At 71.5% G+C, this 57671-nt stretch carries 44 protein-coding genes (2 of these 44 cut by a window edge); 24 read left to right on the top strand and 20 right to left on the bottom strand.

The window, feature by feature from the left end; all coding sequences use genetic code 11:
* Positions 1–566: the 5' end (the start) of an acetoacetate--CoA ligase gene (locus ACIQTP_RS10100; RefSeq protein ID WP_403398098.1), read on the bottom strand. Its footprint begins 1402 nt before the window's first position; only the first 566 of its 1968 coding nucleotides appear in the window; its start codon is at positions 564–566; its stop codon lies off the left edge, out of view.
* A 205-nt stretch (positions 567–771) separates the two neighbouring features.
* On the opposite strand from ACIQTP_RS10100, the gene ACIQTP_RS10095 reads away from it, so the two are divergent.
* A complete protein-coding gene (locus ACIQTP_RS10095; RefSeq protein ID WP_403398095.1) occupies positions 772–3138 on the top strand; it encodes a glycoside hydrolase family 31 protein in 2367 nt (788 codons plus the stop codon).
* A gap of 26 nt (positions 3139–3164) precedes the next feature.
* Here ACIQTP_RS10095 and ACIQTP_RS10090 read toward each other — a convergent pair whose 3' ends face one another.
* The gene (locus ACIQTP_RS10090; protein WP_402048204.1) at positions 3165–3701 is read right to left on the bottom strand and encodes an NUDIX domain-containing protein; all 537 of its coding nucleotides are present in this window, start codon (positions 3699–3701) and stop codon (positions 3165–3167) included.
* A 127-nt stretch (positions 3702–3828) separates the two neighbouring features.
* Positions 3829–4638: a M15 family metallopeptidase gene (locus ACIQTP_RS10085; RefSeq protein WP_403398093.1), complete on the bottom strand. Its 810-nt coding sequence runs from the start codon at positions 4636–4638 to the stop codon at positions 3829–3831.
* Positions 4639–4928: 290 nt separating this feature from the next.
* Between ACIQTP_RS10085 and ACIQTP_RS10080 the strand changes: the two genes are divergently transcribed.
* From ACIQTP_RS10080 to glpK, 5 genes are all read left to right on the top strand, one after another.
* On the top strand, positions 4929–5354 hold the full coding sequence (locus ACIQTP_RS10080; protein WP_403398171.1) for a Zn-ribbon domain-containing OB-fold protein: 426 nt from the start codon (positions 4929–4931) through the stop codon (positions 5352–5354).
* A gap of 28 nt (positions 5355–5382) precedes the next feature.
* The gene (locus ACIQTP_RS10075) at positions 5383–6573 is read left to right on the top strand and encodes a lipid-transfer protein (RefSeq protein WP_403398168.1); all 1191 of its coding nucleotides are present in this window, start codon (positions 5383–5385) and stop codon (positions 6571–6573) included.
* 171 nt (positions 6574–6744) lie between these two features.
* Complete coding sequence (locus ACIQTP_RS10070) at positions 6745–8370, top strand: EAL domain-containing protein (protein ID WP_403398091.1); 1626 nt, start codon at positions 6745–6747, stop codon at positions 8368–8370.
* A gap of 422 nt (positions 8371–8792) precedes the next feature.
* The gene (locus ACIQTP_RS10065; protein WP_403398089.1) at positions 8793–9533 is read left to right on the top strand and encodes an MIP/aquaporin family protein; all 741 of its coding nucleotides are present in this window, start codon (positions 8793–8795) and stop codon (positions 9531–9533) included.
* A 68-nt stretch (positions 9534–9601) separates the two neighbouring features.
* Positions 9602–11122: a glycerol kinase GlpK gene (gene glpK / locus ACIQTP_RS10060; RefSeq protein ID WP_403398087.1), complete on the top strand. Its 1521-nt coding sequence runs from the start codon at positions 9602–9604 to the stop codon at positions 11120–11122.
* Between the two features lie 118 nt (positions 11123–11240).
* Here glpK and ACIQTP_RS10055 read toward each other — a convergent pair whose 3' ends face one another.
* Genes ACIQTP_RS10055 through ACIQTP_RS10035 form a run of 5 tightly spaced genes read right to left on the bottom strand, consistent with a single transcriptional unit; the run spans position 11241 to position 19232 of the window.
* Positions 11241–11846 carry a GTP-binding protein gene (locus tag ACIQTP_RS10055; RefSeq protein ID WP_403398084.1) on the bottom strand — a complete coding sequence of 202 codons (606 nt, stop codon included), beginning with the start codon at positions 11844–11846 and terminating at the stop codon, positions 11241–11243.
* The gene (locus ACIQTP_RS10050; protein WP_403398082.1) at positions 11827–15456 is read right to left on the bottom strand and encodes a hydantoinase B/oxoprolinase family protein; all 3630 of its coding nucleotides are present in this window, start codon (positions 15454–15456) and stop codon (positions 11827–11829) included. Before ACIQTP_RS10050 ends, ACIQTP_RS10055 begins: the two co-directional genes overlap by 20 nt.
* 24 nt (positions 15457–15480) lie before the next feature.
* Positions 15481–15876 carry a DUF742 domain-containing protein gene (locus ACIQTP_RS10045; protein ID WP_054237191.1) on the bottom strand — a complete coding sequence of 132 codons (396 nt, stop codon included), beginning with the start codon at positions 15874–15876 and terminating at the stop codon, positions 15481–15483.
* Between the two features lie 9 nt (positions 15877–15885).
* Positions 15886–16326, bottom strand: a complete 441-nt coding sequence (locus ACIQTP_RS10040) for a roadblock/LC7 domain-containing protein (RefSeq protein WP_054237190.1) — start codon at positions 16324–16326, stop codon at positions 15886–15888.
* Complete coding sequence (locus ACIQTP_RS10035; RefSeq protein WP_403398079.1) at positions 16323–19232, bottom strand: nitrate- and nitrite sensing domain-containing protein; 2910 nt, start codon at positions 19230–19232, stop codon at positions 16323–16325. The genes ACIQTP_RS10040 and ACIQTP_RS10035 overlap by 4 nt, the downstream gene beginning before the upstream one ends.
* Positions 19233–19989: 757 nt before the next feature.
* Between ACIQTP_RS10035 and ACIQTP_RS10030 the strand changes: the two genes are divergently transcribed.
* Positions 19990–20553 (top strand): hypothetical protein, encoded by a 564-nt coding sequence (locus ACIQTP_RS10030; protein WP_403398165.1) that lies wholly within the window; start codon positions 19990–19992, stop codon positions 20551–20553.
* Between the two features lie 160 nt (positions 20554–20713).
* Here the strand turns inward: ACIQTP_RS10030 and ACIQTP_RS10025 are convergent, their stop codons facing one another.
* A complete protein-coding gene (locus tag ACIQTP_RS10025) occupies positions 20714–21907 on the bottom strand; it encodes an NAD(P)/FAD-dependent oxidoreductase (RefSeq protein ID WP_403398077.1) in 1194 nt (397 codons plus the stop codon).
* 34 nt (positions 21908–21941) lie between these two features.
* On the bottom strand, positions 21942–22262 hold the full coding sequence (locus tag ACIQTP_RS10020; protein ID WP_402048173.1) for a bifunctional 3-phenylpropionate/cinnamic acid dioxygenase ferredoxin subunit: 321 nt from the start codon (positions 22260–22262) through the stop codon (positions 21942–21944).
* A gap of 215 nt (positions 22263–22477) precedes the next feature.
* Here ACIQTP_RS10020 and ACIQTP_RS10015 point away from each other — a divergent pair, with 215 nt between their 5' ends.
* The 9 genes from ACIQTP_RS10015 (at position 22478) to ACIQTP_RS09975 (ending at position 34959) form a co-directional block, all read left to right on the top strand.
* Positions 22478–23299 (top strand): IclR family transcriptional regulator, encoded by an 822-nt coding sequence (locus tag ACIQTP_RS10015; RefSeq protein WP_402048170.1) that lies wholly within the window; start codon positions 22478–22480, stop codon positions 23297–23299.
* A 279-nt stretch (positions 23300–23578) separates the two neighbouring features.
* On the top strand, positions 23579–24664 hold the full coding sequence (locus ACIQTP_RS10010) for an S-(hydroxymethyl)mycothiol dehydrogenase (protein WP_403398074.1): 1086 nt from the start codon (positions 23579–23581) through the stop codon (positions 24662–24664).
* Positions 24661–25317 (top strand): MBL fold metallo-hydrolase, encoded by a 657-nt coding sequence (locus ACIQTP_RS10005; RefSeq protein ID WP_403398071.1) that lies wholly within the window; start codon positions 24661–24663, stop codon positions 25315–25317. The genes ACIQTP_RS10010 and ACIQTP_RS10005 overlap by 4 nt, the downstream gene beginning before the upstream one ends.
* Positions 25318–25364: 47 nt before the next feature.
* The gene (locus ACIQTP_RS10000) at positions 25365–27875 is read left to right on the top strand and encodes an FAD-dependent oxidoreductase (protein WP_403398068.1); all 2511 of its coding nucleotides are present in this window, start codon (positions 25365–25367) and stop codon (positions 27873–27875) included.
* A 48-nt stretch (positions 27876–27923) separates the two neighbouring features.
* Positions 27924–29078 (top strand): N-methyl-L-tryptophan oxidase, encoded by a 1155-nt coding sequence (solA, locus tag ACIQTP_RS09995; RefSeq protein WP_403398066.1) that lies wholly within the window; start codon positions 27924–27926, stop codon positions 29076–29078.
* An 11-nt stretch (positions 29079–29089) separates the two neighbouring features.
* Positions 29090–30235, top strand: coding sequence for an aromatic ring-hydroxylating dioxygenase subunit alpha (locus tag ACIQTP_RS09990; RefSeq protein ID WP_403398064.1), 1146 nt, complete (start codon positions 29090–29092; stop codon positions 30233–30235).
* Complete coding sequence (locus ACIQTP_RS09985; protein ID WP_402048154.1) at positions 30228–31694, top strand: aldehyde dehydrogenase family protein; 1467 nt, start codon at positions 30228–30230, stop codon at positions 31692–31694. Before ACIQTP_RS09990 ends, ACIQTP_RS09985 begins: the two co-directional genes overlap by 8 nt.
* Before the next feature lie 98 nt (positions 31695–31792).
* Positions 31793–33358, top strand: coding sequence for an APC family permease (locus tag ACIQTP_RS09980; RefSeq protein ID WP_403398062.1), 1566 nt, complete (start codon positions 31793–31795; stop codon positions 33356–33358).
* A gap of 50 nt (positions 33359–33408) precedes the next feature.
* Positions 33409–34959, top strand: a complete 1551-nt coding sequence (locus ACIQTP_RS09975; protein ID WP_403398059.1) for a GMC family oxidoreductase — start codon at positions 33409–33411, stop codon at positions 34957–34959.
* Here the strand turns inward: ACIQTP_RS09975 and ACIQTP_RS09970 are convergent.
* From ACIQTP_RS09970 to ACIQTP_RS09955, 4 genes are all read right to left on the bottom strand, one after another.
* Entirely contained in the window at positions 34956–39653 is a 4698-nt protein-coding gene (locus tag ACIQTP_RS09970) for a hypothetical protein (protein WP_403398057.1), read from the bottom strand. The two genes, ACIQTP_RS09975 and ACIQTP_RS09970, sit on opposite strands and share 4 nt — an antisense overlap.
* A gap of 56 nt (positions 39654–39709) precedes the next feature.
* On the bottom strand, positions 39710–40591 hold the full coding sequence (locus ACIQTP_RS09965; RefSeq protein WP_403398055.1) for a hypothetical protein: 882 nt from the start codon (positions 40589–40591) through the stop codon (positions 39710–39712).
* Positions 40592–40745: 154 nt separating this feature from the next.
* Entirely contained in the window at positions 40746–42263 is a 1518-nt protein-coding gene (locus ACIQTP_RS09960; RefSeq protein ID WP_060902416.1) for a hypothetical protein, read from the bottom strand.
* Between the two features lie 216 nt (positions 42264–42479).
* The gene (locus ACIQTP_RS09955; protein ID WP_403398053.1) at positions 42480–43184 is read right to left on the bottom strand and encodes a GntR family transcriptional regulator; all 705 of its coding nucleotides are present in this window, start codon (positions 43182–43184) and stop codon (positions 42480–42482) included.
* A 172-nt stretch (positions 43185–43356) separates the two neighbouring features.
* On the opposite strand from ACIQTP_RS09955, the gene ACIQTP_RS09950 reads away from it, so the two are divergent.
* From ACIQTP_RS09950 to ACIQTP_RS09930, 5 genes are read left to right on the top strand one after another with little or no spacing between them, the layout of a single operon-like run.
* Entirely contained in the window at positions 43357–44676 is a 1320-nt protein-coding gene (locus tag ACIQTP_RS09950; RefSeq protein WP_403398051.1) for an MFS transporter, read from the top strand.
* Positions 44673–45503 carry a putative hydro-lyase gene (locus ACIQTP_RS09945; RefSeq protein ID WP_403398048.1) on the top strand — a complete coding sequence of 277 codons (831 nt, stop codon included), beginning with the start codon at positions 44673–44675 and terminating at the stop codon, positions 45501–45503. The genes ACIQTP_RS09950 and ACIQTP_RS09945 overlap by 4 nt, the downstream gene beginning before the upstream one ends.
* A gap of 30 nt (positions 45504–45533) precedes the next feature.
* Positions 45534–46292 carry a LamB/YcsF family protein gene (locus ACIQTP_RS09940; RefSeq protein WP_403398045.1) on the top strand — a complete coding sequence of 253 codons (759 nt, stop codon included), beginning with the start codon at positions 45534–45536 and terminating at the stop codon, positions 46290–46292.
* Positions 46289–46960, top strand: coding sequence for an allophanate hydrolase subunit 1 (locus ACIQTP_RS09935; RefSeq protein WP_403398042.1), 672 nt, complete (start codon positions 46289–46291; stop codon positions 46958–46960). Before ACIQTP_RS09940 ends, ACIQTP_RS09935 begins: the two co-directional genes overlap by 4 nt.
* Positions 46957–47826 (top strand): biotin-dependent carboxyltransferase family protein, encoded by an 870-nt coding sequence (locus ACIQTP_RS09930; protein WP_403398040.1) that lies wholly within the window; start codon positions 46957–46959, stop codon positions 47824–47826. Before ACIQTP_RS09935 ends, ACIQTP_RS09930 begins: the two co-directional genes overlap by 4 nt.
* A 27-nt stretch (positions 47827–47853) precedes the next feature.
* Here ACIQTP_RS09930 and ACIQTP_RS09925 read toward each other — a convergent pair whose 3' ends face one another.
* The 5 genes from ACIQTP_RS09925 to ACIQTP_RS09905 form a co-directional block, all read right to left on the bottom strand.
* Positions 47854–48711 carry an SGNH/GDSL hydrolase family protein gene (locus ACIQTP_RS09925; protein ID WP_403398037.1) on the bottom strand — a complete coding sequence of 286 codons (858 nt, stop codon included), beginning with the start codon at positions 48709–48711 and terminating at the stop codon, positions 47854–47856.
* Positions 48708–49862 (bottom strand): glycosyltransferase, encoded by a 1155-nt coding sequence (locus tag ACIQTP_RS09920; RefSeq protein ID WP_403398035.1) that lies wholly within the window; start codon positions 49860–49862, stop codon positions 48708–48710. Before ACIQTP_RS09920 ends, ACIQTP_RS09925 begins: the two co-directional genes overlap by 4 nt.
* Entirely contained in the window at positions 49859–50983 is a 1125-nt protein-coding gene (locus ACIQTP_RS09915; RefSeq protein WP_403398033.1) for a glycosyltransferase family 4 protein, read from the bottom strand. The genes ACIQTP_RS09920 and ACIQTP_RS09915 overlap by 4 nt, the downstream gene beginning before the upstream one ends.
* Before the next feature lie 139 nt (positions 50984–51122).
* Positions 51123–52541: a HEAT repeat domain-containing protein gene (locus tag ACIQTP_RS09910; protein WP_101408285.1), complete on the bottom strand. Its 1419-nt coding sequence runs from the start codon at positions 52539–52541 to the stop codon at positions 51123–51125.
* A gap of 302 nt (positions 52542–52843) precedes the next feature.
* Entirely contained in the window at positions 52844–53236 is a 393-nt protein-coding gene (locus ACIQTP_RS09905) for an ankyrin repeat domain-containing protein (RefSeq protein WP_403398030.1), read from the bottom strand.
* A gap of 361 nt (positions 53237–53597) precedes the next feature.
* On the opposite strand from ACIQTP_RS09905, the gene ACIQTP_RS09900 reads away from it, so the two are divergent.
* Both ACIQTP_RS09900 and ACIQTP_RS09895 read left to right on the top strand, forming a co-directional pair.
* A complete protein-coding gene (locus ACIQTP_RS09900) occupies positions 53598–53792 on the top strand; it encodes a hypothetical protein (protein ID WP_054236250.1) in 195 nt (64 codons plus the stop codon).
* 37 nt (positions 53793–53829) lie between these two features.
* A complete protein-coding gene (locus ACIQTP_RS09895) occupies positions 53830–55389 on the top strand; it encodes a hypothetical protein (RefSeq protein ID WP_403398027.1) in 1560 nt (519 codons plus the stop codon).
* 76 nt (positions 55390–55465) lie between these two features.
* On the opposite strand, the gene ACIQTP_RS09890 is transcribed toward ACIQTP_RS09895, so the two are convergent.
* A complete protein-coding gene (locus tag ACIQTP_RS09890) occupies positions 55466–56965 on the bottom strand; it encodes a PLP-dependent aminotransferase family protein (RefSeq protein WP_403398024.1) in 1500 nt (499 codons plus the stop codon).
* A 135-nt stretch (positions 56966–57100) separates the two neighbouring features.
* Between ACIQTP_RS09890 and ACIQTP_RS09885 the strand changes: the two genes are divergently transcribed.
* Positions 57101–57671, top strand: partial view of a YitT family protein gene (locus ACIQTP_RS09885; RefSeq protein ID WP_403398021.1) — the 5' portion only. 119 nt of this gene lie beyond the right edge of the window; the window shows 571 of its 690 coding nt (coding positions 1–571); its start codon is at positions 57101–57103; its stop codon lies beyond the right edge, outside the window.

Raw genomic sequence — 57671 nt, 5'->3', positions numbered from 1 at the left:
AAGCGGTCGAGGACGCTGCGCGCGCCGAAATCGGGGGCACAGGACGTCCACACGGCCCCTACTGCGGCCGTGGCGAGCAGGGCGGCCACGGCCTGCGGAATGTTCGGGAGATAGCCGCTGACGCGGTCTCCCGGGCGTACCCCGAGGGCGCGCAGCTCGGCGGCCAGGGAGCCGACCTGACGGCGCAGCTCGGACCAGCTCACCGGGGACGCCTCGTGGGTCTCGTCGACGTACAGGAGCGCTGGTTCGTCCGCGCGGGTCTCGGCCGCGCGCAGGGCGTGCTCGGCGTAGTTCAGGGTCGCCCCGGGGAACCATTCGGCACCGGGCATCGAGCGGTCGCCGAGCACGCGCGCGTAGGGGGTCGAAAACCGTACGTCGAACCACTCGGTGACGGCCTTCCAGAACGTGTCCAGTTCCCGTACCGACCAGCTGTGCAGTGCCGGGTAGCCGCCGTCGGACGGGGCACCGTGGTGCTCGGCCGCCCAGGTCTGGAACTTCGTGACCTGCGCCTGGGCGATGCGCCCTGGGTCGGGCTGCCAGAGCGCTGAGGGGTTCGCGGTGGACATGAATCGGCTCCCGGACTGTGTGCGTCGGTCGCGCGCGAGCTGGAGGTGTGCGCGTCACGCGGCTGACAGGGACGATGCCATGTGATCGACTTCCGCACCAGGGTGCGCCGCAGATGGTTGTCCGCGTGAAGATGTGCCCTCACCGCGGGTGAACGGAAGTTGAACGACTCACTCATTTGGCGCAGGCAATGGCAGGGTGAGCAGCATGGACGGTCGTGACCTGGTGCGTTCGGTGAAGACGGTCGGTTCGACGGGGGCGGCCCAGGGCTTGCGTACCGTACGGGCCGCATGGCGAAGGAGGCGTGCCGACGCCGCCGGGCTGCCGCGGCGGGGGGCCGAGCGCGCGCGGGTGCCCGGCCCGGTGGAGGGGGTGGAGCCGGGGCCCGGGGGTGGGGTCGTCCGGTTCACGCGGTCCGAGCTGCGGATCACGGTCGCGGTGAGCGGGGCAGTGTTCTGGGGCTGGGACGGGGCCGGTCCGGAGCCGTCCTACGCGCTCGCGGGCCGTTGCCCGGAGCCGGATCCGCGGGCCGTCCTGGAGCCCGACAAGGACGGCGGCTGGCGGGTGGTGGCCGAACGGGTGACGGTCGTCGTCTCGCGGCACGGCGCCGTCGAGGTGCGGACCCCCGGTGGTGTGATCCTGCGCCGTGATCTGCCGCCCCGTTGGTGGGAGCCGGTCGGCGGGGGCGGGGCGCGCTGGATGCAGCGCTCGGAAGTGGCCGCCGACGCTCGCTTCTTCGGCCTGGGCGGGCGCGCGTCCGGTCCCAGGCTGCGCGACGGGACGTACCGGCTGTGGAACACGGATCCCGGGCACGCCTTCGCGCCGGGCGCCGATCCGCTGTACATCACGATGCCTGTGCAGATGGTGGTCTCCGACGCGGGCACGCATCTCGTGTTCCACGACACCTCCTGGGACGGCACGGTGAACCTGCGTGAGGGAGAGGAAGGCGCGGGGTCGGGGCACGACCGGGCGGGAACGTGCGAGCTGCGGATGGACGGCGGCCCGCTGCGCTGTTGGGTGATGGTGGGCACCCCCGCGCGCGTGCTGCATGCCTGGGCCTCGCTCACCGGGGCGCCCGCGCTGCCGCCCGCATGGGCTCTGGGGCACCATCACGCGCGCTGGGGCTTCGGCAGCGAGCAGCAGGTGCGGCGGATCGTCGCGGGCTATCAGGAGCGCGGTCTGCCCCTCGACGCGGTCCACCTGGACATCGATCACTACGACGCCCACCAGGTGTTCACGGTGGACCGGGAGCGCTTCCCGAAGCTGCCGGTGCTCGCCGAGGAGCTGCGCCGCGACGGCATCCGGCTGGTGTCGATCGTCGACCCGGCGGTCAGGGCCGAGCCGGGCAACGCGGTGTACGACAGCGGTCTCGCCGAGGACGCCTTCGTGCGGGATGGCTCGGGCCGGCACGTGCGAGGAGTCGCATGGCCCGGGGAATCGGTCTATCCGGACTTCACGCACGCGCGTGTGCGGGAGTGGTGGGGCGGCCTCTACGAGGAACGGCTGGCGCAGGGGTTCGCGGGATTCTGGCACGACATGAACGAGCCGACGTCGTTCACGGCGTTCGGGGAGTCGACGTTGCCGAGGTCGGCTCGGCACTCCCTGGAGGGACGCGGCGGCGACCATCGGGAGGCGCACAATGTGTACGCCCTGGGCATGGCCCGGGCCGCGTACGAGGGCCTGCGCGAGCTGGATCCCCAGGAGCGGCCGTTCCTCTTCTCACGCTCCGGGTGGGCCGGAATGCAGCGCTACGGAGGGACCTGGTCCGGAGACGTGGCCACGGGCTGGCCCGGGCTGCGGGCCTCGCTGTCACTGGTGATGGGGCTCGGGCTGTGCGGGGTTCCGTACTCGGGTCCCGACGTGGGCGGTTTCGACGGCAGCCCTTCTCCCGAGCTGTACCTGCGGTGGTTCCAGCTCGGCGCGTATCTGCCGCTGTTCCGTACGCACGCGAGTCTGCGGGCGGGTCGCCGGGAGCCCTGGGAGTTCGGTGACGACGTACTGGAGCACGCGCGCGCGGCTCTCCTCGAGCGGCGGCGGCTGCTCCCGTACTTCATGACGCTGGCGCTGCTGGCGCGCCGCACCGGCGCGCCCTATGTGCGGCCCCTGTGGTGGGCGGCGCCGGAGGACCGGGCGCTCAGGGACTGCGAGGACGCCTTCATGCTGGGCGACTGCCTCCTTGTGGCGCCGGTGCTGGACCATGGGGCCGACCGCCGTGCGGTGCAGCTGCCCCGGGGGCGTTGGTACGACATGGTCACCGAGGAGGCGTACGAGGGGCCGGCCCAGGTGTTGCTCGATGCCCCCTTGTCGCGGATTCCGGTGCTGGCGCGCGCGGGTGCCGTCGTGCCCGTCCGGGGCGACGACGGCGGCCTGGAGCTGGAGGCGTGGGCTCCGGCGCGCGGGCGGGTCGGGGGCGGGCTCGCCGTGCCGGACCGCGGCGACGGCTGGGACGAGCCCGAGCTCGACCGCTATGTGACGCGCTGGGAGGGGCAGCACGTGGTCGTGCGGCGGGACGGAGAGGGCGGACCGGGCAAGCCGGAGTATCCGGTCCGGGTGCGGGGCCTCGGCGCGCGATGACGGGCTCCTAGAACCCCGGGGGCCCCTCAGACGTACCGTCCCTCGAACCATGCGCGCGCCGCCAAGGTGTGCAGCGGGAAGGCGAGCTCGGCGGGCCGGCGCAGCAGGTGCCAGCCCTCGGTCTCGTCCGTGGCGGCGGACGGCGGCAGTTCGGCGGCCGGACGCTCCGGTAGGAGCCCGAAGAGCAGCAGGTGACCGGCGGGAGAGCTCATCGCGTCGGCGAGCCGCACCTCGCGGCTCGCCACGTCGATTCCCGTCTCCTCCTTGAGTTCCCGCGCGACGGCGTGCCGCCAGTCCTCCCGGTGGTCGATGAATCCTCCGGGCAGCGCGATGCCTCCGCGCGCGGGGGTGATGGTCCGGGTGATGACGACCAGGGCGGTGCCCCTGTCGTCGTACACGGGTTGCAGGGCCACCGCGACCGGCAGCGGATTGCGGTAGGCCACGCCGCCACAGACGGCGCAGGTGCGGGGCCAGCCGGAGTTGGCTTCTGCGTAGGGTGCTCCGCAGCTCGAACAGTGCGAGTCCGGCGCGAAGTCGGCGGGTGGGTGCGGGGTTGCGGACACGCCGCGGACTGTAGCCGATCACTTCTCGCTCGTCTTCGGGTGCCTCATCGGATACGGGTCCGGGCGTCTGTCGAAGTACCTCTCGCGATGTGGTCCGCCCCGCCGTCACGGGGCGGACCGGTCCGGCTCAGGGGGACGAAGTCAGTGACTTCTTGGACACGGGGAAGTCGAAGTACGTGTCGGGGTAGGGCTCGGGCTTGTACGTGTAGTGCCACCACTCCTCGGCGAGGTTGACGAATCCGAGGTTTTCGAGGGTGCTCTTCAGGAGCAGCCGGTTGGCTCGCTGTACGCCCTGGATGCGTGGGTCCAGCGTGTGGGCGAGGGTGTCGAAGCAGTCGAAGCCGGTACCCATGTCCACGGAGTTGTCCGGGAAGCGCTGGTCCTGGGGCGCGTAGCAGGGCACGAGGGGTTCTCCGGGGACGTACGGGCGGGTCGGCTTCGCCGGCAGCCGCACGATCGTGAGGTCCATCGTCGAGCCGCGGCTGTGTCCGGACTTCTCGGCGATGTAACCGTCCTCGAACAGACGGGTCTTGTCGACCTGCGGATAGAACTCGGGCTTCATCGCCTGGTCGTCGAGGTCCTCGGCCCAGCGCACGAAGTGGTCGACGGCGCGTTGCGGCCGATAGCAGTCGTACACCTTGAGGGTGTAGCCCTCGTGCAGCAGTGTGACCTGGGCCTTGTGGAGGGCTTCGGCGGCGGGCCGGGTCAGGATGCAGATCGGCTGCCGGTAGCCGTCGATGCGCTCGCCCACGAAGTTGTGCGGCGTGAAGTAGCGCATCTCCTGGATGATCGTCGGGTCCACGGATCCCAGGGCCACGAAGTCATCAGGAGCCTTCGGCTCGGGCGTCGCCCTGGCGGTGGCGGAAGCGGCGGTCACGGCCAGTAAGGCGGCGAGCGTGGTCACCAGGCCGCGTACGGCAGTGGAGAGTCGTGTCATGTCCCCTGCATCTATCAGGTGCGGGATCCGTCGGGGAAGGGATCGCATGGGGTCGGGCACCATCGAGTGAGGGAACCACCGGATTGCCCAACGAAGCCCCTGAGCCGAACCGGGAGGCGCGGCCGGAACCACCCCCGTGGGCCCCGGCCGCACCTCCCGGTACTCCGACGCCCAGGAGGCCTCCGTGGTTCTCTCCGTCGCGCTGCCCATTTCCCGTTGCCCGTGGCACACTTCTGACGTTCCGTCAGATCCAGCGTCATGGAGGGGTCTTGTCGCGTACACGTACACCCGTGGTCACCGGATGGTTAACCGGGGACGGGAACGATTTCCGTCTCCTCGGCACGCGCTGCTCCGCGTGCGCCTCGGTCTTCTTCCCCCGCGAGGACACCTTCTGCCGGAATCCTGGGTGCCGAGGCGGTGACCTGACCGAGGTACCACTGTCCCGGCGCGGTCGTGTCTGGTCGTACACCGACAGCCGGTACCGGCCTCCGTCACCGTATGTGACCGATCCGGAACTCTCGTGGGAACCCTATGCGTTGATCGCTGTGGAGCTGGAATCCGAGCGGATCGTCGTGCTCGGCCAGACGGTTCCCGGGATCACCGTCTCCGACCTGGCGGTGGGCATGGAGGTGGAGGTCGTCCCCGGTGTGCTGAACGAGGACGAGGAGACGACCTGGACGACGTGGCACTGGCGGCCGACGGGGGTGACGGCATGAAGGGCATGTGGCGTACGGGGGCGACGGCATGAGCGGCGAGGTGGCGGTGCTCGGCGCGGGCATGCACCCGTGGGGCAAGTGGGGGCGCGGATTCGTCGAGTACGGGGTCGTGGCGGCGCGCGCGGCGCTGGCCGACGCGGGGATCGACTGGCGGGACGTCGGTTCGGTCGTGGGCGCGGACACCGTGCGCGCCGGCTATCCGGGGTACGTGGCGGGAGCGACGTTCGCGAAGGCGCTGGGCTGGCAGGGAGCGCGGGTCACGAGTGTGTACGCCGCGTGCGCGTCGGGGGCACAGGCCGTCAACGCGGCGCGGGCCCAGATCCTTTCGGGCCTCGCGGACGTGGTCCTCGTGATCGGGGCCGACGCGGCGCCCAAGGGGTTCTTCCGCCCGGCGGGCGGGGACAGGCCGGACGATCCCGACTGGCTGCGGTTCCGGGTCCTCGGAGCGACGAATCCGACGTACTTCGGGCTGTACGCGCGGCGGCGGATGGCCGTGCACGGGGACACCTTGGAGGACTTCGCGCAGGTCAAGGTGAAGAACGCCGCCCTGGGGGCGCTGAATCCGAACGCGCGGTACCGCAAGAGGGTCACGGCCGAAGAGGTGGCGGGCTCCGCCGTCGTCGCCGACCCGCTGCGGCTGCTCGACATCTGCGCGACGTCCGACGGGGGCGCCGCCCTCGTGCTGTCGAGCATGGACTTCGCGCGACGGCACGGGGCGGCGGACCCCGTACGGATCCGCGCGGTGTCGACGGTGACACCGCGCTACCCCAACACCGTGCTCGATCTTCCGGACATCGCCACGGACTCCGCCGTCGCGGTGGCGCCCGCGGCCGGCACCTTCCGGGCCTCGATCGCGCGGGCGGCGTACGAGGAGGCGGGCATCGGTCCCGAGGACCTCTCGCTCGCCGAGGTGTACGACCTGTCCACGGCCCTGGAATTGCAGTGGTACGAGGACCTGGGGCTGTGCGGGGAGGGCGAGGCCGCGAAGCTGCTGCGGGAGGGTGCCACGTCGCTGGGCGGGCGCGTACCGGTGAATGTCAGCGGCGGACTGGCCTCCTTCGGGGAGGCCGTTCCGGCGCAGGCCATAGCCCAGGTGTGCGAGCTGACATGGCAGCTGCGCGGGGACGCGGGTGACCGGCAGGTCACGAGGGCGCGTGTGGGAATCACGGCGAACCAGGGGCTGTTCGGGCATGGGTCGTCGGTCATCGCCGTCCGCTGAGTCGGCGGCCGGCCGAACGCACCGCTTCCAGGGGCGGCGTGCGCTGCGACGACCACCGTCCACGGAGGCTCGCCCTGCGGCCGTCCGCACTCGGTGTGACGACCTCGGAATGCTGCGTGAACAGCTCGTGAATCGCGCCCGGGCGTGCGCGGGCGGGGCCAGTATGCTCCCGTGCCCTCCTGGACGGATACTGTCCGCTTCGCCTTCCAGCCGGTCGTCAACCTGACGACCGGAGGGGTTGCGGCGCTGGAGATACTCGCCCGTCCAGAATCCGGGGACATCCTGGCCCAGGCCCGCCGCGACCCCGAACTCGACGGGGGACTATCGGCGTTGGCGATCCGCGCAGCGGCCCGCAGGGAGACGATGCTGCCGCTGCACGTGAATGTCTTCGCCGGGACACTGGCCGATCTCGGACGGCTCGCGGCGCTGCGCGACGCCGTGCGCGAGGCCGGTCGGCTGCCGTGGGAGGTGACGATCGACATCGGTCCGCCGTACACGCACGTGCCTCACCACGCCCTGCTGGAGGCGGTGTCCACCGTACGGAGCGAAGGCTTCCGGATCTGTGCGGACGGGGTGGGCGACGGCGACGTACCCCTGCGGCTGCTCACGGACCTCGCGCCCGAGCTGGTGAAGCTCGATGTGTCCCTGCTGACGCGGCCGGCGGCGGTCCGGGCGATGCGGACGCTGTGCGAGCAGTTGGGCGCGCTGGTGTCCGTGGAAGGCGTCGAGACGGAGCTGCAGTGCGCGGCCGCGGTGTCGGCGGGGGCGCAGTTGGCGCAGGGCGAGCTGTTCGCGCCGCCCGCTCGGCTGCCCGTCGCCGACGTATACGTTCCGGCCCTCTCCCCCGGCGTCGCGGCGGCTCCCCGGTCGGGACCGTCGGTGCGGCAGTTCGTGCGGCCCGCCGCATTGCTGCCCGCGACGGCGTCCGCGGGGCAGGTGCGGGCGCTGCTCACCGGATCGCCCGACGTGTCCGGAGTGCTGCTCGTCGACCCCTCCGGGATCCCGGTCCGCTCGGTGCATCGGTCACGGTTCCTGCTGTCGATGTCGGGGCCGTACGGGCATGCCCTGTACGCCGACCGGCCGGCCGCCAAGCTCGGCGATCCACCGCGTACGGTCGGCGTCGACGCGACCGCGTGGGAGGTCCTCGACGTGGTGGCGGACGGCGAGCGGGACCGTACGTCGGACGATGTCGCGGTCGTCGATCACCACGGTCGCTGCGTGGGGGTCGTACGCCTGGCCGATCTCGTACGAGCGCTCTCCGAGAGCCGGGTCGAGGAGGCGGCCGGGCTCAACCCGCTGACCAGGCTGCCCGGTTCGGACGCGATCACCGGCGAGGTGGACCGGCGGATCGCCGACGGCCGGACGTTCGCGCTCAGTTGGCTCGATGTCGACCACTTCAAACGGGTCAACGACGGAGCGGGCTTCGCGGCGGGCGACGAGCTGATCCGGGCGGTCGGGCGGACGCTGCAGCACGCGGCTTCCGGGACGACCCGCGTGGGGCACATCGGCGGAGACGACTTCCTGGTCCTCGCGGATCCGGAGATTCTCGGCCCGCTGGCCGGCGCGGTACTTGACGCACCCTGGTCGGCGGGCGGACATCCCGTCACCTTGTCGCTGGCCACGGTCCTGTGCGCGCCGGGCAGCGTGACCGACCACCGACAGGCGGCAGCCTGCCTGGCACCGCTGAAGCAAGCCGCCAAGGCTCTCAGCGGGGCGAGTTGGGTGCTGGGGCGGGCGGGGCTGACGGGACATGAGGTGCTGCGTGGTCCGGGGGCGGAGCGGGCACAGGCCGGTTGAGCGGCGGACCGGGAGTTCTGAACAGCGACCGTGCCGCCCGGGGCCCCTGTGACGGGTGAGGGCGAAGGGACGCTCGGCCCGGGATCGGTGCCCCGGGCATGCTCGTACCGTGCCCCGATCCTGGCGCGTTCACGGCCTTCAACCGTTGCCGTCGGCGACCTTGACGCCCTCTGGGCGCCGGTGAACACTTCCGGATGTCAGTCGGCATCGCCGCATTCGGGCGTCTTCAGGCACCGCACCGCTCGGGTTCCCGACCTGTTTCCAGGGCCGTCCCCCACGGGCGATTCCGCTGCGACGGCACGCTCGTCACGGACGCCGGGCGGGGCGCGGGACCTCCCTGCCTTCGGCTGAAGTAGCCATGGGAAACGCACCCCGCACGGTGGCCCGGAGCGGACCGCTCCGGGCGAGGCCTAGGAGCCGCCATGAGCAACGGCGACATTTTTGTCGGCGAGTTGATCGGCACTGCGATTCTGATTCTGTTCGGCGCGGGGGTCTGCGCCGCGGTCACCCTCAACAAGTCCAAGGCGCAGGGCGCCGGCTGGGTCGTCATCGCGTTCGGATGGGGTTTCGGCGTGCTCGCCGGTGCCTACACCGCGGCACCGCTGTCCGGTGGGCAGATCAACCCGGCCGTGACCATCGGCTTCGCCATCGAGGGCTCGACGAGGTGGGAGGACGTGCCCTTCTACATTCTGGGCCAGTTCGCGGGCGCCATCGTCGGCGCCGTGCTCTGCTGGCTGCTCTACCTCGGCCAGTTCAACCTGAATGCCGACGACGACAAGGCCATCGAGACGCTGGGCATCTTCTCGACCCGGCCAGAAATCAACCATCCCGTGCAGAACCTCATCACCGAGACCATCGCCACCGTCGGCCTGATGCTGCCCATTCTGGCCATGGTCGGCGGCCACAAACACGTGGCGGGGATCGGCGACGCGGGACTGCCCGTCCAGCTCATCGCGTTCCTCGTGGTCGGTATCGGACTCTCGCTGGGCGGCCCCACCGGATACGCCATCAACCCGGCCCGTGACCTGGGACCGCGCCTCACCCACGCATTGCTGCCGATTCCCAACAAGGGCACCTCGGAGTGGAGTTATTCCTGGATCCCGGTGGTCGGCCCGATCGCCGGTGCCGCCATCGGGGCCGCGATCTACAACGGGGCCTTCTGACGAGAACGCATCCTTCCAACGCAGCCTTCTGACGCAGCCTTCTGACGAAGAAGACGTAAGGGGACGCCATGACGGAGAACGCCGAGAAGTACGTCGCCGCAATCGACCAGGGCACCACCTCCAGCCGCTGCATCATCTTCGACCGGGGCGGGTCGATCGTCGCCGTCGACCAGCGCGAGCACCGCCAGATCTTCCCCAAGCCGGGCTGGGTGGAACACGACGCCACCGAGATCTGGTCCAAGGTGCAGGCGGTCGTCGCGGGAGCGATCGCCAAGGCGGGGCTGCGCGCCGACCAGCTGAGCGCGCTCGGCATCACCAACCAGCGCGAGACGACGGTCCTGTGGGACCGGGCCACCGGCAAGCCCGTGCACAACGCGATCGTCTGGCAGGACACCCGGACCTCGGCGCTCTGCAACCAGCTGGGCGGCACGGACGGCCAGGACCGCTTCCGCGAACAGACCGGCCTGCCGCTGGCCAGCTACTTCTCCGGCCCCAAGGCGGCCTGGCTGCTCGACAACGTGCCGGGGCTGCGCGCGCGTGCCGAGCGCGGCGAGATCGCCTTCGGCACCATCGACTCCTGGCTGATCTGGAACCTGACCGGCGGCACGGACGGCGGTCGGCACGTCACCGACGTCACCAACGCCGGGCGCACCATGCTGATGAACCTGGAGACCCTTCAGTGGGATGCGTCGATCCTCGCGGCGATGAACGTTCCCGAGGCGGTGCTGCCCGAGATCAGGTCGTCGGCCGAGGTGTACGGCACCGCCGTGGGCCAGCTGGCGGGCGTCCCCGTCGCCTCGGCGCTCGGCGACCAGCAGGCTGCGGTCTTCGGGCAGGCCTGCTACGACGTCGGCACCGCCAAGAACACGTACGGCACCGGCAGCTTCCTGCTGCTCAACACCGGCAACCGGCCCGTCCCCTCGAAGAACGGGCTGCTGACGACCATGGGCTACAAGATCGGCGGCGAGGCGCCCGTCTACTGCCTCGAAGGGTCGATCGCGATCACCGGCGCCCTGGTGCAGTGGTTCCGCGACCAGCTCGGCATCATCCGCAACGCCGACGAGATCGAGACGCTGGCCGCGAGCGTCGACGACAACGGCGGCGCGTACATCGTGCCCGCGTTCTCAGGCCTGTTCGCGCCCTACTGGCGCTCCGACGCGCGCGGTGTCGTCACCGGCCTCACCCGGTACGTCACCAAGGCGCACCTCGCCCGCGCGGTCCTGGAGGCGACCAGCTGGCAGACCCGTGAGGTCGTCGACGCCATGTTCCAGGACTCCGGCGTGCAGATCACCACCCTGAAGGTGGACGGCGGCATGACCAAGAACAATCTGCTGATGCAGCACCAGGCGGATGTCCTGGGCGTGCCGGTGATCCGTCCCCGGGTGTCCGAGACGACATGCCTGGGCGCGGCCTACGCGGCCGGGCTCGCCACCGGTGTGTGGAACGACCTCGACGAGCTGAAGTCGCACTGGCAGAAGGACGTCGAGTGGACACCGTCCATGGAGGCCTCCGTGCGCGACCGTGAGTACCACAACTGGCGCAAGGCGGTGGAGAAGAGCTTCGGCTGGCACGAGGACGACGTCAGCTGAGACAGGGGTCCACGCGCGCGTGCGTCTCGCGTGAGCCACACGCGCGTGCGGGACGGCGGCCCGTACCCCGGTCGGCGGGGGTACGGGCCGTATGCGCGGTTGGGCCCGTATGTGCGGGTCAGGTGGTGACCGGTTCCCGTCGGTCGGCTCCGTACGCCATCGCGTGCTGGACGACCGCGATGAGGACCTCCTTGGCCGACTCCCGGTCTCTCGCGTCGCACAGGACGACCGGAACGTCGTCGTCGAGGTCGAGCGCCTGGCGGACCTCGTCGACCGGGTACCGGGCCGATCCTTCGAAGCAGTTGACGCCCATCACGAACGGTATGGAGCGCCGCTCGAAGTAGTCGACGGCGGCGAAGCAGTCCTCGAGGCGGCGCGTGTCGGCGAGTACGACGGCGCCCAGGGAGCCGGAGGCGAGCTCGTCCCACAGGAACCAGAAGCGGTCCTGTCCGGGTGTCCCGAAGAGGTAGAGCACCAGGTCCTCGCGGAGCGTGATGCGGCCGAAGTCCATGGCGACGGTGGTGGTGTGCTTGCCCTCCACGCCGCTGGTGTCGTCGACCGGGCGGCCCGCCTCGGTGAGCACCTCCTCGGTGCGCAGCGGTTTGATCTCACTGACCGCGCCGACCAGGGTCGTCTTGCCCACCCCGAAGCCACCGGCCACCAGGATCTTGAGCGTGACGGGCTCGACCGGGGGCTTGCCGCGCTCAGAACGCCCGAAGATCATCGATCTCTTCTCCTGCTTGATGGGGGTCGTGGGACGGTGGGCCGTAGCCCCCGCCGCCGGGGGTTTCGATGACAAGTACGTCGCCGGGGCCGACGTCCGCCGTATCACTTGCGCCAAGTTCCGTGACCGTGCCGTCCGCGCGCTCCACCCGGTTGGCGCCGAGCGCCCCGGGTTCGCCGCCGGCCATGCCGTAGGGCGGGACCCTGCGGTGCTGGGACAGGGTGGAGACGGTCATGGGCTGAAGGAACCGGATGCGGCGCACGGCACCGTCCCCGCCGCTCCAGCGCCCGGCTCCGCCGCTGCCCGGCCGGACCGCGAACTCGTCGAGCTGGACCGGCAGTCGCCACTCCAGGATCTCGGGGTCGGTGAGCCGCGAGTTGGTCATGTGGGTCTGTACGACGGAGGCGCCGGGGAAGCCGTCGCCCGCGCCGGATCCCGAGGCCACGGTCTCGTAGTACTGGTAGCGCTCGTTGCCGAAGGTGACGTTGTTCATCGTTCCGGATCCCTCGGCCTGCACGCGCAGGGCTCCGTACAGCGCGCCGGTGATCGCCTGAGAGGTCTCCACATTGCCCGCGACCACGGCGGCGGGGGCCTCGGGGGCGAGCATCGAGCCACGCGGCACGACGATGTCGAGCGGGCGCAGGCAGCCGTCGTTGAGCGGGATGTCGTCGGCGACCAGGGTGCGGAAGACGTACAGGACGGCGGCGTTGACCACCGCGAAGGGCGCGTTGAAGTTGGTGTCGAGCTGCGGGGACGTACCCGTGAAGTCGACAGTGGCGGAGCGTTTTCCGCGGTCTACGGAGACCCGGACTCGAATGACCGCCCCGGAGTCGGTCTCGTAGGCGAACTCACCGTCTTCCAAGGCGTCGATGACGCGGCGTACGGCTTCCTCCGCGTTGTCCTGCACGTGCCGCATGTAGGCCTGGACGACATCGAGGCCGAAGTTCTCGATCATGCGGGCGACTTCGTCGACGCCCTTCTGGTTGGCGGCGATCTGGGCACGCAGGTCGGCGAGGTTGGTCTTCGGATTACGCGAGGGGTAGGGCGCCTCGGTGAGCAGGCGAAGCGTCTCGGCCTCGCGGAAGCGGCCGTTCTCGGCGAGCAGCCAGTTGTCGAAGAGGATGCCCTCTTCCTCGATGGTGCGGCTGTTCGCGGGCATGGAGCCGGGGGCGATGCCGCCGATCTCGGCGTGGTGTCCGCGCGAGGCGACGTAGAACAGGATGTGCTCACCCTCCGTGTCGAAGACCGGGGTGATCACGGTGACGTCGGGCAGGTGGGTGCCTCCGTGGTATGGGTCGTTGACCGCGTACGTGTCACCCGGGCGCATGCTGTCACCGCGTCGCCGGATGACCTCCTGCACGCTCGTGCCCATCGAGCCCAAGTGGACAGGGATGTGGGGGGCGTTGGCGACAAGGCTGCCGTCGGGGTCGAAGAGCGCGCAGGAGAAGTCCAGGCGTTCTTTGATGTTGACCGACTGGGCCGTGGACTCCAGGCGGGCACCCATCTGCTCGGCGATGGACATGAAGAGGTTGTTGAAGACCTCGAGGAGAACCGGGTCCGCTTCTGTGCCGAGATCGGAACTCTGCGTGACCGCCACGCGTTCCATGACCAGATGCCCGTCGTCGGTCGTCGCGGCCCGCCAGCCGTCGTCGACGACGGTCGTCGCGCTGGCCTCGGTGATGATCGCGGGGCCGGTGACCGTTTCGCCGGGTGGCAGTTCCTCGCGGCGGTGCAGAGGTACGTCGTGCCAGGCGCCACCCGTGTGGAGGCTGACCGTCTCCATCGCGCCGCGGGCGGACGAAGGGGTGGCGAGGGCGGAGAGATCGGGGGGTTCGGTGAGTCCGGTGGCTTCTACGGAGAGGGCTTCCACGACGACCGGACGGTCGAGGGTGAAGGAGTAGGTGGCGCGATGGCGTTCTTCGAAGGCGTGGGTCATGGTGTCGGGCTCGGTGAGCTCGACGGTGAGCGTCGTGTCCGTTCCGTCGTAGCGGAGCTGGGCGCGGCGGGTGACGCTGATGCGGTCCTCGGGCACGTCCTCGGCGAGGAGTTCGGCGCGGGTGACGCCCTCCAGGTCGTCGGCGGTCTTGAGGATGCCGGGCATCGCGGAGGCCTCGAGGGGTGCCTCCACGGACTGCTCGCGCATGGCCGTCGTGTCGGCGAGTCCGATGCCGAGGGCGGACAGGACGCCGGCCATGGGCGGGACGAGGACGGTGCGGATGCCGAGCGAGTCGGCGACCATGCACGCGTGCTGGCCGCCCGCGCCGCCGAAGGTGGTGAGCGCGTACCGGGTGACGTCGTGGCCCTTCTGGACCGAGATCCGCTTGACCGCGTTGGCGATGTTGGCCACGGCGATCTGCAGGTAACCCTCCGCCACCTGCTCCGGAGTGCGGTCGTCGCCGGTCTTCTCACGGATCTCGCGCGCGAGTGCGGCGAACCGGTCGCGGACGAGTGTGTCGTCGAGGGGCTGGTCGCCGTCGGGACCGAACAATGGGGGGAAATGGGTGGGTTGGATGCGGCCGAGTGCGACGTTGGCGTCCGTGACGGTGAGCGGACCGCCACGGCGATAGCAGGCGGGGCCGGGGTCGGCGCCGGCCGAGTCGGGGCCCACCCGGTAGCGGGAGCCGTCGAAGTGAAGCACCGAGCCGCCGCCCGCGGCGACGGTGTGGATGTCCAGCATGGGCGCCCGCAGCCGGACCCCGGCGATCCGGGTGGTGAAGACCCGCTCGTACTCGCCCGCGAAGTGCGAGACGTCCGTGGAGGTGCCGCCCATGTCGAAGCCGATGACACGGTCGAAGCCTGCGAGCTGGGACATCCGAGCCATGCCGACGATGCCACCCGCCGGGCCGGACAGGATGGCGTCCTTGCCACGGAACTGACCCGCTTCGGCGAGACCTCCGTTGGACTGCATGAACATCAGTCGCACGCCCTGGAGCTCATCGGCGACGTGCTGGACGTAGCGGCGCAGCACGGGCGACAGGTAGGCGTCGACGACGGCCGTGTCACCGCGCGGCACGACCTTCATCAGCGGGCTGACCTCGCTGGACAGCGAGATCTGCGGGAAGCCGGTGCGTGCCGCCAGCTCGCCGACGGCCTCTTCATGGGCGGGGTGGAGGTGACTGTGCATGCAGACGACGGCGACGGCCCGGATCCCGGAGTCGTACGCCTCCTGGAGGGGCCCGGCGAGGGCGTCCAGGTCGGGGGCGCGCAGGACCGTGCCGTCGGCGGCGATCCGCTCGTCGACCTCGACCACGCGTTCGTACAGCAGCTCGGGCAGTTCGATCGCGCGGGCGAAGATGTGAGGGCGGTTCTGGTAGGCGATGCGCAGGGCGTCGCGGAAGCCTCGGGTGACGACGAGGAGGGTGCGCTCGCCCTTGCGTTCCAGGAGGGCGTTGGTGGCGACGGTGGTTCCCATCCGGACGGCGTCGATCCGCGCGCCCTGGGCGTCCTGGCCGCTGCCGAGGAGTTCACGGACACCCGCCACCGCCGCGTCGGCGTACCTCGCCCGGTTCTCGGACAGCAGTTTGTGCGTGAGCAGGCGGCCGTCCGGGCGTCGCGCGACGATGTCGGTGAAGGTGCCGCCTCGGTCGACCCAGAACTGCCAGCCTGTCACGTCTGTTCCCCGCTTCCGCCCAGCTCAGAGCGCCCGGAGGCCGCTGATCACGTCGCGCAGAATACTCTCGTCCGGCAGCTCGGCAGGGGGTACGGGACGTGTCACATGGACCATTTCCTCGGTCACGAGGTCCCCGATGAGGACCCGGACCACTCCGATGGGCAGGTCGAGCTCGGCGGCGAGCTCGGCGACCGACTGGGGGGTGTCGCGGCAGAGCTCGACGATGTCCACGTGTTCCGGGGACAGCGAATGGTCGGCTTCGGGGTCGTCCGCGTGGGGCTCCGTGACGACCACCGCGATCAGGTCGAGGCGATGCTGGGCCGGACTGGTGGTGCGCCCGCGTGTCATGGCATAAGGACGGACCACAGGTCCGGCGTCGTCGTCGAACCAGTGGCGTTTTCCCTGACCGTCTCCGCTCATGCCATCCCACTACCCGCCCGAGGGCAGATCGGTGCGCGGAGCGGCGGCCAGATGTGCGCCGACCCGCTTCACCAGGAGCGTCATTTCGTAGGCGACCTGCCCGACGTCGGAGTCTGCGTCCGAGAGAACGGCGAGGCAGCTGCCGTCCCCGGCGGCCGTGACGAAGAGGAAGGCCTCCTCGAGCTCGACCACGGTCTGCCGGACCCCGCCCGCCTCGAAGTGACGGCCGACGCCCTTGGCGAGGCTGTGGAAGCCGGAGGCGACGGCGGCCAGGTGCTCGCTGTCCTCCCGGGTCAGATCCTTGGAGGCCCCGGTGGCAAGGCCGTCACCGGAGAGCACGATCGCCTTGCTGATGCTGGCCACGCGGTCCACCAGGTCGTCGAGCAGCCAGTTCAGCTCTCCCGACGTCTTGCTGGTCGCGGTGGGCCCTGTGGCCTTCGGTGCGGTCATCGACCGTCCCCCTTCGTCGTTCCTGGTGCTGTGCCGCCCTGGGCCCCGTCGCCCGCGGCGTTCTCCTCGCGGCCCCGCCGCCAGCCCCGCTGGAGCGAGGCCATCCGGCTGCGTACCTCGTCGGCGTCGCGATCGGCGAGATCCACCCCCTTCGGGGTGTGGGCCTTGTCGCGCTCGGCGCGCCGTTCGGGTCCGTCCTTCAACTGCGGGGCCAGATTGGCCTGTCGGACGCGGCGGGGCAGCGGGCTCGCACCCGATTCTGCCCCTTGCGTCGCGGCGGCGGAGGTCGGGGTCGTCCCGGCCCTGCCCGACGGCGAGCCGGCAGAGCGAGTGCGCCGGGGGAGAGCGGGGGCCTCTCGGAGACCGGAGGCCTCGGAGCGAAGGCCGGACGTCTCCGAGCGAAGGCCCGGAGTCTCGGGGCGTTCGCCGTCGCGGCGCCCGGAGGTCTCGGTGCGGTCGGTACGCCGGGCGGTCGACGACTGTGCGCTCGCCCTCTCCCCCACGCCTTGCCTCTCCACCGGCTCGAGGACCGGTTCGAGGCTCTCCACCGGCTTCAGCGCCTCGGCGGGCTCCTCGCCCGCCGCGCCGCGGCGGGGCCTCGTCCGGGTCACGGGACGACCGTGCGAGCTGACCAGCTTGGGAGTTCTGCGGCGGGGCAGGGGGACCGGGGCGCCCGCGTGGTCGTCGTCGCCGGAGCGGGCCGTCTCCGCGCCGCCTGCGCGGGGCTGCTGGTGGGGCCGGTGCTGCTCGACCGGCACACCCGCTATGGAGCGACGCGGCCTGAACAGACCGCCCTGCTCGGCGTCCTCGTCGTCGAGGGCACCCGGGAAACCGCCGAGCGCGTCCAGATCGACCGGCGCCTCAAGCTCGACCGGCCCGTCCAGGATCGCGGCAGGCAGGCCGGGGAGGCGCACCGGTACGTCGGAGAGCGCCGCCTTGCGTCCCTCCTCGATCTTGCCCTCCTTCGAGGGCAGCGCGCGGTCGAGACGGAAGCCGATGCCGTTGGTGTCCGGGACGTCGTCCGTGAGCAGCGCTTCGGGGATGAACACCACGGCGGTGGTGCCGCCGTACGGGGAAGGCTGGAGGGAGACACGGACGTTCTGCCGCTGCGCGAGCCGGCTGACCACGAAGAGACCGAGCCGGTCGGTGTCGGACAGTTCGAACTCGGGGGTCTCGGCGAGCCGCAGGTTGGCGTCGAGGAGCGCTTCGGCCGCCATGCCCAGACCGCGGTCGTGGATCTCCAGGGTGAAACCATTGGCGACGCGTTCGCCGATGACCTGCACGGCCGTGTGCGGGGGCGAGAACACCGTGGCGTTCTCCAGGAGTTCGGCCACCAGGTGCGTGAGGTCGGCGACCGCGGGCCCGGTGACGGCGACGCGGGGCAGTCGGCGTACCTCGATGCGCTCGTAGTCCTCGACCTCGGCGACGGCGGCGCGGACGATGTCCATGAGCTGGACGGGCTTGCGCCACTGCCGGGACGGGGCCGCGCCGGACAGGATGACCAGGCCCTCGGCATGCCGGCGCATACGTGTGGTCAGGTGGTCCAGGCGGAACAGGTCGGCGAGTTCGTCGGTGTCCTCGGTCCTGCGTTCCATGGTGTCGAGGAGGGTGAGCTGCTTGTGCAGCAGGACCTGGCTGCGGCGGGCGAGGTTGACGAAGACCTCGGAGACGCCGTCCCGCAGTTCGGACTGTTTGACGGCGGCCTCGACGGCCGCGCGCTGAAGGGTGTTGAGGGCCTGGCCGACCTCGCCGATCTCGTTCTTGTCGTACTCCAGGCGGGGCACTTCGGTCTCGACGTCGACCTGTTCGCCCCCGGAGAGGCGGCGCATGACGCTGGGGAGCCGCACGCCGGACGCCTCGTGGGCCTCCAGACGCAGTCGGAGCAGGTCGCGGATGAGGCTCCGGCCGATGCGCACGGACATGACGAGCGAGGCCAGCAGGGCGATGAGTCCGAGGACACCCGCGATGACCGCCTTGACGATGACGCCCGTGGCCACGGGGCGGATGCGGTCCTGGTAGCGGTCGCCGGCCTTGTCGTCGAGGTCGGCGAGTTCGTTGAGCACATGTCCGGCCGCCCGGTCCCAGCTCTGCGCGGTGACACCGTGCGGGGATCCGGCCGGGGAGGTGACGACAGCTTGCTCCGCCACGCGCAGGGGAGCCGTGTCGGCGTTCGACCAGTAGCGCTCGAAGCGGCCGCGCTCCGAGGAGGGCAGCAGCGGCAGGCTGATGTCGTACAGCAGGGTGCGCTGCGCGACGAGATCGGAGATGTCGCGGATGTCGTCGCGGGTGATGCGGCCCGCGACCAGTGCGGAACCGAGGAGGGCGTCCTCGCGGGAAAGCAGTTCGCGCGCGTTGGCGACGTTGACGAGGGCGCGGCCCTGCTTGTCCATCTCCACGTTGTCCACGACATGGAGGTTGGCCATCAGCGTGTAACAGGGGTCGATCAGACGGTTGTAGAGGTCGAGGGCCTGGGCCCGGTTGACGGTGCCCTCCTCGACGCTGCGGCGCAGCGAGTCGACGCCGCCGAGGGCGTCCAGGATGGTGCCGAGGCGCTGTGAGGTGCCCCCGTTCATCTCTTCCCGTACGTTTTCGTCCTTGGCGTTCTCGCGGACCTTCGCCACGGCCCGGTCGGTCGCGGTGCGACTGCGCTTCAGCGCCGCCAGCGCGTCGGAGGCGCGGGGATCGGCGAGATAGACGAGTGTCTGGCGGCGCTCCTGCTGGAGAACGCTGACGGTGTCCTCGGTGGGGTAGCCGATCTTCTCGACGACGTCCGACACGTTGAACAGCTGGTTGGCCGCGCGGCCGGTGAGTACCGTCGCGAAGGCCCAGATCCCCGTCAGGGAGAGGAGTGGCACGAGGAGCAGCGCCACGATCTTCCGGCGGATGGACTTCCCGCGAAAGCGCATGGCCTCCCCCAGCTCGACCCCCTCCGGCCCGGGGGCACACCTGTGCGTCAACAAACGGCGTGAGCCTACTACTGACCCACAGGTAACTCGAAGACGTGTCCGGGCCGCCGCCCGGCGTGAAGAGGGTGGAACTCGGGCTTTCGAGGGAACCGGAGATGGGCAGTTGTCCGTTCATTGGGGGAGATTGCCTCCCCGAATCCGGCATGGCGAGCCGGAGCTCATCGGACTGGTGAACTTGGTCAGTTGGCCGGAAATTTTCGCTAGTTGGGAATCTTCGGGGCACATTGTTCGTCCTTCTCTACGGGAAATGGGGGCGGAATCGGCCACAGGGGCCGCATGCCGCTTCCCGGCGGCGTAAAACAGCGCAAGCCGGGCAGCCAATGGGGAGCCGGTGTCGCATGACACTCGTGCGAGGGTCTGCTGGGCGGTGGGGAGTGACAAGTTGATGGGCACGGCGGAGCGGAGCGGGGCGCCCGGAGTGAGTGCTGCGGCGCCTGTGGCGGTGCGATCGGGCACGCGGACACCGGATCGCGACATACCGGCGGATGTGCGCGACCGGACGAGCGGGGACGACCGTGCGAGCGCGGGCGATCGCTGGAACGGGCGGCTCGCGGCGACGGACGGACGCGAAGAGGTGAGCGGACAAGGCGTTGTTGTCACGGACGGGCGCGATCGGGTGAGCGGGCGGAGCGTGGCCCTGGAGGGACGCGACCGGAGGAACGACCGGGCGGGTGCCGCCGGGATCGGAAGCGAGCGCATGAGCGCCCAGGCCGTGGCCGAGGGCGGCCCCGAGCCGGTGGGCGGGCGGGGCACGGCCACCGGTGGGCATCCGCAGGCGGTCGGGCAGGGCGCCGCTGCCGGTCAGCGGCGTGTCGGCGGGCAGGTGCGGGCAGTTGTCGGGCACGCGCACGGATACGAAGAGCAGGCCTACTACCGGCCGTTGTGGATCGAGGAGCCCGCGCGTCGGCGACGACTGCCCGATCCGGTGCGTACGGCGGCCGTGCGTGCGGTGCTGATCATCGCGGTGACCCTGATCCAGGCCGTGATCGCCTTCCTGTCCACGCTGGCGGAGTCCTGGCTCGCCTTCCCGATGGTCCTGAGCAGCGTGGCCAGCACGGTGGTGGCCACCTGGGCCGCCCTCGACGTCTGGGTCACCCGCCAGGTGTGGAACCAGCGCAACGGCGTGGTGTCCGAACCGAGCAGCACCGCAAGGTCCCTGAGGCGCGAGCGGCGCCGGGCCCGACGGCAGGCGCGCGCGACGGAGCGCGCTCAGGAGCGAATACGGCGGCAGGGCGGCACCGGGCAGTTGTCGCACCCCTGAGTACGGCTCGCGACTGAGTACGGGACGGCTCACGGCTGAGCCCGGCTCGTGACTGAGCCTGGCTCACGGTTGCCCACGGCGCGGCCAAGGGGCGGACTCCACGGCCCCCGTGGACCTGGTGGTCCAGGGGGACCCGGTCCCTCGGTCCGCCCACGGGCCGTCAGCTCGCCACAGCGCCCGCCGGCTCCACCGGGTTCTCGCTGCGCGCCAGTTCACGGCGTGCCTTCGTGAACGGGCGGGGACGGTCGATGGAGAGTACGGCTGTGGTGCGGCCGTCGCGCTCGTACAGGGCGAGCAGGCCGCCTTCGGCCGGTGCGCCGTCGTCGAGCGCGCCCTCGGTGATGCGGACGGTGTCCGCCGCGTGCCGGCGCCCCGCGAACTGGATCCGTGCGCCGTACTGATCGGACCAGAAGTAGGGCAGTGACCGTGCGGTCTCGACGGTGCGCCCGGCGAGCAAGTTGTGTACCGCGACGCGGGGTTGCTCGGTGGCGGAGGTCCAGTGCTCGGCGCGGGCGCCTCCGACGCGAGCGACGTCGCCGACGGCGACCACCTGCGGCAGCGCGGTCACGCAGCCGTCGTCGCACAGCACGCCATCGTGCAGTGCGAGTGTCGAGCCGGCGAGCCAGCCGGTGTTGGGGGTGGCGCCGATGCCCACGATCACGACATCGGCGGGCAGGACCCGGCCGTCGGAGAGCTCCACGCCCGTGACGGTGCCGCTCCCCCGCAGGCCGGCGACACCGATGCCGGTCACGAGGCCGGCACCACCGCGGCGATGCAGGGCGGCGCACACGGCGGCCATCTCGGGGCCGAGTTGGGGAACGAGGGGCAGGGGTGCGGCCTCGACGACGGTGACGTCGTGGCCGAGTCCGGCGCAGGAGGACGCGGTCTCGGCGCCGATGAAGCCGCCGCCGATGACGACGACGCTGCGCGGGCCCCGGGAGAGCTCCGCGCGCAGGGCGCGGGCGTCGTCGAGGGTGCGCAGGGTGTGCACGCCGACGAGACCGTCCCCCGGGAGCCGCCGGGCCGAGGCGCCGGTCGCGATGATCACGCCGTCCGTGGAGACGGTGCGGCCGTCGTCGAGGAGGACGGTGCGCCCCCGGGCGTCGAGGCCGCGGGCACGTACGCCGAGCAGCCACTCGGCGTCGAGTTCGGCGGTCTCCTCGGCGTCGGTGAGGGCGAGTTGGGTCTCGTCGGCGCGGCCGGTGAGGAAGTCCTTGGAGAGGGGTGGGCGGTCGTACGGGTGGTGGGGCTCGTCCCCGACGATCACCAGGCGGCCGTCGAACCCCTGGGTCCGGAGTTCCCGGGCGGCGTACAGCCCGGAGAGCGAGGCGCCGACGACGGTCACGGTCCTCATGAGGCGCGCTCTTCGGCGCACTCGGTCAGGGCGTTCATGCGGCGGTGCCCTCCTCCGCGGCCAGGTGGACGTGGATGATTCCGTCGTCGACGGTGACGCGGTGGGTGCGGACGGGGCGGCGTGCGGGCAGGCACGTCGGCCGGCCCGTACGGAGATCGAATGAGGCGGCGTGCAGCGGGCATTCGATCAGACAGCCCTCCAGCCAGCCCTCCGACAGGGAGGCGTCCTGGTGGGTGCACGTGTCGTCGATGGCGTACAACTCGCCGTCGGCGTTGAACACCGCGATGGGCGGCGTGGTGTCGACACGGACGGATTCGCCCGCGGGGAGGTCGTCGAGGCGGCAGACGGGAATCATGGGCCCCCCTCTCGGTCCTGGACTCTTCGTCCGGGACCTCCTGGTCCAGGTGGGTCCGGAGACCTTTCGGGTTCCGGACGCTTCGGTAACATGATGTTTCGCATGGCGCACGAGGGAGCGCTATGCGCAACAGAATCCGCGCGGGGGTCCCGTCACGTCAAGGGCTTCCCGCAGATGCGGCCCAAACCGGGCCGTCAGGTGGTGAGAATTGAGCCATGACCCGCACGCAGAAGCAGGCTGAGCACACCGGGGAGAGTTCCGAGAAGCAGAACGGGAGAGGGGCCGGCAGCGCCGTCCAGTCGGTGGACCGCGCCGTGAGCGTCCTGGAGATCCTCGCCCGGGTCGGCGAGGCCGGGGTCACCGAGATCGCCGAGGAGCTGGACGTGCACAAGTCCACCGCCTTCCGCCTGCTCGGTGTCCTGGAGAACCGCGGTCTGGTGGCCCAGGCCAAGGACCGCGGGAAGTACTACCTCGGGGCCGCAGTACTGCGTCTGGCGGGGGCGGCGGCGGTGCGCCTCGACATCTCCCAGGAGGGCGTCCCGGTCTGCCGCGAACTCGCCGACGAGCTGGGCGAGACCGTCAACATCGCGGTGCTCGACGACGACGCGGCGGTCAACATCATGCAGGCGCGCGGCACCGCGTCGGTCACCGCGCAGAACTGGCTGGGAAGGCGCACCCCGCTGCACGCGACCTCCAGCGGCAAGGTACTGCTCGCGCACATGCCGCCCACCCTGCGCGAAGGCCTGCTCGCACGCGCCCTGCCACGGTTCACCGAGCGCACGATCACGGGTACGACCGTGCTGCGCGCCGAGTTGGAGGCCGTGGTCGAGCAGGGCTACGGGGTCACCATCGAGGAGCTGGAGCTGGGGCTCGCCGCCGTGGCCGCGCCGATCCGGGCACACGACGGCAAGGTGATCGGGGCGATCAGCGTGTCGGGTCCGGTGTATCGGCTGAACTCCGACCGGCTGCCGGAACTGGCCAAGCGGACGGTGGCGGCGGGGGCCGACCTGTCGCGCCGGATGGGGTACGGCTTCTGAGAGCCCGCGGGGGCGCAGGGCGGGACCGCCGAGAACACCGCAGCCGCGGACCCTATGGGCGGGTCGCGATGGGCCGGTCGCGCGGTTCCCCGCGCTCCCGCCGGGGCGGGGCCCGGGATTCTCCCGGCCCCGCCCCCTCGTGTGTCCGGCACGTTTCGGGCCGCCCGTTCCTTTTGCCAAGGGTTAACGCCGACCCCTTGACGACCCCATGACGGCGTTCTCAATATGTTCCTCATCGCGCAACCCATCGTGCATTGCGCAACAGCAGAGGAGCTTGTCGTGCCACACGAGGTCCGTGCCGTAGTCGCCGTCAAGAAGGGCGCACCCGTCGAGGTGCGGACGATCGTCGTTCCCGACCCGGGCCCCGGAGAGGTGCTCGTCAACGTCCAGGCCTGCGGGGTCTGCCACACGGATCTGCACTACCGGGAGGGCGCGATCACCGACGACTTCCCCTTCCTCCTCGGCCACGAGGCGGCCGGCACGATCGAGGCGGTCGGCGACGGCGTGAGCGACCTGGTCCCGGGCGACTACGTGGTTCTCGCCTGGCGGGCGCCCTGCGGAACCTGTCGCTCCTGTCGCCGCGGGCGCCCCTGGTACTGCTTCGACTCCCGTAACGCCACCCAGCCGATGACCCTGCTCGACGGCACCCCGCTCAGCAACGCGCTGGGCATCGGCGCCTTCGCCGAGAAGACCCTGGTCTCGGCCGGGCAGGCGGTGAAGATCGACCCGGCCGCCCGCCCCGAGGCCGCGGGCCTGATCGGCTGCGGTGTGATGGCCGGATACGGCGCCGCGGTCAACACCGGCAACGTCGGGCGCGGCGACACGGTCGCCGTCATCGGCTGCGGAGGCGTCGGCAACGCGGCGATCGCGGGCGCCTGCCTCAACGGCGCGATGAAGGTCATCGCCGTCGACATCGACGACAAGAAGCTGGACCAGGCAGAGAAGTTCGGCGCCACCCACACGGTGAACTCGCGCGGGACGGATCCCGTCGAGGCCGTCCGTGCGCTCACCGACGGTTTCGGGGTCGACATCGCCATCGACGCGGTGGGCCGACCGGAGACGTACAAACAGGCCTTCTACATGCGCGACCACGCGGGTGTGCTCGTCCAGGTCGGTGTCCCCGACCCCGAGATGAAGATCGACCTCCCGCTGATCGACCTGTTCTCGCGCGGCGGTGCGCTGAAGTCCTCCTGGTACGGCGACTGCCTGCCGAGCCGCGACTTCCCGTTCCTCATCGACCAGTACCTGTACGGGCTGCTCGACCTCAACGCCTTCGTCAGCGAGACCATCTCCCTCGACCAGGTCGAGGAGGCGTTCGCGAAGATGCACCGCGGTGAGGTACTGCGGTCGGTGGTGGTCCTGTGAGCCAAGCCGAGCCCCAGGGACACGGTCACGAACAGGACCACGCGGTACGGGTCCAACGCGTCGTCACCTCGGGCACCTTCAGCCTCGACGGCGAGACCTTCGACGTCGACAACAACGTCTGGCTCGTGGGCGACGACGAGGAGGTGCTGATCGTCGACGCCGCCCACGACGCCCGTACGATCCACGAGGCCGTCGCCGGACGCCGTGTCACCGCGATCGTCTGCACCCACGCGCACGACGACCACATCGACGCGGCCGCCGAGCTCTCCGTACTGACCGGCGCGCCCGTGCTCCTGCACCCCGACGACATCGAGCTGTGGTCCTTCACCCACCCCGGCCGCAAGCCGGACGGGGAACTGCGCGACGGCCGGATCCTGGCGGTCGCCGGCATCGAACTCCAGGTGATCCACAGCCCCGGCCACACCTGGGGCAGCTGCTCCCTCTACGCCCCGTTCCTGGACACGGTCTTCACCGGGGACACCCTCTTCCACGGCGGCCCCGGCGCGACCGGCCGCTCGTACTCGGACCGGCCCACCATCGAGGCCTCCCTGCGCAGCCGGCTCCTCACCCTCCCCGGCAACACGGTGGTCCGTACCGGGCACGGCGAGGACACCACCATCGCCGCCGAGCGCCCCCACGTTCCCACCGTCTGATCCCCGACCCCCGAGCGCGTCCACTCCCCACCCCGGCAAGGAGGGGCATGTCCAGCACGCCCGCAAACCATCCCCGTGTCGTCATCATCGGCGCCGGCATCGTCGGCTGCTCGCTCGCCGACGAGCTGACCGCCCGCGGCTGGACCGACGTCACCGTTCTCGAACAGGGGCCGCTGCCCGCCCCGGGCGGCTCCACCTCGCACGCGCCGGGCCTGGTGTTCCAGACCAGCCCGTCCAAGACGCTCACGGCGTTCGCCCGGTACACCGTGGAGAAGTTCAACTCCCTCCAGGTCGACGGCGTCTCCTGCTTCAACCCGGTCGGCGGTCTCGAACTCGCGACCACGCCCGAGCGCCTCGCCGACCTGCGCCGCAAGGCCGGCTATGCCGCCTCCTGGGGCGTACGCGGCGAGATCGTCAGCGCGGCCCGCTGCAAGGAGCTGTGGCCGCTCATCGACCAGTCGGCCGTCCTCGGCGGCTTCCACACCCCCGACGACGGCCTGGCCCGCGCCGTGCTCGCGGCCCGGGCCCAGAGGGAACGCGCCACCGAAAAGGGCGCCCGCTTCCTCGACCGCCACACGGTCACCGGTATCGAACAGGAGGACGGGAAGGTCACCGCCGTGGTCACCGACCGCGGCACCTTCCCCGCCGACCACGTCGTCTCCGCGGCCGGTTTCTGGGGCCCGGTCATCGGCCGGATGGCCGGGGTCGACGTACCCCTTCAGCCGCTCGCACACCAGTACGCGAAGACCAAGCAGCTCCCCGAACTGGCCGAAGCCACCCCGGAGCCCACCTCCGAAGCGACCCCGGAAGCCACCGCCGACACCGCCAACGCCCCGGCCGACGCCTCGAAGCCCATCCTCCGCTTCCAGGACCGCGACCTCTACTTCCGCGAGCACCACGACCGCATCGGCATCGGCAGCTACGCCCACAAGCCACTGCCCGTCGACCCGTTCGGGATCCTCCCCTACGACGAGGCGCGCGCGAACGACATGGAGATGCCGTCGTCGTACCCCTTCACGGAGGAGGACTGGGCACCGAGCTGGGACGACTGCCGCTGGCTGATGCCCGCCCTGCGCGAGACGGAGATCGAGGAGGGCTTCAACGGCGTCTTCTCCTTCACCCCGGACGGCATGCCGGTGCTCGGGGAATCGCGCGAGCTGCGCGGATTCTGGCTGGCCGAGGCCGTCTGGGTCACCCACTCCGCGGGGGTCGCGAAAGCGGTCGCCGAATGGATGGTCGACGGGCGCGCCTCCATCGACCTGCACGAATGCGACCTCACGCGCTTCGAGGACGCGCAGCGCTCACCGTCGTACGTCCGCGAACGCGGTTCGCGGCAGTTCGTCGAGGTGTACGACGTCCTGCACCCCCTCCAGCCGATGGAGCGCCCGCGCCCCCTGCGCGTCAGCCCCTTTTACGCCCGGCAGCAGGAACTCGGCGCGTACTTCATGGAGGGCGGCGGCTGGGAGCGCCCGCACTGGTACGAGGCGAACGCCCCGCTCGTGGACGGTCTGCACCTTCCCGAGCGCGACGCCTGGTCGGCCCGCTACTGGTCGCCCATCGCGGCCGCCGAGGCGAAGGCGACCCGCGAGAAGGTCGCCCTGTACGACATGACCCCGTTGCGCCGCCTCGAAGTCACCGGACCCGGGGCCCTCGGCTTCCTCCAGCGCATGACCACCAACAACCTCCGCAAGAAGCCGGGCGCGGTCACCTACACGCTGCTCCTGGACGAGACGGGCGGGGTACGCTCCGACCTCACCGTCGCGCGCCTCGCCTCGGACCGTTTCCAGGTGGGCGCCAACTCCCCCACCGACCTGGACTGGCTGATCCGGCACGCACCGGACGACGTGCGGATCCGGGACATCACCTCCGGCACCTGCTGCGTCGGCGTCTGGGGCCCGCTCGCCCGCGAGCTCGTGCAGCCGCTGACCCGCGACGACTTCTCACACGAGGGCTTCGGCTACTTCCGCGCGAAGGAGACCTATCTGGGGCACGTCCCGGTGACGGCGATGCGGCTCTCGTACGTCGGCGAGCTGGGCTGGGAGTTGTACACGTCCGCCGATCTTGGGCTCAGGCTCTGGGACACGCTGTGGGAGGCGGGCCAGGAGCACGGCGTGTTCGCGGCCGGGCGCTCAGCCTTCAACAGTCTGCGACTGGAGAAGGGCTACCGCGCCTGGGGCGTGGACATGACCGACGAGCACAACCCGTTCGAGGCGGGGGTCGGCTTCGCGGTCCGGATGGACAAGGACGGGTTCGTCGGCCAGGAGGCGCTGCAAGGCCTCGCCACGGAGGAACCCGCACGCAGGCTCACCCCCCTCCTCCTCGACGACCCGGTCGCCGTCGTGCTCGGCAAGGAGCCCGTCTACGTCGACGGCGCCCCGGTGGGTTACGTGACCAGCGCCTCGTACGGCTACACGCTGGGCCGCTGCGTCGCGTACGCCTGGCTGCCTGCGCTTGCGACCGGTACCGGTGTGCACATCGAGTACTTCGGCGAGAAGGTCCCCGCAACCGTCGCGGAAGAACCCCTCTTCGACCCGAAGATGAACCGAATCCGCCGCTGAAACCGATCAATAGACATGAGCCCGGCCACAAGGCATAAGGAGGCCCCTGTGTCCCCCACGTACGACGTGATCGTGATCGGTCTCGGCGGTATGGGCAGCGCCGCCGCCCACCATCTGTCCGCCCGCGGCGCCCGCGTGCTCGGTCTGGAGAAGTTCGGCCCGGTGCACAACCGCGGCTCCAGTCACGGCGGTTCCCGCATCACCCGCCAGTCCTACTTCGAGGACCCGGCGTACGTGCCGCTGCTGCTGCGCTCGTACGAGCTGTACGAGGAGCTGGAGCGGGCGACCGGCCGGGAGATCGCCATCCTGTGCGGCGGCGTCATGGTCGGACGCCCCGACTCCCGGACGGTCTCCGGTTCGCTGCTCTCCGCCGAGCAGTGGGACCTGCCGCACGAGATGCTGGACGCCTCCGAGATCCGCCGGCGTTTCCCGACCCTGACCCCGAAGGACGACGAGGTCGCGCTGTACGAGGCGCGGGCCGGGCTCGTGCGCCCCGAGAACACCGTCGCCGCGCACCTCCAGCTCGCCACCCGGCAGGGCGCGGACCTGCACTTCGAGGAACCGATGACCCGCTGGGAGCCGTACAAGGACGGCGTACGCGTCCACACGGCCGAGAACACCTACACGGCGTCCCAGCTGGTGATCTGCCCGGGCGCGTGGGCACCGCAACTGCTCACCGATCTCGGAGTGCCGTTCACGATCGAGCGCCACGTCATGTACTGGTTCCAACCCAGGGGCGGGGTCCAGCCGTTCCTGCCGGAGAACCACCCGATCTACATCTGGGAGGACGCGGCCGGAGTCCAGGCGTACGGCTTCCCGTCGATCGACGGGCCGGAGCTGGGCGCCAAGGTCGCCTTCTTCCGCAAGGGGGCCGTGACCACCCCGGAGACCATCGACCGGACGGTCCACGAGGACGAGGTCCGGGCCATGGCGGATCACATGGCCCGCCACATCCCTGACCTGCCGGGCACCTTCCTCAAGGCCGCCACCTGCATGTACTCCAACACCCCCGACGAGCACTTCGTCATCGCCCGCCACCCCGCCCACCCGGAGTCCGTGACCGTGGCCTGCGGATTCTCCGGGCACGGCTTCAAGTTCGTGCCGGTCGTCGGCGAGATCGTCGCCGACCTCGCCCTGACCGGTACCACCGATCACCCGATCGGGCTGTTCGACCCCCACCGCCTCGCCGCCGCGCCCGCCTGAGGAGTACGCACGTGACGACGACCCCCGTCTCCCCGTCCCCCATCTCCCCCAGCCTGATCGCCACCCTCCCCGGGCACTATTACACCGACCCGGAGATCTTCCGGCAGGAGCAGGAGTCCCTGTTCGAGTCGATGTGGTTCTGCGCCGTCCGCTCCGCGGATCTCGCCAGGCCCGGCGCCTTCCGCACCGTCCAGGTGGGCCGCGAGAGCGTTCTGATCACCCGCTCCCGCACGGGCGAGCTGCGCGCCTTCCTGAACATCTGCCGCCACCGCGGGGCCCGGCTGTGCACCGAGGAGTCCGGGGAGGTCCGCCGCAATCTGCAGTGCCCGTATCACGCCTGGACCTACGACCTCGACGGCAAGCTGGTCGCCGCGCCGAACCTGATCAAGATGCCGGACGTCGACCGCGTCGAGTACGGCCTGGTCAAGGTCGCGCTGCGCGAGTGGCTCGGGTACGCCTGGGTGTGCCTGGCCGACGAGCCGCCCTCCTTCGAGGAGACCGTGATGGGCGCCGCCGTGGAGCGGCTGGGCGACGCCGCCGCCATCGAGCACTACCGCACCGAGAAGCTGGCACTCGGCAAGCGCATCACCTACGACGTGAAGGCGAACTGGAAGCTGATCGTCGAGAACTTCATGGAGTGCTACCACTGCGCGACGATCCACCCCGAACTCGTCGACGTCCTCCCGGAGTTCGCCGAAGGCTACGCGGCCCAGTACTACGTGGGGCACGGCGCCGAGTTCGGCGAGGACATCCGGGGCTTCACGGTCGACGGCAGCGAGGGCTTCGGCCGGCTGCCGGACATAGCGGACGACCAGGACCGCCGCTACTACGCGATCACCGTGAAACCGACGGTCTTCATCAATCTGGTCCCCGACCATGTCATCCTGCACCGCATGTTCCCGCTCGCCGAGGACCGCACGGTCGTCGAGTGCGACTGGCTCTACGCGCCGGAGGTCGTGGAGTCCGGCGCGGACGTGTCCAAGTCGGTCGAGCTCTTCCACCGGGTCAACGAACAGGATTTCGAGGCCTGTGAACGTACGCAGCCGGCCATGGCCTCGCGGGCCTACCGGAACGGTGGTGTCCTGGTGCCCACCGAGCACCACATCGGGATCTTCCACGAGTGGCTGATCCAGCAATTGGGAGGCCCCAGTGCCTGACCTTTTCATTGACGGTACGTGGCGGAGCGCTCTCGACGAGCGCACGCGCGAGATCCGCTGCCCCGCCGACGGCTCCCTGGTGGGCGTCGTCGACGAGGCGGGCGGCAAGGACACCGTCGAGGCGATCGCCGCCGCGCGCCGCGCCTTCGACGAGGGACCCTGGCCCACCACCCCGGCGGCGGACCGCGGTGACCTGCTGCTGCGCGTCGCCGACCTCCTCGTTCGCGACAAGGCCGCGCTCGCCCGCGCCGAGTCGCTCGACACGGGCAAGCGGCTCGTCGAGAGCGAGTACGACATCGACGACATCGCGAACTGCTTCCGCTACTTCGGACGGGCGGCCACCGCGGAGACGGGCCGGGTCGTCGAGACCGGCACGGCGAGCGTCGACAGCCGGGTCGTGTACGAGCCGGTCGGGGTGTGCGCGCTGATCACGCCCTGGAACTATCCGCTCCTGCAGACGGCCTGGAAGGTCGCCCCGGCGCTCGCCGCGGGCAACACCTTCGTCCTCAAGCCGAGCGAGCTCACCCCGCACACGGCGATCCATCTGATGCGGCTGCTGGAGGAGGCGGGGCTGCCGCCCGGAGTGGCCAACCTCGTCCTCGGCGCGGGCCCCGAGGCAGGGGCCCCGCTCGGCGATCATCCGGACGTCGACCTCGTCTCCTTCACCGGCGGGCTCCAGACCGGGCGGCGGCTGATGGCCGCCGCGGCCGGGACGGTGAAGAAGGTGGCCCTGGAACTCGGCGGCAAGAACCCGAACATCGTCTTCGCCGACGCCGACTTCGAGACGGCCGTCGACATGGCGCTGACCGCGGTCTTCCTGCACTCGGGGCAGGTCTGTTCGTCCGGGGCCCGGCTGCTGGTCGAGGACTCGCTGCACGACCGGTTCGTCGACGAGGTCGTCCGCCGGGCCTCAAAGATCCGGCTCGGCGGCCCGTTCGACGAGCGGGCCCAGAGCGGGCCGCTGGTCTCGGCGGCGCATCGCGCCAAGGTCGAGGCGTACGTCGCCAAGGGTCTGGAGGAAGGCGCGGTGCTGCGCTGCGGCGGCGCGCGGCCTTCCGGGCCCGAGTTCGAGGCGGGCTTCTACTATCCACCGACCGTGCTGGACGAGTGCTCGTCCGACATGTCCGTGGTCCAGGACGAGTCCTTCGGGCCGGTGCTGACCGTGGAGCGCTTCAGCGGCGAGGCGGAGGCCGTACGGCTCGCCAACGACACGATCTACGGGCTCGCGGGCGCCGTCTTCACCACCGACGAGGCCAAGGCCCAGCGTGTGGCGGCCCGGCTGCGGCTCGGCACGGTCTGGATCAACGACTACCACCCCTACGTCCCTCAGGCGGAATGGGGCGGTTTCAAGCAGTCCGGCTTCGGGCGCGAGCTCGGACCCTCCGGCCTCGCCGAGTACCGCGAGGCGAAGCACATCTGGCGCAACACCAACCCGTCCCCACAGGGGTGGTTCGCGTAATCCCCTGATGATCCCCCGGTGACCTCCGGATGATCTGATCCCCTGATTCCCCCCACCCGCACGAGCCGCGCCCCTCTCCCCGATCCAGGAGGCCGCTCATGACCACCCATCCACCCAAGACCGAGCAGAACGACGACGCCGAACTCTCCGAGTTCGGCTACAAACCCGAGCTCAAGCGCACCCTCGGCAACTTCCACACCTTCGCCGCCGGCATCAGCTACATCTCCATCCTCACCGGCACCTTCCAGCTCTTCTACTTCGGCTACGGCAGCGGTGGCCCCGCCTACTGGTGGTCCTGGCCGATGGTGTTCATCGGCCAGTTCATGGTCGCGCTCTGCTTCGCCGAGCTCGCCGCCCGCTATCCCGTGGCCGGCTCCGTCTACAACTGGTCGAAGAAGGTGGGCAATCCGCACATAGGCTGGCTCGCGGGCTGGATGATGCTGCTCGCGTCGATCGTGTCGATCTCGGCCGTGGCACTCGCCTATCAGCTGACGCTCCCCCAGATCTCCTCCACCTTCCAGTTCGTGGGTGACGGCACGGGCAAGTACGACGTCGCCACCAACGCGGTCCTGCTGGCGGCCGTGCTGATCCTGTTCACCACCGTCGTGAACGCCTTCGGTGTGAAACTGATGGCGACCATCAACACCGCGGGCGTCTTCATCGAGCTGATCGCCACCGTCGTACTGATCATCCTGTTCGCGGTGCACGTCACGCGCGGTCCCCAGGTCGTCATGGACACCCAGGGCACCGGCAACGGACAGTCGTTCGGCTATCTCGGCGCGTTCCTGGTGGCCTCGCTGGCGTCCGCGTACGTCATGTACGGATTCGACACGGCCTCGTCGCTCGGCGAGGAGGCAGTCGACCCGTCGCGCAACGCGCCGCGCGCCATCATCCGCGCGATCGTCGCCTCGTTCGTCCTGGGCGGGCTCGTGCTGCTGCTCGCGCTGATGAGCGTCTCCAGCCTGAAGGGCGACAAGCTCTCCACGGAGGGTCTGCAGTACATCGTCCTCGACGTGCTCGGTCCGACGGCCGGCAAGGCGATGCTGTGGTGCGTGCTGATCGCGGTCACGGTGTGCGCCCTGGCCGTGCACACGGCGGCGATCCGGCTGGCCTTCGCGATGGCCCGCGACAACAACCTGCCCGCCTCCTCGAAACTGGCCAAGGTCAACGCGCGCTTCCAGACTCCCGTGCTGCCGACGGTGATCATCGGTGTGCTCGCTCTGGCGATCCTGGTGGTCAACATCCGCCAGCCGCAGATCTTCACCGTGGTCACCAGCATCGGCATCATCATGATCTACCTGGCATATCTGCTGGTCACGGGGCCGATGCTGGTCGCACGGCTGCGTGGCAAGTGGCAGCCCGCGGGCGACGGCAAGTTCTCGCTCGGCCGCTGGGGCCTGCTCGTCAACATCGTCGCCGTGGTGTGGGGCGCGGCCATGACGATCAACCTGATCTGGCCGCGCTCCGCGGTCTACAACGCGGCCGCGCCGTACCACTGGTACCTGCGCTGGGGTGCCGTCCTGTTCGTGGGCATCGTCGCGGGCGGCGGCTTCGCCTACTACTGGTTCGTGCAGCGGCACCGGACCGGGGTGCTCGCCGAGCACCAGTTCCAGGCCGCCGCGACGGCTTCCGTCGCGACTCCCGTGACCCCCGCGACCGACTGAACGGCCGTCACACGACCGACCTAAGAGCAAAGCAAGGAGGTCAACTCCCCATGAACGTAGATGAGTTCGACTATGTCGTGGTCGGCGGCGGCACCGCGGGCAACGTGGTCGCGGCCCGGCTCTCCGAGGATCCGTCCGTCACCGTGTGCGTCCTCGAAGCGGGCCCCAGCGACGTCGGCGACGACGACGTCCTGAAGCTGGAACGCTGGATGGGCCTGCTGGAGTCCGGATACGACTGGGACTACCCGGTCGAACCGCAGGCCAGCGGCAACAGTTTCATGCGGCATGCCCGCGCCAAGGTGCTCGGCGGCTGTTCCTCGCACAACTCCTGCATCGCCTTCTGGGCACCCGCGGAGGACCTGGACGACTGGGCCGCCGCGGGCTGTACGGGGTGGAGCGCGGCCGAACTCTTCCCGCTCTACCAGCGGCTGGAGTCGAACGACGCCCCCGGCGACCACCACGGCCGCACCGGCCCGGTCAAACTGCGCTCGCTGAAGGGCGCGGACCCCTGTGGCTCCGCCCTGCTGGAGGCATGTGCGCAGGCGGGCATTCCGACCACCGCGTTCAACACCGGCAAGACCGTGGTCCGTGGCGCCAACTGGTTCCAGATCAACTCCGACGAGAACAACATCCGGCAGTCCTCGTCGGTCGCGTATCTGCATCCGGTCATGGGCAAGCGGCCCAACCTGGAAGTGCGCACCGGGGTCCGGGCCAAGAAGCTCGTGCTCGACGGCCGCCGCTGTGTGGGCGCCGAGTACCTGGACCCGGACCTGATCCACACCCGGACGGTGCGCGCACGCCGCGAGGTGATCGTGTCCTGCGGGTCCATCGACACCCCCAAGTTGCTGATGCTGTCGGGCATCGGACCCGCCGCGCATCTGCGCGAAGTGGGGGTCGAGGTGGTGGTGGACTCGGCGGGGGTCGGCAAGAACCTCCAGGACCACCCCGAGGGCGTCATCATGTGGGAGGCCAAGCAGCCCATGACCACCACGTCCAGCCAGTGGTGGGAGGCGGGCATCTTCTACGACACCGAACCGGACCTGGACCGGCCCGACCTGATGTACCACTACGGTTCGGTGCCGTTCGACATGAACACGGCTCGGCACGGGTTCCCGACGTCCGAGAACGCGTTCTGCCTCACGCCGAACGTCACGCGCGCGAAGTCACGCGGCACGGTGCGACTGCGCACCCGGGACTACCGGGACAAGCCGATGGTCGATCCGCGTTACTTCACGCACGAGCACGACGTGCGCGTGATGACGTACGGGCTGAAGCTGGCACGGAAGATCGCGTCGCAGCCCGCGCTGAGCGGCTGGGCGGGCGCGGAGCTGGCTCCCGGCCCGGACGTCCGGACGGACGACGAGTTGCTCGACTACATCCACAAGACCCACAACACCGTCTACCACCCGTCCTGCACCGTGAAGATGGGCGCGGACAACGACTCCTCGGCCCCGCTCGACGCGCGGCTGCGGGTCAAGGGGGTCGAGGCGCTGCGGGTCGCGGACGGTTCGGTGATGCCGGATCTCATCTCCGTCAACCCCTGCATCACGACCATGCTGATCGGCGAGAAGTGCGCGGATCTTTTGAAGGAGGACCGCTAGGCCCCTTGAGGTGAGGGCCTCTTGAACATCCGCGTCGCCGTGATCTCGGTGTGCACGGCTTCCCCGGCGGGAGCCTCACGCGGCAGTCCCGGCCGGAGGTGTTCCTCGACGCTGATGTACTTCAGGCCGGCGCGCAGGTCGGCGTCGTTGCGCAGGCGGATCACGAGGGGGAACTCGGCGAGCGCGGTCGTGTCGAACAGGCCGGTGGTGTAGAGGAGTTGGACGCCGAGCGCGTCCGAGACGGCCCTCTGAAGTTCCAGGAGGTAGGTCGCGTTGGCACGCCCGATGGGGTTGTCGAGGAAGAGCGTGCCGGCGTGCCGGTGCTTGTCGCGGCCCCGGTCGTTGCTGCGCAGCGCGGCCATCGTGCAGTACAGCGCGATGGCCGCGGTCAGCAGCTGACCGCCGGAGAAGACGTCACCCATCTGTCCGACGGGGACGCGCTCGGCGCGCAGTACGGCGTCCGGCTTGAGGATCTCGACGGCGACGCCCTTCGGTTCGAGGGCGGCGCTGACTCCGCGCAGCAGCAGTGACATACCGTCGCGCCGCATGTCGGAGTTCTTCTTGACCGCCGCTCGGGTGGCCTCGTCGACGACCTCGCCGAGCCGCTCGGCGAGCGTGGCCTGATCGGGCTCCTCGAAGCGGATGCGCAGGAACTCCTGCCCGGACCACTCGCCGAGTCCCTCCGGCAGCCGGGACAGCCGCTGCGCGGACCGCAGGGTGGCGAGCGACGACTCCACCAGCCCCCGCAGCCGGTCCACGATCGAGTCCCGGTTGCGCTCCAGCTGCGCCAACTCGTCGGTCAGCACCCGCAGCCGGGGCGCGAAGGCGTCCGCCCACTTCTGGGCGTGTTCGGGCAGCGCGGTCGCGGGCAGCTCACGGATCTGCTGCCGGGCCGGGGTGCGCACCTGCTCGTACCGGTTGGAGTTGGCATGCCGTACGAGGATGTCGCTCGCCTCGCGCACGGCGCCCTCGGCCGCGGAGAGGTCGGCGGCGCAGCCGCGCAGCGAGCGGCGGGTCTCGGCGGCGGAGTGCCGGGCCTCTTCGAGGGTGCCGGGGTAGGGCTCGGGCTCCTCCTGCTCGTCGTCGGAGTGCTCCCGCAGCAGGTCCCTGAGCAGGGCGGCCGTCTCGTCGAAGCCACCGGCCGCGTCCTCGGCGGCGCGGTGCGCCTCGAGCAGCTCGGCGTGCGCCTCGCGCGCCTGGCCGAGCGCCTCGGCGCGGGAGGCGAGTTCACCGGTGGCCGTGCGCAGCAGCGACTGCGCGTGCTCGGCGTCGCGCGGAACGAGCTCCTGCGACAGCTCGGTGTGGGCCTCGCCGTCCTCGGGCGCGTGCCGCTCGGCCTCGCCGCGCAGCCGCCCGAGCTGCTCGCTCGCGGTGGACATACGGGTCTCCAGGAGCTGCACGAGCTCCTCGGCGCGGGCGGCCGCGGCCTGCCGGGACGGCCCGTCGGAACCGTCCGGCGTCTGAAGGAGCTGCGCGGCGCGTGTGCGGACCTTGTTGCTGAGCCGGTCCAGCTCTGCCAGGGCCGCGGTTTCGTCGCTCTCGGCGCGGGACTGCTCGGCGCGCAGATCGGCGCCGACGCCGACCTTCTCGTACAGCTGTGACGCGGCCCGGTAGGCCTCGCGCAGAGCGGGCAGCGAGGACTTCGCCGTCTCCGACGCGTCCTGCGGTACGTCGTCGGGGGCACCGGCGATCTCGGCGCGCTCGGCGCGCAGTGCGCGGGCCGTGCGGCGGGCGTCGTCGGCGGCGCGCTGGGTGGCGCGGCGGTCCTCGTCGGCGGCTCGGGCGCGCTCCAGGCAGACCTGGGCGCGGGCCTCCGACTCGGTGGCCTCGTCGGCGAGTTCGCGCACCTTGACCTGCCAGCCGGCGCGTTCGCGCAGGCGGAAGGCGAGTCCGGCGAGCGCGTCGGCCGCGCGCCGCGCGCGCTGGGCGGCGTCCTGTCGCTCGTCGCGCTCGAGGGCCGCCTCGGCCGCCGCCTCGTCGGCCTCGGCCCGTACGGTGCGCGCCTCGGCGAGCTCGGCCTCGGCCTCCTCGGCGAACGCGTGCGTGTCCCGGGCGGCCGCGGCCAGTTCGACGAGCCGCCCGGCGGGGCAACCGGTGCGCCAGGAGGCGAGTCGCGCCGCGAGCTCCCGGTCCTTGCCGAGCCGGGCCGCGAGGGTGCGGATCTCCTCGTCCCGCTCGCTCGTTCGGGTGCGCAGCGCCTGCCGTTCCTCGTCGGCGGCGTGCTCGTCGTGCATGGCCGGGTTCGGCGGTACGAGGAAGACGCCGCCGTCGCCCGCGTCGGCGGCCGGGGTCGGGGCGAGCAGCGCGGCGGCGGTGCCGACGGCGACGGCGGAGCGCGGCAGCAGCGCCGCCTCGCTGAGCGCCTCACGGGCCCGCGCGTGGGTGTCCGGGTCGGTGATGATCACGCCGTCGACGAGCTCGGGCCTGGCGGCCAGCACGCGCGCGTGGTCGACGGGGTCGACGGCCTGCGCGAGATAGCGCCAGCCGGGCAGGGCGGGGATGCCGTGCTCACCGAGGTATTCGACCGTGGCCAGCACGTCAGGGCCGGGCGGCAGGAGTCCGCCGTCGCCGAGGGCGCCGAGGATCCGGGCGTCGTCGGCCGCGGCGGTACGCAGCTCGAAGAGCTGGCGCTCGGCGGAGGCGACTCCGTCGTCGAGCAGCTCGCGCAGTTCGTCGGCGTACTGGTCCAACTCCTCGGGCGTGAGGGCGCCTTCGGTCTCCGACCAGACGTCTGCCGAGGTGCCGCGGGCGCCTCGGCCGGGGTCGCCGCCCTTGCCGTGGCCGGCGGAGGCAGCGGCGTCCCCGGCCGCCCGGGGCACCGGTACCCCGCCGTGCCGTGTTCCGGCGGCACCCGGCAGGCTGAGCAGCTCCGCGAGCCGCTCCTCCCCCGCCAGCGCCTCGGCCGTACGGCGCTCGCCGTCGTACGCGCGCTCGGCCGCCGTCGCCGCGTCCGCCGCGCGGGCGGCCGTCAGCTCGGCGCGGGACTCGGCGGACGCTGCCTCGCGGGCGTGCTCCGAGGCCCGTCGCGAGGCCTCCCGCGCGGTGTCCCACGTCGCGACGGCCGTCTTCTCGGCGTCGCTGGCGGCGAGGGCGGCGCGGGCGGGGTCGGCGTCGGGGGCGCTGTCGTCGAGCCAGCCGGCGCGGACCGCCTCGGCGGTCTCCTGCTCGACCTCGCTCAGGCGCTGGCGCAGATGTCCGACCTCGCTGCGGGCCCGCTGCGCGGCGGTGGCCGCGGCGGTCGAGTCGGCGTACGCGGTCTCGCCGACCTCCTGGAGTCCGGCGGAGCGCTCCTCCTCCTCGTTGGCGAGCGCCTCGGCGCCTTCGGCGGCGCGGTGCAGCGCGCGGACGAGGTCGACGGCGGCCTTGGCGCGGGCGGCGAGCGCGGGCGCGGCGTCCCGCTCGGCCTCGAGGATCGCGGCGGCCACACGCGCGGAGCGGTCGGCGGCGGCGCGGTGCCGCAGTACGAGCTCGGCCGCCTGCCAGGAGGAGTGCAGGGTGCGCGCGTCGGCCAGTTCGCGCTTCTGGGCGGCCGCCGACTTCTCGGCCCCGGCGAGCGCCAACGAGGCGTGCCGGTAGGCGAGTTCGGCGGCGATGAGGGAGCTGCGCTCGCGGGCGCCCTCGGCATGGGTGACGGCGTACGCGGCGGCGGTCACGCGCTGTGCGAGCTCACCGGCGCGGACGCGCTCCCGCACGGCTCGCGCGGACAGTCGCCGGGCCAGGGTACGGGTCCGCCGCTCGGCGCCCGCGTGGATGTCACGCGCGCGTGCCCGTGCCTCGGCGGCCTCGACGATCCGGCCGAGCAGATCCACGGACCCGGCCGTGAAGTCCCGCTCGGCGATCAGCTCGGCGCGCCGCCCCAGCTTGTTGCCGAAGCCGCCGACCAGGTCGGCGAGCCCGTCGGTGTCCCGGGTGTCGGTGACCGCGCGCAGCAGCAGGTCGGTGAAGTCGGAGTCCTTCTTGACCGCGAAAAGACCGGCGGCCTCACCCTCGTCGGCGTTCATCTCCCGCTGGTAGCGGAAGAGTTCGGGGTCGAGGCCGAGGTCCGTCAGATGCTCGTTCCAGCGGTCGTGGATCTCCTCCCAGTGCACTTCGAGGTGCGGATACGCCTTCCCGGCCTCGGTGAGGGCGTCGCGGAAGCCCTTCATGGTGCGCCGCCGTCCCTGTGCGCCGGACGCGCCCTCGACGGGCGGCCGGACGGCGGTCGCCTCGGCGACGGGCAGGTTGTCCAGGCTCAGGCCGGGACCGGGCCGGAAGGAGTACCAGGCTTCGGCGAACTTCCGCGGGTCGTTGGAGACCTGCCGTCCCCGCCACTCGCTGGCCTTGCCGACCACGACGCACTCGCCGGTCAGCGTGTGCTGCCACTCCAGCGCGACATGACCGCAGTCGTCGGCGAGCAGGAACTTGCGCAGCACACCGGAGCTGGCGCCGCCCAAGGTGTTGCGGTGGCCCGGCAGCATCACCGAGAAGATCAGCTTGAGCAGCACCGACTTGCCGCCGCCGTTCTCCAGGAAGAGCACGCCCGCGGGCGCGGGCCGGCGCGGCGGCCCGACGGGCTCCTCCTCGAAGAACTCCGCCTGGGTGGGGGCGGGGTCGGGCACGGGCTCGCCGACACCCCTCAGGTCAAGGACGGTGTCGGCATAACGCGCGCCAGCAGGCCCGATGGAGTAGAGGCGGACCCGGGACAGCTCGTACATGGCGGCGGACTCTCGTCGTAAGTCTTCGGATACGTAGGTGAGATACGTAGGTGGGTTCAGGAGTGGAACGGCAGGCCTGCGTCGGCCACCAGCTCCAGGTCGTCGGTGTGCTCGGCGGGCAGCAGCGTCGGGGTGCCGTCGGTCACCGGGACGACGCCCAGCTCGAGGAGTTCGGCCATCGCGGCGCTGCCCGCCATGTCCCGCACCTGGAGCTGGTAGCGGGCCGTCGTCCGGTACGTCCCCCCGGAGTCGTCGCCGGTTCGCTGGAGGAATCCGGAGTCGGTGAGGAAGGCGACGGCCTTGCCGATGATGCCGGTCGTCGAACCGGAGAGTCTTCGCGCGTCCTTGGTGGCGCCGGTGGAGCTGCGCCGTGCCCAGATCCGCCAGGCCGCCTCCAGTCCGGGCGCCTCGGTCGCCGGATCGGTGTTCTCGCCCTGCTCCTCGGCCCGCTCCTCCAGACGGCGGCAGGCCTGTCGTACGAACGCGTCGACGCCGTTGACCGAGACACGCCCGATGTATCCGTCGTCCGCGAGGTCCTCAGGGCGTGGGAAGGCCATCGCGGCGACGGCGAGGTGGGCGAGGCCGTGCAGGAAGCGGTCCGCGGAGTCGGCCGAGGTACGACGGGCGTAGTCGCCCATCCGGACGGCGAACACCGAGTCCTCGGCGGCCGTCACCGCCATCCCCGCGCGCGGGGACACCTCCAGTACGACCAGTCCGAGCCCGGCGGCCACGGCGTCGGCGAGCCGGGCGAACGGCGGGTCCTCGCGGTACCGCCGCAACAGCTCCGCGTACTCCTGGTCCCGCGCCGGCTGCAGTTTGGGCTGGAGCCCGAAGGCGACGAGCCGCGCCGCGTCGGCGGCGTCGGCGGGTGTGACGGGAGCGTTCGCCGGCGCGGCGTCGGCATCCGGCTCACTCCACTCGACGTGCTGCTCGGTCACGGCTGGGGCTCCATGGTCTGAGATACGAGGGTGGGGACAAGCGCCCCGGCAGGGGCGCGGGGCTGTGACATCTGCGGCTCCGCCGCGTGGGTGGGACAAGCCACGAACGACCCGCAGGCGACGGACGACGCGCGGTTCCCTGGCAGCACGACGTTCACGACCGATCCGCCGCCATCCCCGCCGCGTCGAGCAGTGCCATGCCCACGATCAGATCGGCCCCGCCGAACTCGGGATCGTCCAGCTCCACCCCGTCATCGACGGCGAACAACAGCTTCTCCTCACCCTGCCGATACGCGGTACCGACCGGTGGACTGGCCGCGTGAACGGCCAACAGGGCGACGAGGTAGGGCAGTTCGGGATCCCGGCGGCGCGCTTCGGCAAGCAGGCCGGACAGCCTTCGCGGTGCGTCCGCCGGCAGATCCAGCAGCTCCATCGCGGAAGCGAGCTGCTCCTCGCTGAACCGACTGTCGTCCGGCGTGGCGATCAGGTCCGGCTCGGGCATCTCCGCACCGAGGTGCTCCCGCTCCAGGGGCGGTGTCAGCAGGAGCTCGACAAGATCCCCCACCCGTACGGCCACCGGCGTACGCAGCCCGGTCCCGCGCGCGAAGAACGCGTCCGTCACGCGCCGCGCCTGTGCGACGGGCAGCGGCAGCACGGGCGCGACGAGGTGGCCGTAGAGGTCGATCCCCGAGGTCGTCATGGGTGTGGCGAAGGCCTGCCGGTCCTGCTCGGCGCGGAACAGGGGCCCGGCCTCCAGGAGCCGGGACTGCAGCTGCGTGTGCCGGCGGATGCAGTCCTTGACGATGTCGACGAGCTCGGCGGCGCGGCGCTTCTGCTCGGGGTCCTCGGACTCGTCGCGGGCCTTGCGGATGTTGGTGAGGATCGCGTTCTCGTGGCGGTAGCGGTCGGCGACGTGGTCGAGCGCCTCGGCGATCATGTCGGGCACGGCCTGGAGCCAGTCGACGGCCCGCACATTGCGCCGGGTCGCGTCGAGTGCCCTGCGGAGCGTCTCCGAGTACTGCACGGTCCGGTACCGGGCCTGCTCGGCGGCGAGCTGGGCGTCGGCGAGGCGGCCACGGCTGATCAGCACCTCGAGCTTGACCTCGGCGGCGATCTGCGCGCTGGTGACGTCGGTGTCGAGGGCGCCGACGAGGACGTTGACCGCCTCGTCCGTCGTACGGAGGTAGACGGTCCCCCCGTACCCGGGCACCTCCTCGATCAGCTTGAAGTCGTAGTCGCGGCGCACATAGGAGCCGTCGGGGGCGAAGGTGCCGTATACGGCTCGGAAGCCGCGGTCGACGCTGCCGACGTTGATCAGGTTCTCCAGGACCCACCTGGCCACGCGCTCGTGCTCGGCGACGGGGCGCTGCGGGGCCTGCGCGGCGATGCGCGGGATGAGCCGGGCCACTATCTGGTCGTGGTCGGCGCCCGTGTCGAAGTCCATGTTCAGTGTGACGAGGTCGATGGCGGCGAGCGCCACCTCGGCCATCCCGTACACCGTGTACTCGCCCGCGAGATTCGCCTTGCGCACATCGAGGTCGTGCAGCGGCGCGGTGCACGCGAGCGCGCGCAGCCGCCGCGCCAGGCCCTCGTCGGCGGCCGGGCCCGGTGCGGGGCGCGGCCCCGCGCTGAGCTGGGGCGGAACGCTGTCCGTCGATGCAGGCGAAGTCACGGTGCACAGACTAGGTCCTCGGTCTGACAACGGTCGAAACGACGCAGAAGCGACCGCCGTCACACCGGCCCCACGCAGCACGTCACGCCGACTCCATGGCGCACGTCACACCGGCCCCACGTCACACCGGCCCCACACAACGCCTCGCGGTCGTCGCCTCGCGAGTGCGACGGAGCGAGCCGCCGCCGCGGCCGTCCCCGAGAACCACGACCCGGCTCAGCCGATCCCCTGCGCCCCGTCGGCGACCCGCCGCGCGTAGGCCTCCACGACTCCTGTGAGGGAGTCGTCGAGATAGAGCGCGAGCAGCTGCTCGGCCCCGTCGCGGTCGCCCGCCCGGAGCGTCTCGAGGATCTCATGGTTGCGTGCGAGGTACGGCTCGTGGAGCCGCCGCGGATCGGCCACCACGTGGAAGGCGAGGCGCAGTTCGGCGAAGACGCTGCGCATCAGTTCGTCGGTGCGGTCGCTCCCGGCGAGCGCCACCAGCTCACGGTGGAAGTGGATGTTGGCCGTACTGACGCCTTTCCAGTCACCTTCGCGCGCCGCCCGCTGCCCCTCGGCGACGGCCAGGGCGAGGTCGTCCACGGCGTACGGCGGCTTGCCGAGGCCCCGGACCACGGCGCACTCGACGAGGGTGCGGGTGCGGTAGATGTCCTCGACGTCCTCGATGGTCAGCACCCGTACGAAGACCCCGCGGTTGAGCTCGTGCACCAGGAGTCGTTCGTGCGTGAGCAGCCGGAACGCCTCGCGCAGTGTGTTGCGGGAGACGCCGAGCGCCCCGCCGATGCTGTCCTCGGACAGTCGTGTCCCGGGCGGGAAGTACCCGTCGGCGATACGGCTCCTGAGGATGTCCGAGACCCGCTCGGCGGTGCTGGTGCGGCCCAGCAGGGCGCGATCGTCGGCCAGTCCCGTCAGCTCTGCCATGCCCGGAATTCAATCGCAGAAATAAGAACGAAACAACACGGGTATTGAGGGATCGTTCAACGATCCTCTACCTTGCTACACACGGCGCCACCCGCTCACCCGAGCGCCGACGGCTTCCGCACGGCACGGCTCAGTCCTCAAGCACCCTCCGTCCTCCTCCTGCGAGGTGCCCATGAGCACGACCCCTCCACCACAGGCCCTGACCACCGGCGCACATCCCGGAACGGATGAACTCACCCCGGACGATGGCGCGTTGGGCTGGCTGCGCGCCCTCGGTCCGCAGGGCCGCAGGGCCTTCGCCGGCGCGTTCGGCGGCTATGCCCTGGACTCGTACGACTACTTCACGCTCCCGCTGAGCATGGTCGCGCTGGCGGCGTACTTCGGCCTGGACAGCGGCCAGACCGGTCTGTTCACCACCGTCACACTGGTCGTCTCGGCGGTCGGCGGCGCGATCGCGGGTGTGGTCGCGGACCGGATCGGACGCGTCAAGGCACTGATGATCACCGTGATCACGTACGCGGTCTTCACAGTGGCCTGCGGTTTCGCGCCCAACTACGAGACGCTGCTGGTCTTCCGTGCCCTTCAGGGCCTCGGTTTCGGCGGTGAGTGGGCGGTCGGCGCGATCCTGGTCGCCGAGTACTCGAGCGCCCGGCACCGGGGGCGCACGCTCGGCGCGATCCAGAGCTCCTGGGCCGTCGGCTGGGGACTGGCGGTGATCGTCTACACGTTGGTCTTCCAGTTCCTCGGCGACGACCTCGCCTGGCGCGTGATGTTCTGGACCGGCGCGCTGCCCGCACTGCTCGTCGTGTGGGTGCGACGCCGGGTGCAGGACGCCCCGGAGGCGGCCGCCGTGCGCGAGAGGAGCGCCGAGAAGGGCTCGTTCGTCGCAATCTTCAAGCCCGCCTCCGCCGACGGCCCTGGTCTGCTGCGCACCACCTTCTTCGCGGTCCTGCTCTCCACCGGCGTCCAGGGCGGCTACTACACGCTGGCCACCTGGGTGCCCACGTACCTGAAGACGGAGCGCGGCCTGTCCGTCGTCGGCACCGGCAGCTACCTCACGTTCCTGATCTCCGGGGCCTTCATCGGCTACCTCACCGGCGGCTACCTCACCGACAAACTGGGCCGCAAACGGAACATCCTGCTCTTCGCGATCCTCTCCGCGGCCTGCATCCTCACCTACGCCAACATCCCGAGCGGCGCCAACACGCTTCTCCTTGTGCTCGGTTTCCCGCTCGGCTTCTGCATGTCGGCGATCTTCAGCGGGTTCGGCTCCTTCCTCAGCGAGCTGTACCCGTCGGCGGTGCGCGGCACGGGGCAGGGCTTCACGTACAACACCGGGCGTGCCGTGGGCGCCGCCTTCCCCACCACCGTCGGCTTCCTGGCCGACAGCTGGGGTGTGGGCGGCGCCCTGGTCTTCGGCGCGATCGGCTACGCCCTCGCCGCCCTGGCACTGATCGGACTGCCCGAGACGCGTGGGAAGGAACTCCTGTGAACCACACCGTCCAGGAACGCCCTTCGAGCCCGCGCCACATCGACGGCCACGCACACGCGTGGGCTCCCAAGGAGGCCCGCGCCCAGTTCCGTTCGGGCGTGTCCGGCCCCACCGCCGGAGTCGCCGCCGGCCACACCCAGGCGAACCTGATCTCGGTGCCCGCCGACTGGGCCTACGACATGCTGCTGTTCTGCACGCGCAACCCGAAGTCCTGCCCGGTCCTCGACGTCACGGACGCCGGCTCCTGGACCACCCCGCTCGCCCAGGACGCGGATCTGCGCACCGACCTGCCGCGCTACCGGGTGTGGGAGCACGGCGAGTTGGTCGACGAGCCCACGGACGTGATCGACCGCTGGCGCGACGACCTGGTGTCGTTCCTCATCGGATGCAGCTTCACCTTCGAGTGGGCGCTGACCGAGGCGGGCGTCCCGATGCGCCACATCGAGCAGGGCCGCAATGTCTCCATGTACGTGACGGAGCGCGAGTGCCGCCCCGCCGGGCGGCTGCACGGACCGATGGTGGTGTCGATGCGCCCGGTCCCTCCCGGCCATGTGGCCGCGGCGATCAGGGAGAGCGGTCTGCTGCCCGCCGTGCACGGCAGCCCGGTGCACTGCGGCGAGCCGTCGGTCCTGGGCATCGAGGATCTCTCGCGCCCCGACTTCGGTGATCCGGTCGACGCCGCCCCGGGCGACATCCCGGTGTTCTGGGCCTGCGGAGTGACGCCCCAGGCAGCCGTGACGGCGTCCCGCCCACCCTTCGCGATCACCCACGCACCGGGCCAGATGTTCCTCACCGACGCCCGCGACGAGCAGTACCGCGTGGCCTGAGAACGACCTACGAAGGAGAGACCGCACCTCATGACCCCTATCGACCTCAACGCCGACCTCGGCGAAGGCTTCGGCCGCTGGCGGCTGACCGACGACGAACAACTGCTGTCCGTCGTCACCAGCGCCAATGTGGCCTGCGGCTTCCACGCCGGGGACCCGGCCACCATGCGGCGGGTGTGCGAGCTGGCGGCCGAGCGGGGTGTACGGATCGGCGCCCAGGTCTCCTACCGCGACCTGGCGGGGTTCGGGCGGCGCGCGATGGACGTGCCGCCCGACGAGCTGGCGGCCGAAGTGGCCTATCAGATCGGCGCCTTGGAGGTCTTCGCACGCGCGGCCGGGGCGCGCGTGTCGTACGTGAAACCGCACGGCGCGCTCTACAACCGTGTCGTGCACGACGAGGAGCAGGCGGCGGCGGTCGTCGAGGGCGTGCTGCTCGCGGACGCCGCCCTGCCCGTCCTCGGACTCCCGTCCTCCCGGTTCCTGAAGCTGGCCGAGCAGGCCGGACTGCCCACCGCCACGGAGGCGTTCGCGGACCGCGCCTACACCGAGCAGGGCACCCTGGTGCCCCGCACCCAGGCCGACGCGGTGATCACGGACGCGGAGGCGGTCGTCGAACGCTCGCTGGGCCTGGCCCGCTTCGGCATGGTCACGTCCCACTCCGGGGCGCGCATCCCGGTCCGCGCCCGCTCCTTGTGCCTGCACGGCGACACCCCGGGCGCGGTGGACCTGGCACGACGGGTCCGCGCGCGTCTGGAGTCCTCGGGCGTCCGCGTGAAGGCCTTCGTATGAGGGCTGTTCCGGCCGCCGACGACACGAAGACATCTCCGGCGACCGGCGGCACGAGGGCGCTGCCGGTCGGTGACCACGCCCTGCTCGTCGAGGTCTGCTCGGGCGCGGCGGCCCAGGCCCTGCACGCCGAACTGCTGCGCCGCCGCGCCGAGGGCTCGCTCTCGGCCGCGGAGATCGTCCCCGCGGCCCGCACGGTCCTCCTGGACGGTCTGGAAGACCCCCGGCGGCTGGCGGAACAGCTCCCCGGGTGGGAGATCCCACCGCACGCCGCGCGCGCTGAGGAAGCGGTCGAGATCCCCGTACGGTACGACGGTCCCGATCTGGCGGATGTCGCGGCTCTGTGGGGAGTGCCCGAGCACGAGGTGTCCACGATCCACGCGGCGGCCGAGTTCCGTGTCGCCTTCTGCGGGTTCGCGCCGGGCTTCGGCTATCTCACGGGGCTGCCGACCCGGTACGACGTGCCGCGCCGGGTGACTCCGCGGACGGCGGTTCCGGCGGGTTCCGTGGCGCTCGCGGGCCCGTACACGGGCGTGTACCCACGCTCCTCGCCGGGTGGCTGGCAGTTGATCGGCACGACGGAAGCGGTGCTGTGGGACCACGCGCGCGTGCCGGCCGCGCTGCTCGCCCCGGGGACGCGCGTCCGGTTCGTACCGGTGGGGTGCTCATGACCGACCGGGCCCTCGCCGTCATGCGCGCCGGGGCCCTGACCACCGTCCAGGACCGGGGCCGCCCCGGCCACGCCCACCTCGGCGTACCCCGCTCCGGCGCGCTGGACGCGCCCGCCGCGGCGCTGGCCAACCGGCTCGTCGGCAACCCCTTCGAGGCGGCCGTACTGGAGACGACGCTCAACGGATGCGCCCTGCGTCCGCGTTCGGTGGTCACCGTGGCCGTCACGGGCGCGCCCTGCCCGGTCACGGTGGACGGCCGTCCGGCGCCGTGGGGAGCGCCCGTGCGCGTCCTGGCCGGAGCGCTGCTGGACATCGGCCCGGCCCGCGCGGGGGTACGCAGTTATGTGGCCGTCGCCGGCGGAGTGGCCGTGGATCCGGTCCTCGGCAGCCGCTCCACGGACCTCCTCTCGGGGCTCGGTCCGCCGCCGCTCACGGACGGCGCGGTGCTGCCTCTGGGGCGCCCCGACGGCGTGCACACACGCGTGGACGTGGTCCCGCATCCGGGGCCGCCCTCGGAGCTGGTCCTGCGGGTGACTCCGGGCCCGCGCGACGACTGGTTCACACCCTCGGCCCTGCGGACCCTGGCGAGGGGCACCTACCGGGTGTCCTCCGCGAGCAACCGCATAGGACTGCGTACGGAAGGGCCCTCACTGGAGAGGGCCGTTTCCGGCGAACTCCCCAGTGAGGGCATGGTGCTGGGCGCCGTACAGGTACCGCCCGACGGCGGACCGGTCGTCTTCCTCGCCGACCATCCGACCACCGGGGGATACCCGGTGATCGCGGTGGTCCGTGGCGCCGACCTCCCCGCGGCCGCTCAGGCGGTCCCGGGTACGCCGGTGCGCTTCATGGTCGTACGCCGCCGCTGACGAGCTGCGGCCCACCGGCTCGAACCGTCATGCCGCGTCCGGCTGTTCCGCCACCGACAGGGCGGCCAGCGCGGACGCCACGGCGTGCGAGGCGCTGAGGTCGAGCCGGGCGCTGGTGCCGCGCGCCCGGTGGCGCACCTCGGCGGCGGCCAGGGTGAGCAGTTGCGGCAGCAGGTCGGTGCACCGCCGGGCCACCCACCCCGTCCCCGCGGTGGCCAGCCACCACAGACTGGCCGACCGTGTGGGCGCGGGGAACTCCGGCTCGGCCGAGGGGGTGTCCCCGGTGGCGATGCCCTCCTGTGCGAGCAACGCGTGGAAGCGCAGGGCGAGTTGTCGATGACCCCGCTCCCCCGGGTGTAGCCGGTCCGCGCTCCACATCGCGCGGTCCGTCAGCCAGGCGCCCTCCGCCGCGTGCAGATGCACGGCTCCATGGCGCTCGGACAGGGCGTGCACGACCGCGTTGACGGCCCGCTGCCGCCGGGCCAGGGGCCTGGCCAGCACCCCCGGCAGCCCGAGCATCGCGCCGGGGTCGGGCAGACAGGCGGTCAGCAGGACGGCGTCCTGGACCCGGAACGCCGCGTACACCCGGTCGAGCCGCGCGGCCACGGCGTGGATGTCGAAGGTGCAGCGAAGGGTGTCGTTCACCCCGATCACGACGGACACCACATCCGGACCCAGGGCCAGCGCCGCCGGGGTCTGCCGTTCCAGGACGTCGCGCGTCTGGGCCCCGCTGACCGCGAGGTTGGTGAACTCCACGGACGTGTCCGCGCCGTCGGACAGCCCGTCGACGAGCAGCGCGGCCCAGCCCCGCCAGGTCTCGCCGACGGGGTCGCCCACGCCCTCGGTCAGCGAGTCACCGAGGGCGACGAACCGAAGGGGTCTCATCCGACGCCCTCCTGGAGGCGGGGCCGGGACTCGACCACCGCGTCGTGCGCGGCGAGGAACGCCTCCACGGCGGTGCCCCAGCCGAAACACTCCGCACGCGCGCGTGCGGCTTCCCTGCGCGCGGCCTCGGGGCGCCCCAGGAGCAGGCGTACCGCGTCCGCGAAGGAGTCCCCGCTGTCCGCGGCGGTGGCTCCGGCGGACCCGACCACCTCCGGCAGCGCCGACACCGCGCTGGCCACCACGGGCGTACCGCAGGCCATCGCCTCCAGGGCGGCCAGCCCGAACGTCTCGGCAGGCCCGGGTGCCAGGCACACGTCGGCGGAGGCCTGCAACGCGCCGAGCAGCGCGCGGTCGGCGACATGCCCGAGGAAGGTGACGGGCAGCCGCCGCTCCCGGGCCCGCTGTTCGAGCCTGGCCCGCAGCGGCCCGTCCCCGGCGACGACGAGCACGGCACGCTCGCCGCGCCGCAGCAGCGCCTCCAGCGCGTCGAGCGCCGTACCGGGCCGCTTCTCGACGGACAGCCGGGAGCACAGCACGAGCAGCACCTCGTCCGCGCGCGCGTACCGCTCGCGCACCACGCCATCGCGCAGCCCGGGGTGCCGGCCGACCAGGTCGACGCCCAGCGGGGCCCGTACGACATTGCGGGCCCCGATACGGACGAACTCGCGCTCCGCGAACTCCGTGGTGCACACGACCCGCGCGTAGGTGTGCGCGGTACGGATGTTGAGGGCGTCGGCGGCCCTGCGGGCCATCCCCTCGGAGAGCCCCCAGGTCCGCAGCACGCCGTCGGCGGTCTCGTGGGAGACCATGACCGCGGGCACCCGGGCGCGCCGCGCCCAGACCCCGGTCCAGCGCAGGGTGGTCCGGTCGGAGACCTCGAGGCGGTCGGGCGCGAGCGACTCCAGGACGCGGACGACCCGCCGCCTGTCCGTGAGGACGCGATAGCCGCCGGTTCCGGGCAGCAGCGGCCCGGGCAGCGTGATGATCCGCCCCTGCTCGGTCTCGCGATCGGTGGCCCGCTCGCCGGGGACGATGAGCACGGGCTCGTGTCCGGCGGCCAGATAGCCGCTGCCGAGCTCCCGCAGGGCGGTGCGCAGACCGCCCGACGCGGGGGCGACGAAGTTGGCCAGCCGTACGATGCGCAGGCTCATGCCGCCACCACCGTCCGCGCGGAGAGCACGTCGGCGTAGTGGTCGATGAGCTGGTCGCCGACGGCCGCCCAGGTGCGGCCCTCGACGGTGGCCCGCCCGGCGGCGCCGTAGGCCGCTCGCAGCGCCGGATCGGCGGCGAGCGCCCCCACCGCGTCGCGCACGGCGGCCTCGTCGCGGGGTGGCACCAGCAGCCCCGTACGGCCGTGTGCGACCAGGTCCAGCGGTCCGCCCGCGGCGGGTGCGACGACCGGTACGCCGCTGGCCATGGCCTCCTGGACGGTCTGGCAGAAGGTCTCGAAGGGGCCGGTGTGCGCGAAGACGTCCAGGGAGGCGAAGATCCGGGCGAGTTCGTCCCCGGTGCGACGCCCGAGGAAGACGGCGCCGGGAAGCGCCTCGCGCAGGGTCGTCTCGCTGGGCCCGTCGCCCACGATCACGACGCGTACGCCTTCCAGGCCGCAGGCTCCGGCGAGCAGTTCGACCTGCTTCTCGGGGGCGAGCCGGCCGACGTAGCCGACGATCAGCTCACCGTTCGGCGCCAGTTCGCGCCTGAGGGCCTCGTCGCGGTGCTCGGGGCGGAAGCGGACGGTGTCCACGCCGCGCGGCCACAGCCGCACCCGGGGCACACCGTGTGCCTCCAGGTCGTGCAGGGCCGCGCTGGACGGGGCGAGCGTCCGGTCGGCGGCGGCGTGGACGGAGCGTATGCGCCGCCAGGCGGTGGCTTCGCCCGCGCCCACGTACGTACGGGCGTAACCGGCGAGGTCGGTCTGGTAGACGGCGACGGCGGGGACGCCGAGCCGGGCGGCGGCCGCCATGCCGCGCACGCCGAGGATGAAGGGACTGGCCAGGTGGACGATGTCGGCGCGGTGTTCGGTGATCGCGGCGGCGACGCGTCGGCTGGGGAGAGCGACGCGGACCTGGGGGTAGCCGGGGAGCGGGAGGGAGGGGACACGGACGACGGGGCACGGCGCGAGGGCGTCGGGCCCGTGCCCGGCCGCGGTGGCCGGGGCGACGACGAGGGGAGCGTGACCGCGATCGACGAGGTGCCGGGCGGTCTGGAGCGCGCAGTGGGCCACGCCGTTCACATCGGGGGGAAAGGATTCGGTCACGATGACGACACGCATACCCGTGTTGTCGCCGTGCCGGACGTGGCCGCGTCAACGTCGATCTTTCCTGCCGGGGAACGCCCCGTGAGCGTTGTACTGCACGCTTTTCCAGGTCAGCCCGCGGCCACGCCCTCCTGACCCCCGAGTCACTTCGCGTTCATACGGCGGGTGCGTCGGGCCCGATCCGGCTGCGTACGGCTGTCTGTACTTCCGCTTCCTCGGCCGGATCCGACGCCAGCCGCCGCAACTGATCGACGACGCGCGCGTCACCGGTTTCGGCGTGTCGTGCGGCCACCTCGCGGGTCGACTCCTCGCAGTCCCACAGACACTCGACGGCGAAGCCGGCGGGGAAGGAGGGGTCGGTGGCGGCGAGGGCGCGGGCGGCTCGCCCGCGCAGATGGGACGACGCCGTCTCGCGGTAGACATGGCGCAGTACGGGTGCGGCGCAGACGATGCCGAGGCGTCCGGCTCCGTCGACGAGGGTCCAGAGTGTGGGTGCGTCGGGGCCTTCGCCGCGTACGGCCTCACGCAGGGCGCCCAGCACCAGTTCGCTGTCCTTGGTGCCGCCCCGGCAGGCGAGCATCCGTCCCGCGGCGGCGCCGAGGGCGTCGGGCCGCCCGGCCCACCGTCGGGCCCGGTCGACGGCGGCGACACTGCGCATACGTTCGAAAGCGTCGACGGCGGCCTCCCCGACGGTCGCCGTGCCGCCGGTCGCGGCGGCCTCGATCAGATCGAGAGCGTCCGGATCGTTGCTGTCGGCGAGGTAGCGCAGGGCGGTGCAGCGGGCTCCGTCGCCGCCGTCCCGGGCGGCCTGGAGAATCTCGGGCCGGTCCTCGGGGCCCGCGACGGCCGTGAGACAGCGCGCGGCCGGCACATGGAGTGCGGCTCCGCGGTCCAGGCCCTGCTGGGCCCACTCGAACACGGCCCGCACGCTCCACCCCGGACGTGGTCCGGTGGGGCGCAGTTGCCGTTGCCATCGATCGAAGGAGCCCTGTTCCTGGGCGGCACGCACCCGCGCGGCGATGGATTCGCGGGAGTCGTCCGCCCACAGCCGCCAGGGCCGGGGCTCGAAGGCGTCGCGCACCTGGGCGACGAGCGCGGCCTCCCCCTCCGGATCGGCCGGGAAGCGGGCGAGGACGGGCACGGCGAGTGCACGCAGACCCGCGTCGTCGTCGCGCAGGGCCAGCTCGTCCAGGGCCCAGGCCCAGTTGGTGCCCGAGGCGGCGTACCTGCGCAGCAGTTCCAGGGCGTCCCGCCTGCCGTACGAGGCGAGGTGGCCGAGGACCGCGAGGGCGAGCCCTGTGCGTGACTCGCAGTCGTCGAGGATGTCCTCGGCGTCGAAGAGGTGCCGCTCGATCTCGTCGAGCTCACCGCTCAGATCGAGATAGAGACGGGCGTAGTACAGGGAGCGGTTCTCCACCTGCCAGTCGTGGCGGGGGTCGCGCAGCACACAGTGGTTCAGTGCCGCGAGCGCTTCGGCTCGCGGTGCGGTGAGCGCGTGCAGCGTGCCGTCGCCGCGGCCCCTCTGGAGCAGGCCGAGCAGCGTACCGCTGGGCGCTATGACCGGATCGAACATGGGAAACAGCCTCACATCAAGCGTCGACGCAACCGGGATCCTGCATTACCTGGCCGCGTGACAACACGTCGGAGCGCCCGCCGTTTCTTGCTTGCTGTAGACCATCTTCCTCTGCCTCTCGTTGATGGGCCCATACGGGGCCGCGTCACGGCCCGCGCGGTGCGGCAACACCTGCCCAGCCATCGCGTCCGTGAATCACGACGTCATGATGACTCGGCAGTTCTTCCTGCCGCGACCGTATTTCCGGCGGCCCCGTACCGCCTCCCCCGTTTTCGGTGTTGTACCTGGTCAGCGCGGACGGATCAGCGCGCGCCGAACAATTCCAGTAGTTCCGTCTTGCCGAACATCCGGGCGGTGTCGACGGCCGAGGGGGTGCCCGCGGCCGGGTCGGCGCCACCGTCCAAAAGCGCGCGGATGACCGCCGTCTCGCCCTTGAAAACGGCCCCCGCGAGAGGGGTCTGGCCGCGGTCGTTGATGCGGTCGGCCTCGGCGCCGCGCTCCAGCAGGGCGCGTACCGCCTCGGCGTGGCCGTGGTAGGCGGCGAGCATCACCAGCGAGTCACCGCGGTCGTTGGTGAGGTTGGCCGGAACACCCGCGTCGACGTACGCCACGAGCGCCTCGGTCTCCCCTCGGCGCGCCAGATCGAAGATCTTGGTCGCCAGCTCCACGACTTCGGGGTCGGGGGCTTCACTCATCGGCCGGACCACCTCTCACAAGGACAACGGCAGCTACGTCATGGGGGACTGCGGGAGCGTACGACAGCGGGTGGGCTGTCATGCGCAGGTCCGTACGACAGCGATGTGTGCGGCCGTACGGGTGATTCGCCAGCGTACTGGCTCCGACGGCACATGACCGGCGTCGGCCGAGGCAAAGATCACCACAAGCCCGTACAAGAGCCGACAGGAGACAACAGACCTGCTCAGGGGGCCCGGAACGGCTCCGCCGACTGGATGAAATCAGCCGGAATTCACTCAGTTGCACCTTTTATCGTATGGATACATCCTGTGATCCTGGAAGTACTCATGGTGACTGTCCCCACGAACCAGGAGAGCACAAATGATTCTGTCCATCTCAGGCGTCGTCCTGCTCGGCATCATCGTCTTCCTCTTCTTCCGCAAGGACGGGCTCAAGGCGTCGCACGCCATGGTGTCCTCGCTCTTCGGTTTCTACCTCGCCAGCACGGCCATCGCGCCGAGCATCAAGGCAGGCGGGGAGAGCCTGGCGAGCCTCCTCGGCGGGATCAAGTTCTGACGTCCCTGCCCATCGCACGCACCTTCAGGAGACAGCAGTGGCCCGGCGCCCTCTCCCCCGCATCCTCAGCAACGGCAGCGCACAGATCGCCCGAAGCCGGGAGCTGGCCCGAACGGCGGCCGACAGCGCCACCGACGTCCTCCATCCACTGATCACGGTCACCCGTGGACTGCGCCGGCTGGCAGCCGTCGGCGGGCGCAAGTGGGCCGCCACCCCCAAGGACCGGCGCGGGCCGCTGCTGTTCCTGGTGGCCTCGGTGATCCTGGTCGTGGCGCTGGTGCCGTACGGACCGCTGCTCGCCGCCATCACGCTGATGGCGGCGGCAGCGTGGACGGGCCGTCAGCCGGCCTCGTCGGAGCCCACGGGCCCCGACGAGGCGCAGATCCAACGGCTTCAGTCGTTGTACGACGCACTCGTCCCGTACTTCTCCGTGGCCGAGGACCCGGCCCCTCTGTACGCCCACGGCGGCGACTGGGAGAAGGCCTTCCCCACGCACGACTTCGACGACGACGGGCGCGTGTCCCGGCTGCTCATCCGCTACCCCGCGTACTTCACGGACGGCGAGGCGGAGTCCCGGGCCCGGATCGAGCAGCTTCTGCACGCCAAGTCGGGCCGCGGTCGCGAGTACCACTTCGACTGGGACGAGGAGGGCAACGAGCTCACCGTCACCGTCCTCCCGCCGCTGCCCACCGACATCGCCGCCCAGCGATTCGTCACCTCACCCGGCGAGACGGTCCTTGGCTTCACCGACCCGGCCGACGTCCAGCGCACCCTGCCCCTCACCTACGGTGAGGAACAGCGCGACGTTCCCCCGGTCGTCTGGCGCACCGGCATCCGTTCCACCGAGCCGCACCTGCTGATCGCCGGCAATCCCGGCAGCGGCACGACCACCCTCATGCGTTCCATCGCCCTCCAGGCGCTTCAGTACGGCGATGTCGTCATCGTCGAGGGCGGTGGCACCGGCGAGTACGCGTGCCTGACGGGCCGGGCCGGCGTCCTCGCCGTCGAGTCCGGCCTCGCCGGGGCGCTCGCGAGTCTGGAGTGGGCCGCGAACGAGACGGAGCGGCGGCTGATCTCCGCCAACCGTGCGCGGCAGGCGGGGCACCCGGCCCCCGACGACACCAAGAACCCCCTGTGGATCCTGCTCGACCGGCCGAGCGCGCTCGGACACTTCGCCGCCGCCGACGGCCGCAACGATCCCCAGGCACTCCTTCAGGTCCCGCTCCGGCACGGGCGCGCGGCGGGCGTCACCGTCGTCATCGCCGAGCAGTTCGAGGACCTCGAGGCGCTCAGTGAGGCCGTGCAGCAGCACACCCGCGCGCGCGTGGTCCTCGGTCCGGCGTCTCCGGTCCAGCTGGAAGCCGTCCTGGGCGCTCCACCGCACACCACTCCGACGCGGGAGGTGCCGCCCGGCCGCGGGTACGCCCGGCTCGGCGCGGGTCCCGTCCTGCGCCTCCAGGTTCCGGCTACGCCGGACCCCTACGACGACGCCACCAGCGAGACCCATCGACGCGCCGTCCTCGACCTGCTGCCGGAACGCACGACTCCGGCAGAGGCGGAGCCGGTCCCCGCGGAGGCCGCGGTAGCGGAGACCTGAGGCCGGGCATGTTCTTCGGCTGCGGGTGGGTGGGGGCCGGTCGCGCAGTTCCCCGCGCCCCTAAAAACTCCCAACGCTAGGCCACGAACGTGCGGGGGGCTTCGCTGCCTCCGGTGGCGCCCGCTTTCACCAGGTGCGCCGCCGCGGCCAACCGGACCGCCGCCTCCTCGGCCACCGCGCCCCCCACGGTGAACGGCAGCCGCACATACCCTTCGAAGGCGCCGTCGACACCGAACCGCGGCCCGGAGGGCACCCGTACCCCCACCCGTTCGCCCGCCTCGGCGATCCGCGAGCCGGACAGGCCGCCGGTGCGCACCCACAGCGTCAGCCCGCCCCGCGGAACAGTGAACTCCCAGTCGGGCAGCTCACGGCGCACGGCGGTGACGAGCGCGTCCCGGTTCTCCCGGGCCTGCGCACGCCGGATCTCCACGGCCCGCTCCCAACCCCCGGTGCTGAACAGCCAGTTCACGGCCAGCTGCTCCAGCACGGGCGTTCCGAGGTCGGCGTACGCGCGCGCGGAGACGAGACTGCGGATGACATCGGGGGCCGCACGGACCCACCCGATCCGCATCCCCGCCCAGAACGCCTTGCTGGCCGACCCCACGGTGATCACCGTGGACCCGGAGGGGTCGAAGCCGCACACGGGGCGGGGCATCGACAGCCCCTCCTCCAGATACAGCTCGCTCATCGTTTCGTCGACCACCAGTACGGTCCCCGCCGACCGCGCCGCGTCCACCAGGCGGCGCCGCTGGTCCTCGTCCGCGAGGGCTCCCGTCGGGTTGTGGAAGTCGGCGACGACGTACGCGAGCCGGGGCGCGGCGTCGCGCAGGACCTGGCGCCAACGCTCCACGTCCCATCCGGCGAGCCCCTCGGCCATGGCGACGGGGACGAGCCGGGCGCCCGCCTCCCGCATCAGCTGGAGGATGTTGGCGTAGGAGGGGGACTCGACGGCGATGCGTTCGCCGCGCCCGGCGAAGAGATGACAGATGGCGTCGATCGCGCCCATCGCGCCGGTCGTCACCATGATCTGCTCGGGCATGGTCGGAATGCCGCGCGCGGTGTACCCCTCGGCGATCATCGCGCGCAGCGCGGGCAGCCCCGCCGGATAGTCGCCGTGCGTGTGCGCGTATGGTGGCAGCTCCTCCAGGGCGCCCTGCACGGCACGGGTGAGCCAGGGCTCCGGCGCGGGGAGTGACGCGCAGCCGAGGTCGATCATGGAACCGAGGGCCTCGGGCGGCAGCGGTTCGAGGCCGCGCGCGGGCAGCGGGTTCCCGGCGGGGACGGCGGTCCAACTGCCCGCTCCCCTGCGGGACTCCAGGAACCCTTCGCCGCGCAGCGCCTCGTACGCCGCGGCGACCGTCGTACGGCTGACGGAGAGGGACAGCGCGAGCTCCCGCTCGGCGGGCAGCCGCGCGGCGACCGGAACCCGGCCTTCGAGGACGAGCAGCCGGATGCCGTCGGCGAGCGCGCGATAGGCGGGCGGACGGCGGGTGCCGGGCCCCGCGGGGCGCTCCTGCTGGGAGTTGAGCAGCCGGGCGAGCTGCGCGGCGCCCATCGCTGAAGTCCACTGCGTCATGGTTCCCAGTCCACCTTCCCCGGATTGGCCTTGGATGGCGTCTTCCTTCAGGCCACAGAATGTCATGAGCCAGGCCACTGGCACCACCGCGGGTCATCACGGGCCATCACGGGTCATCACCACAGGGGGCACCTCTTGTCCACACACCCCGACTCCCCACACCGGGAACGCACGGGATCCGGGCGACGGCTTCCTCATCGCCTCGCCCAGCTGTACGTGGGCCTCGCGCTGTACGGGGCGAGTTCGGCCCTGCTGGTGGAGTCGGGCCTCGGTCTGGAGCCCTGGAACGTGCTGCACCAGGGACTCGCCGAACTGACCGGTCTGACCATCGGCGTGGTGTCGATCTTCGTGGGCGCGGCGGTGCTGCTCCTGTGGATCCCGCTGCGCCAGCGCCCCGGCCTCGGCACGGTCTCCAACGTGTTCGTGGTCGGCATCGCCATGGACGGCACCCTCGCCCTGGTGCCGGACGCCCACACCCTGGTCGTACGGATTCCGCTGCTCGTGGCGGGCATCGTGCTGAACGGCGTGGCGACGGGCCTGTACATCTCGGCCAGTTTCGGTCCGGGTCCGCGTGACGGTCTGATGACGGGCCTGCACCGGCGTACAGGGCGCTCGGTACGGCTGGTGCGCACGGTCCTGGAAGTGGCGGTCGTCGCGGGCGGATTCGCGCTCGGCGGCACGGTCGGCATCGGCACGGTGCTGTACG

Source organism: Streptomyces sp. NPDC090798 (genome assembly GCF_044768965.1).
Taxonomy (GTDB): domain Bacteria; phylum Actinomycetota; class Actinomycetes; order Streptomycetales; family Streptomycetaceae; genus Streptomyces.
Note: the sequence above shows the minus strand (reverse complement) of the source record. Positions and strands in the feature narration are given on the sequence as shown.

Bases quoted from the DNA above. Each gene is read 5' to 3' on its own strand.
- ACIQTP_RS10065 (WP_403398089.1), top strand. From the start codon at position 8,793: ATGAGCAACGGCGACATTTTTGTCGGCGAGTTGATCGGCACTGCGATT.
- ACIQTP_RS09925 (WP_403398037.1), bottom strand. From the start codon at position 48,711: ATGAGACCCCTTCGGTTCGTCGCCCTCGGTGACTCGCTGACCGAGGGC.
- ACIQTP_RS10020 (WP_402048173.1), bottom strand. From the start codon at position 22,262: ATGATTCCCGTCTGCCGCCTCGACGACCTCCCCGCGGGCGAATCCGTC.
- ACIQTP_RS10030 (WP_403398165.1), top strand. From the start codon at position 19,990: ATGAGCGCCCAGGCCGTGGCCGAGGGCGGCCCCGAGCCGGTGGGCGGG.
- ACIQTP_RS09890 (WP_403398024.1), bottom strand. From the start codon at position 56,965: ATGACGCAGTGGACTTCAGCGATGGGCGCCGCGCAGCTCGCCCGGCTG.
- ACIQTP_RS09975 (WP_403398059.1), top strand. From the start codon at position 33,409: ATGAACGTAGATGAGTTCGACTATGTCGTGGTCGGCGGCGGCACCGCG.
- ACIQTP_RS10055 (WP_403398084.1), bottom strand. From the start codon at position 11,846: ATGATCTTCGGGCGTTCTGAGCGCGGCAAGCCCCCGGTCGAGCCCGTC.
- ACIQTP_RS09935 (WP_403398042.1), top strand. From the start codon at position 46,289: ATGAGGGCTGTTCCGGCCGCCGACGACACGAAGACATCTCCGGCGACC.
- ACIQTP_RS10025 (WP_403398077.1), bottom strand. From the start codon at position 21,907: ATGAGGACCGTGACCGTCGTCGGCGCCTCGCTCTCCGGGCTGTACGCC.
- glpK (WP_403398087.1), top strand. From the start codon at position 9,602: ATGACGGAGAACGCCGAGAAGTACGTCGCCGCAATCGACCAGGGCACC.
- ACIQTP_RS10000 (WP_403398068.1), top strand. From the start codon at position 25,365: ATGTCCAGCACGCCCGCAAACCATCCCCGTGTCGTCATCATCGGCGCC.
- ACIQTP_RS09905 (WP_403398030.1), bottom strand. From the start codon at position 53,236: ATGAGTGAAGCCCCCGACCCCGAAGTCGTGGAGCTGGCGACCAAGATC.
- ACIQTP_RS09955 (WP_403398053.1), bottom strand. From the start codon at position 43,184: ATGGCAGAGCTGACGGGACTGGCCGACGATCGCGCCCTGCTGGGCCGC.
- ACIQTP_RS10075 (WP_403398168.1), top strand. From the start codon at position 5,383: ATGAGCGGCGAGGTGGCGGTGCTCGGCGCGGGCATGCACCCGTGGGGC.
- ACIQTP_RS10035 (WP_403398079.1), bottom strand. From the start codon at position 19,232: ATGCGCTTTCGCGGGAAGTCCATCCGCCGGAAGATCGTGGCGCTGCTC.
- ACIQTP_RS10095 (WP_403398095.1), top strand. From the start codon at position 772: ATGGACGGTCGTGACCTGGTGCGTTCGGTGAAGACGGTCGGTTCGACG.
- ACIQTP_RS09950 (WP_403398051.1), top strand. From the start codon at position 43,357: ATGAGCACGACCCCTCCACCACAGGCCCTGACCACCGGCGCACATCCC.
- ACIQTP_RS09980 (WP_403398062.1), top strand. From the start codon at position 31,793: ATGACCACCCATCCACCCAAGACCGAGCAGAACGACGACGCCGAACTC.
- ACIQTP_RS10040 (WP_054237190.1), bottom strand. From the start codon at position 16,326: ATGACCGCACCGAAGGCCACAGGGCCCACCGCGACCAGCAAGACGTCG.
- ACIQTP_RS09900 (WP_054236250.1), top strand. From the start codon at position 53,598: ATGATTCTGTCCATCTCAGGCGTCGTCCTGCTCGGCATCATCGTCTTC.
- ACIQTP_RS09930 (WP_403398040.1), top strand. From the start codon at position 46,957: ATGACCGACCGGGCCCTCGCCGTCATGCGCGCCGGGGCCCTGACCACC.
- ACIQTP_RS09915 (WP_403398033.1), bottom strand. From the start codon at position 50,983: ATGCGTGTCGTCATCGTGACCGAATCCTTTCCCCCCGATGTGAACGGC.
- ACIQTP_RS09940 (WP_403398045.1), top strand. From the start codon at position 45,534: ATGACCCCTATCGACCTCAACGCCGACCTCGGCGAAGGCTTCGGCCGC.
- ACIQTP_RS09920 (WP_403398035.1), bottom strand. From the start codon at position 49,862: ATGAGCCTGCGCATCGTACGGCTGGCCAACTTCGTCGCCCCCGCGTCG.
- ACIQTP_RS10015 (WP_402048170.1), top strand. From the start codon at position 22,478: ATGACCCGCACGCAGAAGCAGGCTGAGCACACCGGGGAGAGTTCCGAG.
- ACIQTP_RS09910 (WP_101408285.1), bottom strand. From the start codon at position 52,541: ATGTTCGATCCGGTCATAGCGCCCAGCGGTACGCTGCTCGGCCTGCTC.
- ACIQTP_RS09970 (WP_403398057.1), bottom strand. From the start codon at position 39,653: ATGTACGAGCTGTCCCGGGTCCGCCTCTACTCCATCGGGCCTGCTGGC.
- ACIQTP_RS10045 (WP_054237191.1), bottom strand. From the start codon at position 15,876: ATGAGCGGAGACGGTCAGGGAAAACGCCACTGGTTCGACGACGACGCC.
- ACIQTP_RS10085 (WP_403398093.1), bottom strand. From the start codon at position 4,638: ATGACACGACTCTCCACTGCCGTACGCGGCCTGGTGACCACGCTCGCC.